Annotated in this window: 64 protein-coding genes and 1 tRNA gene (2 of these 65 running past the window's edge); 55 read left to right on the forward strand and 10 right to left on the reverse strand. The window is 69.7% G+C overall.

Annotation, left to right across the window (positions count from 1 at the left end):
• The 5 genes from AB0H21_RS24125 to AB0H21_RS24145 all read left to right on the forward strand — a co-directional run.
• Window positions 1–185, forward strand: the 3' end of a protein-coding gene (locus AB0H21_RS24125) for a DciA family protein (RefSeq protein WP_358520320.1). 355 nt of this gene lie to the left of the window's left edge; 185 of the gene's 540 nt are visible here — the last part of the coding sequence; the start codon falls outside the window, past its left edge; its stop codon occupies window positions 183–185.
• A 346-nt stretch (window positions 186–531) separates the two neighbouring features.
• Complete coding sequence (gyrB, locus tag AB0H21_RS24130; RefSeq protein ID WP_358520323.1) at window positions 532–2475, forward strand: DNA topoisomerase (ATP-hydrolyzing) subunit B; 1944 nt, start codon at window positions 532–534, stop codon at window positions 2473–2475.
• A 50-nt stretch (window positions 2476–2525) separates the two neighbouring features.
• Window positions 2526–5072: a DNA gyrase subunit A gene (gene gyrA, locus AB0H21_RS24135; protein WP_358520327.1), complete on the forward strand. Its 2547-nt coding sequence runs from the start codon at window positions 2526–2528 to the stop codon at window positions 5070–5072.
• Between the two features lie 203 nt (window positions 5073–5275).
• Complete coding sequence (locus AB0H21_RS24140; RefSeq protein ID WP_358520329.1) at window positions 5276–6067, forward strand: DUF3566 domain-containing protein; 792 nt, start codon at window positions 5276–5278, stop codon at window positions 6065–6067.
• A 197-nt stretch (window positions 6068–6264) separates the two neighbouring features.
• Window positions 6265–6341: transfer RNA gene (locus AB0H21_RS24145), tRNA-Ile, on the forward strand.
• 37 nt (window positions 6342–6378) lie between these two features.
• Here the strand turns inward: AB0H21_RS24145 and AB0H21_RS24150 are convergent.
• Window positions 6379–6639 carry a tyrosine-type recombinase/integrase gene (locus AB0H21_RS24150; RefSeq protein ID WP_358520641.1) on the reverse strand — a complete coding sequence of 87 codons (261 nt, stop codon included), beginning with the start codon at window positions 6637–6639 and terminating at the stop codon, window positions 6379–6381.
• Between AB0H21_RS24150 and AB0H21_RS24155 the strand changes: the two genes are divergently transcribed.
• Both AB0H21_RS24155 and AB0H21_RS24160 read left to right on the forward strand, forming a co-directional pair.
• Window positions 6638–7066, forward strand: a complete 429-nt coding sequence (locus tag AB0H21_RS24155) for an NUDIX hydrolase (RefSeq protein ID WP_358520331.1) — start codon at window positions 6638–6640, stop codon at window positions 7064–7066. The two genes, AB0H21_RS24150 and AB0H21_RS24155, sit on opposite strands and share 2 nt — an antisense overlap.
• 652 nt (window positions 7067–7718) lie before the next feature.
• A complete protein-coding gene (locus AB0H21_RS24160) occupies window positions 7719–7916 on the forward strand; it encodes a hypothetical protein (RefSeq protein WP_358520333.1) in 198 nt (65 codons plus the stop codon).
• Between the two features lie 446 nt (window positions 7917–8362).
• Here AB0H21_RS24160 and AB0H21_RS24165 read toward each other — a convergent pair whose 3' ends face one another.
• Both AB0H21_RS24165 and AB0H21_RS24170 read right to left on the reverse strand, forming a co-directional pair.
• Window positions 8363–9511: an SMI1/KNR4 family protein gene (locus AB0H21_RS24165; RefSeq protein ID WP_358520335.1), complete on the reverse strand. Its 1149-nt coding sequence runs from the start codon at window positions 9509–9511 to the stop codon at window positions 8363–8365.
• Between the two features lie 351 nt (window positions 9512–9862).
• Window positions 9863–11194 (reverse strand): GH116 family glycosyl hydrolase, encoded by a 1332-nt coding sequence (locus tag AB0H21_RS24170; RefSeq protein ID WP_358520336.1) that lies wholly within the window; start codon window positions 11192–11194, stop codon window positions 9863–9865.
• 54 nt (window positions 11195–11248) lie between these two features.
• Here AB0H21_RS24170 and AB0H21_RS24175 point away from each other — a divergent pair, with 54 nt between their 5' ends.
• The 3 genes from AB0H21_RS24175 to AB0H21_RS24185 all read left to right on the forward strand — a co-directional run bounded on the left by AB0H21_RS24175 (window position 11249) and on the right by AB0H21_RS24185 (window position 17465).
• Entirely contained in the window at window positions 11249–12310 is a 1062-nt protein-coding gene (locus AB0H21_RS24175; RefSeq protein ID WP_358520338.1) for a hypothetical protein, read from the forward strand.
• A 655-nt stretch (window positions 12311–12965) separates the two neighbouring features.
• Window positions 12966–16487, forward strand: a complete 3522-nt coding sequence (locus AB0H21_RS24180) for a S8 family serine peptidase (RefSeq protein WP_358520341.1) — start codon at window positions 12966–12968, stop codon at window positions 16485–16487.
• Between the two features lie 186 nt (window positions 16488–16673).
• Window positions 16674–17465: an arylamine N-acetyltransferase gene (locus tag AB0H21_RS24185; protein WP_358520342.1), complete on the forward strand. Its 792-nt coding sequence runs from the start codon at window positions 16674–16676 to the stop codon at window positions 17463–17465.
• Here AB0H21_RS24185 and AB0H21_RS24190 read toward each other — a convergent pair whose 3' ends face one another.
• The 5 genes from AB0H21_RS24190 to AB0H21_RS24210 form a co-directional block, all read right to left on the reverse strand.
• Complete coding sequence (locus AB0H21_RS24190) at window positions 17466–18368, reverse strand: DUF72 domain-containing protein (protein ID WP_358520345.1); 903 nt, start codon at window positions 18366–18368, stop codon at window positions 17466–17468.
• Between the two features lie 4 nt (window positions 18369–18372).
• Window positions 18373–19209 (reverse strand): MBL fold metallo-hydrolase, encoded by an 837-nt coding sequence (locus AB0H21_RS24195; RefSeq protein WP_358520348.1) that lies wholly within the window; start codon window positions 19207–19209, stop codon window positions 18373–18375.
• Between the two features lie 92 nt (window positions 19210–19301).
• On the reverse strand, window positions 19302–19826 hold the full coding sequence (locus AB0H21_RS24200; RefSeq protein ID WP_358520350.1) for a protocatechuate 3,4-dioxygenase subunit alpha: 525 nt from the start codon (window positions 19824–19826) through the stop codon (window positions 19302–19304).
• Window positions 19827–20052: 226 nt separating this feature from the next.
• Window positions 20053–20238 (reverse strand): hypothetical protein, encoded by a 186-nt coding sequence (locus AB0H21_RS24205; protein WP_358520353.1) that lies wholly within the window; start codon window positions 20236–20238, stop codon window positions 20053–20055.
• Window positions 20235–21212, reverse strand: a complete 978-nt coding sequence (locus AB0H21_RS24210) for an acetylxylan esterase (RefSeq protein ID WP_358520355.1) — start codon at window positions 21210–21212, stop codon at window positions 20235–20237. The genes AB0H21_RS24205 and AB0H21_RS24210 overlap by 4 nt, the downstream gene beginning before the upstream one ends.
• Window positions 21213–21417: 205 nt before the next feature.
• Here AB0H21_RS24210 and AB0H21_RS24215 point away from each other — a divergent pair, with 205 nt between their 5' ends.
• Window positions 21418–21810 carry a DUF3224 domain-containing protein gene (locus AB0H21_RS24215; RefSeq protein ID WP_358520357.1) on the forward strand — a complete coding sequence of 131 codons (393 nt, stop codon included), beginning with the start codon at window positions 21418–21420 and terminating at the stop codon, window positions 21808–21810.
• Window positions 21811–21865: 55 nt separating this feature from the next.
• Here the strand turns inward: AB0H21_RS24215 and AB0H21_RS24220 are convergent, their stop codons facing one another.
• Window positions 21866–22867 (reverse strand): WYL domain-containing protein, encoded by a 1002-nt coding sequence (locus AB0H21_RS24220; protein WP_358520359.1) that lies wholly within the window; start codon window positions 22865–22867, stop codon window positions 21866–21868.
• Window positions 22868–23028: 161 nt separating this feature from the next.
• Between AB0H21_RS24220 and AB0H21_RS24225 the strand changes: the two genes are divergently transcribed.
• From AB0H21_RS24225 to AB0H21_RS24235, 3 genes are all read left to right on the forward strand, one after another.
• Window positions 23029–23427: a hypothetical protein gene (locus AB0H21_RS24225; protein ID WP_358520361.1), complete on the forward strand. Its 399-nt coding sequence runs from the start codon at window positions 23029–23031 to the stop codon at window positions 23425–23427.
• A 294-nt stretch (window positions 23428–23721) separates the two neighbouring features.
• On the forward strand, window positions 23722–23841 hold the full coding sequence (locus tag AB0H21_RS24230; RefSeq protein ID WP_358520364.1) for a DLW-39 family protein: 120 nt from the start codon (window positions 23722–23724) through the stop codon (window positions 23839–23841).
• A gap of 61 nt (window positions 23842–23902) precedes the next feature.
• Complete coding sequence (locus AB0H21_RS24235; protein WP_358520367.1) at window positions 23903–24628, forward strand: HAD family hydrolase; 726 nt, start codon at window positions 23903–23905, stop codon at window positions 24626–24628.
• Window positions 24629–25388: 760 nt separating this feature from the next.
• Here the strand turns inward: AB0H21_RS24235 and AB0H21_RS24240 are convergent.
• Entirely contained in the window at window positions 25389–25844 is a 456-nt protein-coding gene (locus tag AB0H21_RS24240; RefSeq protein WP_358520370.1) for a hypothetical protein, read from the reverse strand.
• Between the two features lie 192 nt (window positions 25845–26036).
• Here AB0H21_RS24240 and AB0H21_RS24245 point away from each other — a divergent pair, with 192 nt between their 5' ends.
• The 41 genes from AB0H21_RS24245 to AB0H21_RS24445 all read left to right on the forward strand — a co-directional run.
• Window positions 26037–26297 (forward strand): helix-turn-helix transcriptional regulator, encoded by a 261-nt coding sequence (locus AB0H21_RS24245; protein WP_358520372.1) that lies wholly within the window; start codon window positions 26037–26039, stop codon window positions 26295–26297.
• Between the two features lie 323 nt (window positions 26298–26620).
• Entirely contained in the window at window positions 26621–26896 is a 276-nt protein-coding gene (locus AB0H21_RS24250; protein WP_358520374.1) for a hypothetical protein, read from the forward strand.
• Window positions 26893–27354 (forward strand): hypothetical protein, encoded by a 462-nt coding sequence (locus AB0H21_RS24255; RefSeq protein ID WP_358520377.1) that lies wholly within the window; start codon window positions 26893–26895, stop codon window positions 27352–27354. Before AB0H21_RS24250 ends, AB0H21_RS24255 begins: the two co-directional genes overlap by 4 nt.
• Window positions 27351–27599 carry a hypothetical protein gene (locus tag AB0H21_RS24260; protein ID WP_358520380.1) on the forward strand — a complete coding sequence of 83 codons (249 nt, stop codon included), beginning with the start codon at window positions 27351–27353 and terminating at the stop codon, window positions 27597–27599. The genes AB0H21_RS24255 and AB0H21_RS24260 overlap by 4 nt, the downstream gene beginning before the upstream one ends.
• Window positions 27596–28354, forward strand: a complete 759-nt coding sequence (locus tag AB0H21_RS24265; RefSeq protein ID WP_358520383.1) for a hypothetical protein — start codon at window positions 27596–27598, stop codon at window positions 28352–28354. The genes AB0H21_RS24260 and AB0H21_RS24265 overlap by 4 nt, the downstream gene beginning before the upstream one ends.
• On the forward strand, window positions 28351–29478 hold the full coding sequence (locus tag AB0H21_RS24270) for a hypothetical protein (RefSeq protein WP_358520385.1): 1128 nt from the start codon (window positions 28351–28353) through the stop codon (window positions 29476–29478). The genes AB0H21_RS24265 and AB0H21_RS24270 overlap by 4 nt, the downstream gene beginning before the upstream one ends.
• Window positions 29475–29771 (forward strand): hypothetical protein, encoded by a 297-nt coding sequence (locus AB0H21_RS24275; RefSeq protein ID WP_358520387.1) that lies wholly within the window; start codon window positions 29475–29477, stop codon window positions 29769–29771. Before AB0H21_RS24270 ends, AB0H21_RS24275 begins: the two co-directional genes overlap by 4 nt.
• Window positions 29768–30220, forward strand: coding sequence for a hypothetical protein (locus AB0H21_RS24280; protein ID WP_358520390.1), 453 nt, complete (start codon window positions 29768–29770; stop codon window positions 30218–30220). Before AB0H21_RS24275 ends, AB0H21_RS24280 begins: the two co-directional genes overlap by 4 nt.
• A gap of 15 nt (window positions 30221–30235) precedes the next feature.
• Complete coding sequence (locus AB0H21_RS24285; RefSeq protein WP_358520393.1) at window positions 30236–30496, forward strand: hypothetical protein; 261 nt, start codon at window positions 30236–30238, stop codon at window positions 30494–30496.
• Entirely contained in the window at window positions 30493–30885 is a 393-nt protein-coding gene (locus AB0H21_RS24290; RefSeq protein ID WP_358520396.1) for a hypothetical protein, read from the forward strand. The genes AB0H21_RS24285 and AB0H21_RS24290 overlap by 4 nt, the downstream gene beginning before the upstream one ends.
• Complete coding sequence (locus AB0H21_RS24295) at window positions 30882–31436, forward strand: RusA family crossover junction endodeoxyribonuclease (protein ID WP_358520398.1); 555 nt, start codon at window positions 30882–30884, stop codon at window positions 31434–31436. Before AB0H21_RS24290 ends, AB0H21_RS24295 begins: the two co-directional genes overlap by 4 nt.
• Window positions 31427–31861, forward strand: coding sequence for a hypothetical protein (locus AB0H21_RS24300; protein ID WP_358520401.1), 435 nt, complete (start codon window positions 31427–31429; stop codon window positions 31859–31861). Before AB0H21_RS24295 ends, AB0H21_RS24300 begins: the two co-directional genes overlap by 10 nt.
• Window positions 31861–32214, forward strand: a complete 354-nt coding sequence (locus AB0H21_RS24305; protein ID WP_358520404.1) for a hypothetical protein — start codon at window positions 31861–31863, stop codon at window positions 32212–32214. The genes AB0H21_RS24300 and AB0H21_RS24305 overlap by 1 nt, the downstream gene beginning before the upstream one ends.
• Window positions 32214–32510, forward strand: coding sequence for a hypothetical protein (locus AB0H21_RS24310; RefSeq protein ID WP_358520406.1), 297 nt, complete (start codon window positions 32214–32216; stop codon window positions 32508–32510). The genes AB0H21_RS24305 and AB0H21_RS24310 overlap by 1 nt, the downstream gene beginning before the upstream one ends.
• A 9-nt stretch (window positions 32511–32519) precedes the next feature.
• The gene (locus tag AB0H21_RS24315) at window positions 32520–33011 is read left to right on the forward strand and encodes a hypothetical protein (protein WP_358520408.1); all 492 of its coding nucleotides are present in this window, start codon (window positions 32520–32522) and stop codon (window positions 33009–33011) included.
• On the forward strand, window positions 33008–33832 hold the full coding sequence (locus AB0H21_RS24320) for a DUF6085 family protein (protein WP_358520410.1): 825 nt from the start codon (window positions 33008–33010) through the stop codon (window positions 33830–33832). Before AB0H21_RS24315 ends, AB0H21_RS24320 begins: the two co-directional genes overlap by 4 nt.
• Window positions 33825–34127 (forward strand): hypothetical protein, encoded by a 303-nt coding sequence (locus AB0H21_RS24325; RefSeq protein WP_358520412.1) that lies wholly within the window; start codon window positions 33825–33827, stop codon window positions 34125–34127. Before AB0H21_RS24320 ends, AB0H21_RS24325 begins: the two co-directional genes overlap by 8 nt.
• Window positions 34128–34171: 44 nt before the next feature.
• Window positions 34172–35011, forward strand: a complete 840-nt coding sequence (locus tag AB0H21_RS24330; protein ID WP_358520415.1) for a hypothetical protein — start codon at window positions 34172–34174, stop codon at window positions 35009–35011.
• 384 nt (window positions 35012–35395) lie between these two features.
• Window positions 35396–35614, forward strand: coding sequence for a hypothetical protein (locus tag AB0H21_RS24335; RefSeq protein WP_358520418.1), 219 nt, complete (start codon window positions 35396–35398; stop codon window positions 35612–35614).
• Window positions 35611–36309 (forward strand): hypothetical protein, encoded by a 699-nt coding sequence (locus AB0H21_RS24340; RefSeq protein ID WP_358520420.1) that lies wholly within the window; start codon window positions 35611–35613, stop codon window positions 36307–36309. The genes AB0H21_RS24335 and AB0H21_RS24340 overlap by 4 nt, the downstream gene beginning before the upstream one ends.
• Window positions 36306–36758, forward strand: coding sequence for a DUF6221 family protein (locus tag AB0H21_RS24345; protein WP_358520423.1), 453 nt, complete (start codon window positions 36306–36308; stop codon window positions 36756–36758). Before AB0H21_RS24340 ends, AB0H21_RS24345 begins: the two co-directional genes overlap by 4 nt.
• A gap of 277 nt (window positions 36759–37035) precedes the next feature.
• Window positions 37036–37299, forward strand: a complete 264-nt coding sequence (locus AB0H21_RS24350) for a hypothetical protein (RefSeq protein ID WP_358520426.1) — start codon at window positions 37036–37038, stop codon at window positions 37297–37299.
• 51 nt (window positions 37300–37350) lie between these two features.
• On the forward strand, window positions 37351–39492 hold the full coding sequence (locus tag AB0H21_RS24355) for a hypothetical protein (RefSeq protein WP_358520429.1): 2142 nt from the start codon (window positions 37351–37353) through the stop codon (window positions 39490–39492).
• Between the two features lie 103 nt (window positions 39493–39595).
• Window positions 39596–39892 (forward strand): HNH endonuclease, encoded by a 297-nt coding sequence (locus AB0H21_RS24360; RefSeq protein WP_358520432.1) that lies wholly within the window; start codon window positions 39596–39598, stop codon window positions 39890–39892.
• A gap of 87 nt (window positions 39893–39979) precedes the next feature.
• Window positions 39980–40540 carry a helix-turn-helix transcriptional regulator gene (locus AB0H21_RS24365; protein ID WP_358520435.1) on the forward strand — a complete coding sequence of 187 codons (561 nt, stop codon included), beginning with the start codon at window positions 39980–39982 and terminating at the stop codon, window positions 40538–40540.
• Window positions 40503–42071: a hypothetical protein gene (locus tag AB0H21_RS24370; RefSeq protein WP_358520438.1), complete on the forward strand. Its 1569-nt coding sequence runs from the start codon at window positions 40503–40505 to the stop codon at window positions 42069–42071. Before AB0H21_RS24365 ends, AB0H21_RS24370 begins: the two co-directional genes overlap by 38 nt.
• Window positions 42072–42092: 21 nt before the next feature.
• Window positions 42093–43247 (forward strand): phage portal protein, encoded by a 1155-nt coding sequence (locus AB0H21_RS24375; RefSeq protein ID WP_358520644.1) that lies wholly within the window; start codon window positions 42093–42095, stop codon window positions 43245–43247.
• Window positions 43244–43906, forward strand: a complete 663-nt coding sequence (locus AB0H21_RS24380) for an HK97 family phage prohead protease (protein ID WP_358520440.1) — start codon at window positions 43244–43246, stop codon at window positions 43904–43906. The genes AB0H21_RS24375 and AB0H21_RS24380 overlap by 4 nt, the downstream gene beginning before the upstream one ends.
• Window positions 43907–43996: 90 nt before the next feature.
• The gene (locus AB0H21_RS24385) at window positions 43997–45229 is read left to right on the forward strand and encodes a phage major capsid protein (RefSeq protein WP_358520443.1); all 1233 of its coding nucleotides are present in this window, start codon (window positions 43997–43999) and stop codon (window positions 45227–45229) included.
• Between the two features lie 75 nt (window positions 45230–45304).
• Window positions 45305–45562 (forward strand): hypothetical protein, encoded by a 258-nt coding sequence (locus AB0H21_RS24390; protein WP_358520446.1) that lies wholly within the window; start codon window positions 45305–45307, stop codon window positions 45560–45562.
• 2 nt (window positions 45563–45564) lie between these two features.
• The gene (locus tag AB0H21_RS24395) at window positions 45565–46155 is read left to right on the forward strand and encodes a hypothetical protein (protein WP_358520448.1); all 591 of its coding nucleotides are present in this window, start codon (window positions 45565–45567) and stop codon (window positions 46153–46155) included.
• Window positions 46155–46583 carry a hypothetical protein gene (locus AB0H21_RS24400; RefSeq protein WP_358520451.1) on the forward strand — a complete coding sequence of 143 codons (429 nt, stop codon included), beginning with the start codon at window positions 46155–46157 and terminating at the stop codon, window positions 46581–46583. Before AB0H21_RS24395 ends, AB0H21_RS24400 begins: the two co-directional genes overlap by 1 nt.
• Before the next feature lie 6 nt (window positions 46584–46589).
• Window positions 46590–47324, forward strand: coding sequence for a hypothetical protein (locus tag AB0H21_RS24405; protein ID WP_358520454.1), 735 nt, complete (start codon window positions 46590–46592; stop codon window positions 47322–47324).
• A gap of 12 nt (window positions 47325–47336) precedes the next feature.
• Window positions 47337–47747 carry a hypothetical protein gene (locus AB0H21_RS24410; RefSeq protein ID WP_358520456.1) on the forward strand — a complete coding sequence of 137 codons (411 nt, stop codon included), beginning with the start codon at window positions 47337–47339 and terminating at the stop codon, window positions 47745–47747.
• Window positions 47747–48244: a hypothetical protein gene (locus AB0H21_RS24415; RefSeq protein WP_358520459.1), complete on the forward strand. Its 498-nt coding sequence runs from the start codon at window positions 47747–47749 to the stop codon at window positions 48242–48244. Before AB0H21_RS24410 ends, AB0H21_RS24415 begins: the two co-directional genes overlap by 1 nt.
• Before the next feature lie 3 nt (window positions 48245–48247).
• Window positions 48248–48703: a hypothetical protein gene (locus AB0H21_RS24420; protein ID WP_358520461.1), complete on the forward strand. Its 456-nt coding sequence runs from the start codon at window positions 48248–48250 to the stop codon at window positions 48701–48703.
• 122 nt (window positions 48704–48825) lie between these two features.
• Window positions 48826–50679 (forward strand): phage tail tape measure protein, encoded by a 1854-nt coding sequence (locus tag AB0H21_RS24425; protein WP_358520464.1) that lies wholly within the window; start codon window positions 48826–48828, stop codon window positions 50677–50679.
• A gap of 3 nt (window positions 50680–50682) precedes the next feature.
• Complete coding sequence (locus AB0H21_RS24430; protein ID WP_358520467.1) at window positions 50683–54069, forward strand: hypothetical protein; 3387 nt, start codon at window positions 50683–50685, stop codon at window positions 54067–54069.
• A 10-nt stretch (window positions 54070–54079) separates the two neighbouring features.
• A complete protein-coding gene (locus AB0H21_RS24435; protein ID WP_358520469.1) occupies window positions 54080–54619 on the forward strand; it encodes a hypothetical protein in 540 nt (179 codons plus the stop codon).
• 76 nt (window positions 54620–54695) lie between these two features.
• On the forward strand, window positions 54696–54893 hold the full coding sequence (locus tag AB0H21_RS24440; RefSeq protein ID WP_358520472.1) for a hypothetical protein: 198 nt from the start codon (window positions 54696–54698) through the stop codon (window positions 54891–54893).
• Window positions 54894–54895: 2 nt separating this feature from the next.
• On the forward strand, window positions 54896–55199 hold the 5' end (the start) of the coding sequence (locus AB0H21_RS24445) for an N-acetylmuramoyl-L-alanine amidase (RefSeq protein ID WP_358520475.1). It continues 476 nt past the right edge of the window; 304 of the gene's 780 nt are visible here — the first part of the coding sequence; the start codon lies at window positions 54896–54898; its stop codon lies beyond the right edge, outside the window.

A 55199-nucleotide genomic window follows, 5' to 3' on the forward strand; every position in this document is an offset into this window, starting at 1 on the left:
CCGATTCGACGGCCTGGGCCACCCAGGTGCGCATGCTGGCGTCCACGCTGGTCAGGCGGCTGAACGAGGAACTCGGCGACGGTACCGTTCGAAGGGTGAAGGTACGCGGTCCGCAGAACGGGCCAAGACCGGCCGGTGGGCTGCGCGTTACCGGAAGCAGAGGTCCGGGCGACACGTACGGCTGAGCGCCCCCTCACCCGCGCCGCCGAACCCCGTGCGGCGGGGTGCTCGCCCCCCGGAAACCGATCAGAATCCCGTTGGCGGTGGTGACCCCCATCCCCGGTGGGGGGATGCCGAAGAGGGTATTCAACGCCCGACAGGCCACCACAGCGGCCGTCAATGCCACCTGATGCGCTTCTGACCGGTAGAATGAAACCGGATTCCGGACACGTCCGCATGCGAGTCACCCCCGGCCACGCGCCGGTACCCCCGGGTGGTCGCATCGAGGCACTCACGACGGTGACGGGCACGGCAGGGGCAGCCCATGATGGCCTCTTCTGTCGCGTGTCCGACGGCAGGAGGATTTGGCACTTGTCCTACGACGCTAGCTCTATCACCGTTCTCGAAGGTCTTGAGGCGGTTCGAAAGCGCCCCGGCATGTACATCGGGTCGACCGGAGAACGGGGCCTGCACCACCTGGTCCAGGAGATCGTGGACAACTCGGTCGACGAGGCTCTCGCCGGGTACGCGAACCACATCGAGGTCACTCTCCTCGCCGACAACGGCGTCCGCGTCGTCGACAACGGCCGCGGCATCCCGGTCGGCATCGTCCCCGGCGAGCAACGCCCGGCCGTCGAGGTCGTGCTCACGGTGCTCCACGCGGGCGGCAAGTTCGACAGCAAGTCGTACGCCGTCTCCGGCGGTCTGCACGGCGTGGGCGCGGCGGTCGTCAACGCCCTCTCCACGCGCCTGGAGGTCGAGGTCAGGAGGGACGGCTACCACTGGCGGCAGTCCTACACCCGGGGCGTCCCCAACGCTCCCCTGGAGCGCGGCGAGCCCACCGACGAGACCGGCACGTCGACCATCTTCTGGGCCGACGGCGGCATCTTCGAGACGACTTCCTGGAACTTCGAGACCCTGTCCCGCCGGTTCCAGGAGATGGCCTTCCTCAACAAGGGCCTGACGATCATCCTGCGCGACGAGCGGGCCGACCACGTCAACGGCGAACCGCACGTCGTGACCTACCACTACGAGGGCGGCATCTCCGACTTCGTCCAGCACATCAACTCGAAGAAGGAGCCCGTCCACGGCTCGGTCATCGACTTCGAGGCCGAGGGCGACGGCATCTCCGTCGAGATCGCCATGCAGTGGAACGCCTCGTACACCGAGTCGGTCTACACCTTCGCCAACACGATCAACACCGCCGAGGGCGGCACTCACGAGGAGGGCTTCCGCGCGGCGCTGACCAGCATCGTCAACCGCTACGCGCGCGAGCAGAAGATCCTCAAAGAGGGCAAGGACGACAACCTCACCGGTGAGGACATCCGCGAGGGTCTCACCGCGATCATCTCGGTGAAGCTGGCGGACCCGCAGTTCGAGGGCCAGACCAAGACCAAGCTCGGCAACACCGAGGCCAAGTCGTTCGTCCAGAAGGCCTGCAACGACTCCCTGCGCGACTGGTTCGAGCGCAACCCGGGCGAGGCCAAGGAGATCCTGAACAAGTCCCTGCAGGCCTCCCGCGCCCGCATCGCCGCGCGCCAGGCCCGCGACCTCACCCGGCGCAAGTCGCTGCTGGAGGCCGGGTCGGGGCTGCCGGGCAAGCTGGCCGACTGCCAGTGGACCGAGCCGGAGAAGTGCGAGTTGTACATCGTCGAGGGCGACTCGGCGGGCGGTTCGGCCAAGGGCGGCCGTGACCCGAAGTTCCAGGCGATCCTCCCGATCCGCGGCAAGATCCTCAACGTCGAGAAGGCCCGCATCGACAGGGTCCTCAAGAACAACGAGGTCCAGGCCCTGATCACCGCGCTCGGCACGGGGGTGCACGCCGAGTTCGACATCGAGAAGCTCCGCTACCACAAGCTCATCCTGATGGCGGACGCCGACGTCGACGGTCAGCACATCACCACCTTGCTGCTGACGCTGCTGTTCCGCTTCATGCGGCCGCTGATCGAGGCGGGGCACGTCTACCTCTCCCAGCCCCCGCTCTACAAGATCAAGTGGGACCGCAAGGGCGAGGACGCCAGCTACGCCTACTCCGACCGCGAGCGCGACTCGATCATCAACGCCGGCATCGAGCAGGGGCGCCGTGACCCGCGCCTGCACGACGGCGTTCAGCGCTTCAAGGGGCTGGGCGAGATGAACGCCGCCCAGCTGTGGGACACCACGATGAACCCGGCCACCCGGGTTCTTCTTCAGGTCACCCTCGACGACGCCGCCCAGGCGGACGAGATGTTCACCGTTCTGATGGGGGAGGACGTCGAGGCGCGCAGGTCGTTCATCATTAGAAACGCACGGGATGTCCGATTCCTGGACGTGTAGCGGCAGCCTTACGGACCATCTCGCTCATCTCGTAAAAGGACACATCACCCGTGACTGAAGTCAACGTCCCGCCGGGGACCCCCGCTGACCGCATCGAGCCTGTGGACATCCAGTCCGAGATGCAGCGCAGCTACATGGACTACGCGATGTCGGTCATCGTGTCCCGGGCGCTCCCCGATGTCCGTGACGGCCTCAAGCCCGTGCACCGGCGTGTCCTCTACGCCATGTACGACGGCGGCTACCGGCCCGACCGCGGATATTTCAAGTGCTCCCGCGTCGTCGGCGACGTGATGGGTTCCTACCACCCGCACGGCGACGCGTCGATCTACGACACCGTCGTGCGGCTCGCGCAGCCCTGGGCGCTGCGCTACACGCTGGTCGACGGCCAGGGCAACTTCGGCTCCCCCGGCAACGACCCGGCCGCCGCCATGCGGTACACCGAGTGCCGGCTCGCGCCGATCGCCATGGAGATGCTCCGTGACATCGACAAGGAGACCGTCGACTTCCAGCCCAACTACGACGGGCGGTCCCAGGAGCCCGTCGTCCTGCCGTCGCGCTTCCCGAACCTGCTGGTCAACGGCGCGGCCGGCATCGCGGTCGGCATGGCGACCAACATCCCGCCGCACAACCTGCGCGAGGTCGCCGAGGGCGTCCGCTGGTGCCTGGAGCACCCGGACGCCTCCGAGGAGGAACTGCTCGAAGCGCTGATCGCCCGCGTCAAGGGGCCCGACTTCCCCACCGGCGCGCTGATCGTCGGCCGCCGTGGCATCGACGACGCGTACCGCACGGGGCGCGGCTCGATCACCATGCGCGCCATCGTCGAGGTCGAGGAGGACGCCAAGGGCCGCCAGTGCCTGGTCGTCACCCAGCTCCCCTACCAGGTCAACCCCGACAACCTCGCGCTCACCATCGCCGAGCTGGTCAAGGACGGCAAGATCTCCGGCATCGCCGACGTCCGCGACGAGACCTCCTCGCGCACCGGCCAGCGCCTGGTGATCGTGCTCAAGCGCGACGCCGTCGCCAAGGTCGTCCTGAACAACCTGTACAAGCACACCCAGTTGCAGACGACGTTCGGCGCCAACATGCTGGCGCTGGTCGACGGCGTGCCGCGCACGCTCCGCCTGGACCAGTTCGTCAAGCACTACGTCGCCCACCAGGTCGAGGTCGTCGTCCGGCGCACCCGCTACCTTCTGCGCAAGGCCCAGGAGCGCGCCCACATCCTGAGCGGTCTGCTCAAGGCGATGGACCGCATGGACGAGGTCATCGCGCTGATCCGCCGGTCGCCGTCGGCGGCGCAGGCGGTCGGCGGCCTGATCGAGCTGCTGGAGATCGACGAGATCCAGGCCCAGGCCATCCTGGACATGCAGCTCCGCAAGCTGGCCGCCCTGGAGCGCCAGCAGATCATCGACGAGTACGAGTCGCTGATGACGCAGATCGCCGACTACCAGGAGATCCTGGCGTCGGAATCCCGGCAGCGGCAGATCGTCGCCGACGAGCTCGGCGAGGTCGTCTCCCGGTACGGCGACGAGCGCAAGACCGAGATCATCGCCTACGACGGCGACATGTCCATCGAGGACCTGATCGCCGAAGAGGACATGGTCGTCACGATCACCCGTGGCGGCTACGCCAAGCGCACCAAGACCGACCTGTACCGCGCCCAGAAGCGCGGCGGCAAGGGCGTGCGCGGCGCCCAGCTCCGGCAGGACGACATCGTCGAGCACTTCTTCGTCACGACGACCCACCACTGGCTGCTCTTCTTCACCAACAAGGGCCGTGTCTACCGCATCAAGGCCTACGAGCTGCCCGACGCCGGCCGTGACGCGCGCGGCCAGCACCTCGCGAACCTTCTGGCGATGCAGCCCGACGAACATGTCATGGAAGTTCTCGACCTGCGTGACTACGAGGTCTCGCCCTACCTGGTGCTGGCGACCCGCAGCGGCCTGGTGAAGAAGACCCGACTGGCGGAGTACGACTCCCCGAGGACCGGCGGCCTGATCGCCATCAACCTCCGCGAGGACGACGAGGTGATCGCCGCGCGGCTCGTCTCCGAGGAAGACGACCTGCTGCTCGTCTCCCGGGGCGCCAAGTCCATCCGTTTCACCGCCTCCGACGAGGCGCTGCGTCCCATGGGCCGCGCCACGAGCGGCGTCATCGGCATGCGATTCCTGGACGGCGACGAATTGCTGGCGATGAACGTCGTCAGCGACGGCGACGACGTGCTTATCGCGACCGAAGGCGGGTATGCGAAGCGGACACCCGCGGATCAATATCCCGTACAAGGCAGAGGCGGGCAGGGTGTACTGACTGCGAAGATTGTCAGTGCCCGTGGCAAGCTGGTCGGAGCAGTCATGGTGAGTCCCGAAGACGAGGTGTTCGCGATCACCTCCGCAGGCGGGGTGATCCGTACGAGCGCGGGCGAGATCAAGCAGTCCGGCCGCCAGACCATGGGAGTGCGCCTGATGAACTTGTCGGAGGGGGACAGTGTGGTCGCCCTCGCCCGCAACGCGGAATCGCTGGACGCCGACGAAAACGGGGACAACGCCGATAACGCAGGAAGCAGCGATTCAGCGGACAACGGGGGAGATGACACCGAATGAGCCAACAATCCAACTCGGGTGGCTCCGGCAAACCTCCGGGTTCGCCGAGCCGCAAGCGAAGCACGACGACCACCAAGAGCCCCAGGCCGGCCTCTTCGGTGAACTCGTCGACCCGTAACCAGGTAACAGAAAGCGTGAACAGCCCGGACGCCCCGGGTAAAGTCCGCGCGTCGACCAACCCGCCGGATGACACAGTTGTCGTCGTGACCAGTGATGACGACGCTGCTGCCTCCGCCGGCGGCGGCCAGAAGCCCGGAGGCAACGCGGGCCCGGGTGAGAACGGCGAGGGCAGGGACGCCACCATGCGCATCCGCTCGTCCGCCGTGCCCGAAAACTCGTGGTCGCCCTCCTCCTCAGACGGCGCGGGGGGCGGCCCGACGAGGCCCTCCCAGAAGCCTCCGTCCGCCCCTATGCCGCCCTCCTCGGCCTCCATGCCGTCCGCGCCCCCACGCCCGGGTCCCGGCGGCCCAGGGGGCCCTGGCGCCCGCCCGTCCACCGGTGGCAGGCCCTCCGGCCCCGGCGGCGCGCCCAAGCCCGCCCCCGGGAACGTCTCGGCCCTGGCCACCCCGGAGCCGATCGTCGGCCAGGAGCGGCGCGACAAGCCCGCGCCGCTGAAGGCCCCCCGCAAGGCCCACCTCGTCCTGCGCAGGGTGGAGCCCTGGTCGGCGATGAAGTTCAGCTTCGTCGTCTCGCTCGTATGCTTCGTGGTCCTGTTCGTGGCCGTCGCCGTCCTGTACGGCGTGCTGTCCGCGCTCGGCGTCTTCGACTCGATCGTGAACGTCGTGACCCAGCTCACGGGCGCCGACGGCAAGAACAACAGCGGCATCGACATCAAGTCCTGGTTCGAGCCGGTGCGCATCCTCGGCTACACCGCCCTGCTCGGCGCGGTGAACGTCGTCCTGATCACCGCGCTCTCCACCCTCGGCTCGGTCATCTACAACGTCGCCTCCGACCTGGTGGGCGGCGTCGAGGTGACCTTCAGCGAGGCCGAGTAGACCTGAACGCCCGTGGCCAGGGGGCTGCCGCCCACCGGTATCACCACCCGACGGCACCCCCAAGCCCCGGCCGCCCGCCCGGTAACGACTCCATCCCGTTGGCGCGCGCGGCCCCAGAGCACGGTAAGCTTTTCCCTGTCAGAGAGACGATTCGCCTCAGCCCGACGAAGACGATAGTGTTCTCTGCACCGCACAACGGGGCTATAGCTCAGACGGTTAGAGCGCTTCCCTGATAAGGAAGAGGTCCCAGGTTCAAGTCCTGGTAGCCCCACCAGCCAAAACGCCCCGTACGGATCAACGTATGGGGCGTTTTACTGCAACGGCCCCTGAAACAGGTCGTTGACCTTGCGAATCGCGCTCTCCCGGCTTTCCTCGTCCCCGTGCGTGTAGATCTCCATCGTGACCGAGATCCGGCTGTGCCCGAGGATCTCCATCGCATCCCGAGGCGCCACACCGAGCTTCTTGAGCAGTGACGCCGCCGTGTGCCGAAGATCGTGCAGCCGGATCGGCCTCAGCTCCTCGTCCGAACGGTCTTGAGGATAGCGACCCGCACCGCCGGAGGTAATCCCGATGGATCACCACAACACGCACTCGGTCAGCGTGGCAGGCGTGATCATCGACGACCAAGGCCGCGCCCTCCTCACCCAACGCCGCGACAACGGCCACTGGGAAGCCCCAGGCGGAGTCCTCGAACGCGACGAGGACATCATCACCGGCCTCCTGCGCGAAGTCCGCGAGGAAACCGGCCTCGACGTCGAACCCGTCACCCTCACCGGCGTCTACAAGAACATGACCCGCGGCATCGTCGCCCTGGTCTTCCGCTGCAAGCTCATCAGCGGCCACCTCACCGAAACCGACGAGACCCGCTCATTCCGCTGGGTCACCGCAGACGAGGTCCGCACTCTCGCATCCGAGGCATTCGCCGTCCGCGTCCTGGACGCCATGCGCAACGACCCGACGCCGGCGATCCGCCACCACGACGGCACCCACCTGCTCTGAACCAGTCGCCTGACAAGCACTCAGGATCTTGCCGCAAGCACGCGCCGCCGCTGGGAACGCCCTCGAAAGATCTCGACCAGGAGCATCTCAACCTTCGTGGGTCTCGTCCCTCTCCAGATTCCCTGTCCGGCGAGCGGACCCACCAATGCAACAGCAGCACGCCCACGAGCCAGAAGAAGCCAGCCACCACAGCAACCGCAACCAGATATGTCATGGTGATTCTCTGCGGACCTTCAGTAGTCGTCGGCCACGCGAATCACGAATCAACCCACCACGAAGCCCGTCAATCCGAGCAGCGCCTTGCGCGCCTCACGGTCCATGCCATGGCACCACCTTCGAGACGCGCATGATCGTCCCATTGCCATCATGCCAGGACTAGGCAAAGTCCAGAGTTTCGAAGCTGGATAGGCTGGGCCGCGAACTTATCCCACTGGTCTCCCGCCGCTATGGCCGAGCATGGGTGGCCGTCAATCCCATACAGGTTCCGATCGCGCTGTGGTTGGTCACCGTACGGGTTGAGGGCGATCGAATGTCCGGGCTTCGTCCCTCAGTCCCGGCCCACCGAGCACGGCCACGCGATGACGGCCCTTGCTGTACAGATGAGCTCACGTGGAACATCAAGCGAACTGGGCTGTGTGACAGAATCCCCAACATGCTGGATACGGTAAGCAAAAATGATCTTGTGGGTATTTTCTACTTCACTCTCGCCCTGGTCAACGCTGGTTTGGCGCAGGGCAAGTGGCGTTCAGGCTTCGGTTGGTGGTTGATTTCTCTCTTTCTCGGGCCAATCGCAACTCTGCTTATCGTGGTTCTCCCGCGTCCGAAGCCCTACCGCGCCAATGACGAGTGACGGCCCCGAGTCAGGTCCTCAGGAAATCGCGGGTTGCAGTTCAGGGTGGTCCGCGTATGCCCGTTGACCTGCATTGAACTGCCTGGAACCGTGATCGTCCGAGCTTTTAATACGTAGGTTCCCGGGTTGGGTTCCCTGTCACGTAGGGGTGCGGACGATCTCCGGTGCTGTCCAGCCTCCCGGCGTCGTGCCCGATCGCCTACGGCCTGGCGTGCCAAGCTGTACCCCTGGCGGCGCAATGCCGGAGACCGTCCTTGATGAGAGTAGCCTCGTGCCCGTCGCGTGTCCCGATGGGGCGGGAAAACACCGGGGAACAGCGGGGAGTTACGGGGAACTCGACTGATGCCCTGAGCTGTGGTTTCGCAGGTCGAGTCTCTTGGCGCGTCGCCAAAGTAACGATCATCACCAACAATGCGCGCGCCTCAGGCAAGAAGGCCGACTACTGATCAGAGGGGGCAGGCGCGTCTCGTGCCGAGGATCTCGCGGCCCCGGGCCGGTGTGATCAGCCGGGCGGTCCGGGGGTCGGCCAGCAGGGAGATCGGCGCGAGATGGTCATCGCTCATGGGCCGCCACAGTGACAGGGCGTCCCGCAGGAGCGGCCAGGCGTCGTCCCCGGCGGGGTCGGCAAGGACCGCGCGTACCGCGGCGTCGAACTCGGGGTTGCCGAACCGGACCCGGAAGCCGGGTTCGGCCGCACGCCTCCGGTGGTCGGCGATCAACCGTTGGACGCGGTCGGAGCCGCGTTTCATCAGACCGGCGACGGCGGATTCTGTGCCCTGGCCACGGGCGCGTTCGTGCTGAACGAACAGGTAGGGCAGGGTCTCCGCCGTGAAGAGGTCCTCGTCCAGAGTCCAGGAGAGGTGGTGACCTCCTGTGAGGAGATGGCCGAACCGGTTGGCCGCGTCGGGGTGGCCCAGCATGGCCGACATCTGGAACAGCAGGAAGTTGGCGCGGTCCCGGCCAACGCGCGATGCCTCCTTCAGCAGCGCCAGGGGTTCGTCCACCTCGCCCGCCAGACTCGCCAGCCGGGCCTGCTCGACCTTCGTGTCCCACTCGCGCTGGGTCTCGCACCGCGGGCGGTCCAGAGCGTGGAACCCGGCATAGAAGTCGTACATCTTCTCGTAGAAGGAGTCATACCGCTCCGGCCCCATCGCCGTCCACGAGAACATGTCGTAAGCGGCCCACTCACCGCGCTCGTCCACGTCTCCGGGATCGAGGAAGACGACACCCGCGTCCGCCTCCAGTGAGATCAGCAGCGACCGGGCGAGAACCGCTCCCTCGCCGGCCTCGTCGTCCGTATCGTCGTAGAGCTCGGCCATGAAAGGGTCCAGGTCGCGCATCCACCCGATCTCGTCGGTATCACGTAACCGCCACACGAAGTTGCCCGCGTGCCGCCAGCCGTTGGTGACCAGGAGGAACTCCCGGAACGAGGGCGGCAACGTGCACCCCAGACGCCTCTCAAGAGCCTCGACATCTTCAGGAGAGGCGGGGGGAAAGCCCAGCCACGGATCGGCGCCCGGTTCTTCGGCCGGATTCGCGATCTGCCATTCCTCGCTCCAGCGCTTCAGGAACGGCTTCCAGGCGGTACGGTCCACGGGCACTCCTTCACACGTCGGTCACGGCACGCTCATCCCAGCAGAGGCCACCGACATTCAGGAGATCCCCCGGGTGGACCTTGACCACGGCCCGCGCCTTGACCGCATCACTTCGAGGCGTGGGCCGCCGGGGTGGGGTGGCGGCGGGGTGAGGTGGTCAGGAGAACGATCGATGCCGAAGCCTTCAGTGCCAAGGCGAGAAGCCCGATAGGCGTGTTCGGACCCTTCGGCGCAATCTGTCCGCCTTTGTGCCGTGCCATCCTGCACGACCTGCGACGCCTTCGCTGAGTGGCTGGAAATCCAATATCGAAAAGTATCAGGCCTACAGGCCGCCCGTTGATGGTCAGGCGGTCAGGTCGCCGAGGGCGGGGCCGTCACCTCGGTGGTCAGGTTGGGGGGCATTGTGCCGCCGAGGATTTCGAGGGTCGCCGGGCCGTCGGGGGGGATGGTGATGGTGCCCCAGGCGGTGCCGGCGACGAAGGGGTAGCGGTCGGGGCGGCGGGTGACCTGGAGGTGGGCCGTCGTGGCGTCGTAGCGGAAGCCGGTGTACGCGTCGAGCAGGGACCAGCCGGCCATGGCGCGCACGTAGTGGTCGCCGCACTCGATCTCGTTGAACGGGTTGCGGCGGGTGCCGTCGTAGCGCTCCCGGATCGCCCTGACGATCCGCAGCGCCTCGTCGGTGAGCCCTTCGTACAGGCAGTGGGCGGCGACCTGGTACTCCACGCCGGTCCACACCTCGTCGCTGTAGCGCAAAGGCACGACCGGACGGCCTCCGTGCGGCCAGCTGCACACCACGAGCCCGGTCTCGTCGCCGTCGGCGAAGACGCGGTAGCCGTGCTCGGTGAACCCGGTGCGCAGGTTGTACCGGACGATCGCGGCGAGCGCGGCGCGGACGCGGCCCGGGGGCAGGATGTGGCCGAGGCCGAGCTGGTGCGCCCACCACTGGCCGAGGAGCTGGTCGGACAGGCAGCCGAGGCCGAAGTCGTAGGCCTCGCCCGTCACCGGCTGGGAGTAGTACTCGCCGTTCCACAGCAGCTTGTCGTAGTTGTCGCGCGCCACCGCGAACCGATCCTCGTACGCGGAGGCGGCGGCCGGTTCGACCAGCTCGGCCATCGCGCGCATCGCTCGCAGCGCGGCCAGCCACAGCCCGCCGACGAACATGTTCGGGCCGTGCAGGCTGATGTCGTAGGTGACGGGCTGGTCGCCGCGCAGGACTCCGTCGCCGACGTGGTCCCAGGTCGTCGTGACGTGGTCCATGAGGCGGCGCAGGGCGGGCCAGTGTTCGCGCAGCCAGGTGTCGCCGGCGCCGTCGAGCACCGAGCGGTAGGTCTTGAGGACGGCGCCGAGCATGCCGTCGAGCGCCGGGCGTTCCGGCCCGCCGATGGCCACGTCGTGGAGTTGCGGCAGGTACAGCGGCAGGACCACCCGGTGCGGCAGCGACCCGTCCGGCGCCTGGACGGAGAACTCGGTCTCGCGCATGCTGAGCCCGAGGTCCGGGAAGAGCCGGGCGAGGGCCTGCTCGTAGTTGAAGACGTGGTTGCAGTTGAGCGGGCAGGATCCGCCGACGTCGCCGTTCCAGTTCCGGGTGGAGGCGCCGAGCGTGCCCTCGAAACCGTAGGCGCGCCCGTCGGCGGTGCGGAACAGGGTGGGCGAGCGCACGAGGGTGCCCTGGGCGGAGACCACTTCGCGCAGTTCGTCCGGCAGGTCGCTGCCGGCGACGACGGCCCGGCGCGGACGGTGGTCCTGCGCTCGCCCGCCAACTGCTCGCCGACAAGGATCATCGGCGTCTTCGACGAGGGCTGCATGGGCATGTACAACGCCATCATCGACGACGAGCTGCTCAACCCCATCGGCATCTACAAGGAGCGGCTCTCGCAGAGCGCGCTGTGGGCCGAGATGCAGACGGTGTCCGACCAGGAGGCGGACGCGGTGGGCCGCTGGCTCCTCGACAAGGGCATGACGTTCCGCCTCGGCACGGACGAGGCGACCGAACTCACCGAGGCGCAGCTGCGCTGGCAGTACAAGATGTACATCGCGGCGCTGCGCATCAGCGACGACTTCGGTCTGGACGCGGTCGGAATCCAGTACCAGCAGGGGCTGAAGGACCTCTCGCCGGCGTCCGACCTCGCGGAGGGCATCCTCAACAACGTCGACCGCCCGCCGGTGACCTCGCGCGACGGCGCGCGGGTGCTGTGGGACGGTCAGGCGTTGCCGCACTTCAACGAGGCCGACGAGGGGGTCGCGGTCGACGCGCTCGTGACCAACCGCCTGTGGACGGCCATGGGCCTCGACCCGGCGACCACCCTCCACGACGTGCGCTGGGGCGAAGAGTACGACGGGCGGTTCGTCTGGGTCTTCGAGATCTCCGGGTCGGTGCCGCCGTCGCACTTCGCCGACGGGTACGCGGGCGCCGTCGGCCGGCGGCAGGACCCCGTTTACTTCCCGCTCGGCGGGTCGACCATCAAGGGCGTCTGCAAGCCGGGCGAGATCGTCTGGAGCCGGGTGTTCGTGCAGGGGGGAGCGCTGCACGTCGACCTCGGCCGGGCCTCGGCGGTCTCGCTGCCGGACGAGGAGACCGAACGCCGCTCCCAGGCGACCACGCCCGCGTGGCCGATCATGCACGCCGTCCTGCACGGCGTGAGCCGCGACCAGTTCATGGCCCGGCACAAGGCGAACCACCTCAACGTCGCCTACGCCCCGGACGCCGAGACGGCCGACAAGGCGCTCGTCGCCAAGGCCGCGCTGTTCGCCGAGCTGGGCCTGCACGTGCACCTGTGCGGGGAGACCTACGTGGCCTGACTCTTGGAGAGCGCTCTCCTAGCTTGCCGGCCGGAGAGCGCTCGGGCGGATCCTGTCGGGGACTGACCGTGGCCAGGGGTGGGTGTCAAGACCCGACCTTGATAACGCTTCAATAACAGCTCGGCGAGAATGTGGTTTCGGAATGGCGCTGGGGGTTTTCAATTTCCGTCTTAAATGAGTGGTGGACACGCTCCCACGGGGATGCTGTTCGCGTGCACGGAAAGCGAAAGTAGGTGGGGTGCGCACCACTGGTTTCACGTGATGTCAACGGCGCCGGGCCCATATTTCGGCCTCCGCCGGTGGCCGATAGCGGGATTCCGAAACTCTGTGATCCGGGCCCGCGCGTACGCCTCGCCGTGCTCACGTGCACTCCTCCGACCTGGAGGCCCTGGGTGCACGCGAAACGTCCCGGCGATCTGACAGATTGTTACCTTAGTGCAGTAAGAAAGTCGGAAAAGGTGCTTAATGTCCGGGAAACAGCCTTAATGTCAGACAAGCTTGTCATGATAAATCCGGTGACATTACGTGCTTTGTCGATTTCAACCATTGCAAAGCAGACAAGATCGATTCACGATTCTCCACGTGGGCTGTAAAGATCTCATCAGCCCACGCCATCTCCCGGCGGTTGATCCCCGCCCGGCGTGAAGGAGAATGTGTGTTACGCACACCCCGGCACTGGCGAACGATTCTGACCGGAGCGGTCGCCACCCTCGCGCTCATGTTGCCTCACGGCGCGGCCCAAGCCGCGCCCGCGCCCGAGCCCGACAAGATCGACAAAGCCGTCATGGCGGACCTGTCCGCGGACGACAAGGCGACCTTCTGGGTCCGCCTGAAGAGCAACGCCGACCTCAGCGCCGCCCACAGGGCCACGACCAAGACCCAGAAGGCGCAGCAGGTCTACAAGGCCAAGACCGAGATCGCCACTTCGTCCCAGGCGAACCTGCGCAAGCTGCTCACCTCCGCGGGCGTGGACTTCACCCCGTTCTGGATCTCCAACGCCGTCCAGGTGACCGGCGACGCCAAGCTGGCCGGGGAGATCGCGAACCTCGCCGAGGTGAAGAGCATCGAGCCGACCCACGTCACCAAACTGCCCGACCCGATCCCCGGCAGGCCGGTGGCCCAGGTCAACGCCGTCGAGTGGAACATCGACCGCGTCAAGGCGCCCCAGGTGTGGAGCGAACTCGGCACCCGCGGCGAGGGCATCGTCGTGGCCAACATCGACACCGGCGTGGACTACACTCACCCCGCGCTGGCCGCCCAGTACCGGGGCAAGAAGGCCGACGGCACCGTCGACCACAACTACAACTGGTTCGACCCCGCGGGTGTCTGCTCCAGCTCGGCGCCGTGTGACAACAACGACCACGGTACGCACACCATGGGCACGATGGTGGGCTCCGACGGCGGAGCCAACGAGATCGGCGTCGCCCCCGGAGCCAAGTGGATCGCCGCCAAGGGCTGTGAGTCCAACTCCTGCTCCGACGCATCGCTGCTCGCCGCGGGCCAGTGGGTCATCGCGCCGACCGACCTGAGCGGGCGGAACCCCCGCCCGGACCTGGCGCCGGACATCGTCAACAACTCCTGGGGCGGCTCCGGCTTCGACCCCTGGTACAAGGAGACCGTCGAGGCGTGGATAGCGGCGGGCATCTTCCCCGCCTTCGCCAACGGCAACGTCACCGGCGCGGGCTGCAACTCCAGCGGCTCGCCGGGACAGTACATCATCAGCTACAGCGCGGGCGCGTTCGACAGCAACAACACGATCGCGACCTTCTCCACCCGCGGCTTCGGCGAGAACGGCGAGATCAAGCCCAACATCGCGGCGCCCGGCGTGAACGTCCGCTCGTCCGTCCCCGGCGGGTACGACTTCTTCTCCGGCACCTCGATGGCCTCCCCGCACATCGCGGCCACCGTCGCGCTGATGTGGTCGGCCTCCCCTGGCCTGCGCGGTGACATCAACACCACGCGCGAGCTGCTCGACGGCACCGCGATCGACGTCAACGACACCCGCTGCGGCGGCACCGCTGCCGACAACAACGTCTGGGGCGAGGGCCGCCTCGACGCGTACGCCGCCGTCCGGGCCGCCCCCGTCGGTTCGCTCGGCGGGCTCGCGGGCACCGTCACCTCCGGCGGCACGCCCGTCGCCGCGGCGACGCTCAGCGTGACCGGCCCGATCAACCGTACGGTCACCACCGCCGCGGACGGGACGTACACGCTGCCGCGCCTGCTCACCGGCGACTACCAGGTCACCGTCACCAAGTACGGCTACCAGACGGCCACCGCGACCGTCACCATCGTCGCCGACCAGACGGTCACGCAGGACGTGACGCTGACGGCGCTGCCCTCCGGGACGGTGTCGGGAACGGTCACCGCCGCCGGCGCGCCCGAGGTGGGCGCCACGGTGGCCGCCGTGGGCAGTCCGGTGACCGCGACCACCGACGCCGCCGGCCGGTACTCGCTCACGCTGCCGGAGGGCACCTACGACCTGAAGGTCACCCCGCTCTCCCGCTGCGCCGACGGCCTCACCGTGAACGTCGCGGTGAGCGGCACGGTCACCAAGAACGTCGACCTGCCGCGCCGCATGGACACCTTCGGCTACACCTGCGCCGACGCCACCGCGCCCTTCGTCGCGGGCACCGACAAGCAGGCGATCACGGGTGACGACGTCGCCCAGCCGATCGCGCTGCCGTTCACCTTCCCGTTCTACGGCACCGGCTACACCGGCGGCTTCGTCAGCAGCAACGGGTTCCTGAGCTTCACCGCGAGCAGCACCGCGGCCAGCAACGGCTCCCTGCCCTCCTCCGCCGCGCCCAACGGGGCCGTGTACCCGTACTGGGACGACCTGGTGCTGGACGACCAGTCCGGCGTCTACACCGCCACCACCGGCACCGCCCCGAGGCGCACGTTCGTCGTCGAGTGGCGCAACGCGCGCTTCTACTCCGACGCGAGCCTGCGCATCACGTTCTCGGCGCTGCTCGGCGAGGACGGCTCGATCTCGTACCGCTACAAGGGCATCACCAGCGAGCGCCACGCCGGCACCAGCGCCACGGTCGGCGTCGAGAACCCCGCCGGCACCGACGCCCTGCAGTACTCGTACAACGTCGCCGCGCTGCGTGAGGGCCAGAGCCTGACGTTCACCGCCAGCCGCCACGGCCTGCTGTCCGGCACCGTGAGCGACGCCAACGACGGCAGGCCGCTCGCGGGCGCGACGGTGAAGGTCGGCGACCTGGCCACCTTCACGACCGGGGACAGCGGCACGTGGCTCGGCCAGATCCCGGTGGGCGACTACCAGGTGACGGTGTCCAAGGCGAACTACGGCACCTTCACCCAGAGCGTCACCGTCACCGCCGGAACGGTGACCCCGGTCGACACCGCCCTGGCCACCGGCCGCGTGACGGCCTCGGCCGCCGATGTGACGCTGGTCATGCCCGCCAACGCCACCCGGAGCGGGACCGTCCAGCTCACCAACCTGGGCGGCTCCACGGCGTACACCGTCGTGACCGACCCGGCGCAGAGCTGGCTCACCGTCACCCCGGCGGCGGGCGACCTCGCCACGGGCGCGTCGGTGACGCTGAAGGCGACCGCCTCCAGCACCGGCGTCCAGCCGGGCACCGTCCGCACCGGCAAGCTGCTGGTGCGCTCGGCCAGCGGCCGCAACCCGCAGATCGAGATCGCCGTGAACGTCGTGGTGCCCAAGCACCAGGTCGCCATCGACACCGGCGCCACCAAGGATCTCGTGGACGCGGTGGGCGACCGGTGGACCGCCGACCGGAAGTACACCACCGGCGGCTCCGGCTACGTGGCGTCCATCAACAAGACCGCCACCACGACCAAGACGATCAAGGGCACCACCGAGCAGGAGCTGTTCAAGAAGGCCCGCGAAGGGATGCTCGAGTACCGGTTCGACGGGGTGCCCAACGGCACCTACACCGTCGAGCTGGGCTTCGCGGACATCAAGGACACCCGTCCGGGCAAGCGCGTCTTCGACGTCATCGTCGAGGGCCAGCTCGCGATCCCGGCGCTCGACCTCGCCCTGGAGGTGGGCACGTACACCGCCACCACCCGGTCGTACACCGTGAAGGTCACCGACGGTCAGCTCAACGTGCGGTTCGCCGAGCGGGCCGGTGACACGATCGTCAACGCCATCCGCATCTCCGAGCGTCCGGACAAGGCCACCCCGTAACGGCCTGACGGACCACCACCGGCCCGTCCCGCCCGGCACGGCGCGGGACGGGCCGGTGGCCTTTTCCGGCACGGCCACCGCTGCGATTTCGCGGCGGGATCACCCCGTTCTGGGCCGGGTCAAGTTGGGGTTTGGGCGGTATGAATGGATAAATGGTGAAATGGCGGACCGGAGGCGGAGCAGTCAATGGATGAATCGCGGGTGGACGCCTACCTCGCGCGGATCGGCGTCCCGCGGCCGGCGGCTCCCGGCGTCGAGGCGCTGCGGGAGATCCACCGCGCCCATCTCATGTCGGTGCCGTTCGAGAACCTGAGCATCCACCTGGGACAGCCCATCGTCCTGGAGGAGGACCTGCTGGTCGCGAAGATCGTCGACCAGCGGCGGGGCGGCTTCTGCTACGAGCTCAACGGCGCCCTCGCCGCGCTGCTCACCGCCCTCGGCTACCATGTGACGCGCCTGGCCGCGCGGGTCTTCGGCGGCGACCGGCGGCCCGGGCTCCCGTTCGACCACATGGCCCTGCGGGTCGACCTGGACGAGCCCTGGCTGGTCGACGTCGGGTTCGGCGCCTTCACCCACTACCCCGTGCGCCTGGCGGACCGCGAGGAGCAGCACGACCCCGGCGGTGTCTTCCAGGTCACCCCGGGTGGCGAGTACGGCGATCTCGACGTCCACCACAACGGCAGCGTCGAGTACCGCCTGGACGCCCGGCCGTACGAGCTGATGGACTACCTGCCGACCTGCTGGTGGCACCAGACCTCGCCGAACTCCCATTTCACACGTTCGCTGACGTGCTCGCGGCTGACCGAGACCGGGCGGGTGACGCTCAGCGGCGCCAAGCTCATCCACACGGTCGGCGGCGAGCGCGAGGAGGTGACGCTGGAGAGCGACGCCGAGATCCTGGAGGCCTACCGCACCCACTTCGGCATCGTGCTCGACCGGGTGCCGGTCGTCGCGAACCCGCCGGTGCCCACGGGCTGATCACTCGGCCGGCGGCGGCACCCGGGCCCCGGCCTGGGCGAGCAGGGCGGCTAGTTGCCGGGCGTTGGTCTGGGCGTAGTCCCGGTAGCAGTTGTTCATGAGCACGTGCGTGACGGACGTCCCCTCGGCGAGCTCGCGCAGCTTCGGCGTCCACTTCTTCAGCTCCTCTTCGCTGTAGAGATAACCGAAGCGCTCGTGGATGTCGTGGCTGGTCCACTTGTCGCTGTGCCCGTGGAACCGGACGACCTCCAGGTCCGCCGTGGCGGCGACGACCGGCGGGATCGAGTCCGGGTAGCCCTGGGGCATGTCCACGTTCACGTACGGGATGGCGTACGAGCGCAGGAAGTCCAGCGTCTCGTCCCTGTTCTCCTCCGACATCCATGTGCGGTTGCGGAACTCGACCGAGATCCTCAGCGGCTCGGCGCGGCGCTTGCACTCCAGGATGTAGTGCTTGTTGGCCTTGCCGATCGGGAACCAGCGCGGGAACTGGAACAGCACGGCCCCGAACTTCCCCGCCTCCCACAGCGGCAGCAGCGCGGACAGGAAGCGTTCCCACACCTGGTCGGCGACCTCGGGCTTCACGTCCCGTATGTACAGGTTCTTCTTGTCGGGGACCTCGCCCCGCAGGTCCCCGGGCAGCGCCCCCGGGCGGGTCGGGTGGCAGGTGAGCAGCGAGAACGCCTTGACGTCGAACGTGAACCCGGGCGGGGTGCGCTCCGCCCACAGGCGCGCGGTCTCCTCCCCCGGCGTCGCGTAGTACGTCGAGTCGACCTCCACGAGCGGGAAGCGGCGCGCGTAGTACCGCAGCCGCTCCTCCGCCGTCGTGACCTCGGGCGGATACCAGCCGGACGCGAGCAGCGTCCTGTCCGTCCAGGACGCCGTGCCGAGAAGGATCTCCCCCATGCGGTCAGCGCGCCCCGTGCCCCGCCCGGCGGCCGAGGATGTGGTAGGTCTCGCCGCGGCCGATGTACCGGACCCGGTCGGACAGGCCGAGCAGGTCGACGTGGCGGCGGAAGTCGTCGAGGCCCGAGCTGAACGCCTCGTAGTCGTCGTAGTGCACGGGCAGGTTGTGGCGCGCGCCGATCAGCCGCACCCAGCGCGCGCCCTGGTCGCCGTCCATGGTCACCAGCAGCGCCCCGAGGATCTTCGTGCCCCCGAGGTGGACGATCGCGACGTCGATGTCCGGGAACCGGTGGGGGATCGCGTTCAGGCGGTCGTCCAGAATCGTGTCCCCGCTGATGTGCATGCGCAGGTCCAGGCCGCCGTCCAGGTCGCCGTGGCCGAACTCCAGCATGCTGCCCATCACGGGCGGCAGCAGGCGCTCGGCCGCGCCCGGCGCGTGACGGGCGGGCAGCGACGTGATCCTCAGCGTGGCGTCGCCCCGGCGCAGAAGGTGTTCCCTCCAGGTCTCCAGGGCGACGACGTTCATGAACCCCTTGCGCGCGAGCCGCGCCGCGGCGTGCGGGGTGGTGATCACGGGCACGCTCTTGTCCAGCCCTCGGGTGGCGTAGCGGTCCCAGTGGTCGCCGTGCATGTGGGACAGCACGATGGCGTCGAGCTCGGGCACATGGCCGACCTCGATCGCCGGGTTCGTACGGCGGCGCGTGGTGATGCCCCAGCCGAGGTAGGCACGCTGTCCTCGATGCAGGAAGCTCGGGTCCGTCAAGATGGTGAAGCCCTGGCAGCGGATCAAGGTCGTGGCGTTTCCGATGAAGAAGACGCTCGCCTCGGCAGGATCGGCCATGGGAATCCCTCCCGTCTCCTGATATTTCAGGTTAAGCACACGGGCGGACGCCGGTCCGGCTCGGGGGCGGTATGAGCCCGGCTCAGAGGCCGTCAGGTGCCGAGGAACACCGTCTCCTCCTCCCCCTGCAGCCGGACGTCGAAGCCGTAGACGCCGGCGGACCGCTCAAGGGCGATCAGCGTGGCCCTGCGCCTGGGGTCGAGCGTGTCCAGGAGCGGGTCGGGGCCGTCCTGCAGGTAGATCCGCGTCAGCATCGGCCGCAGCAGGCCGCGGGCGAAGACCAGCAGCAGCATGTACGGCACACTCGGCCGGATCGTACGGAAACGGTACAAGCCATCCGGCGTGGTGGCGCACCGCCCGAAACCCGCGGTTCCCGTCCCCGTCCGCAGCAGGATCCGCCGGGTCCCCATCGTCCCCATCCACAGCTCCAGCAGCGCGTCGGGCACCGGCTCCCCCGCGCCGTCCAGCACCCGTCCCCGGATCTCGATCGCCCCCGGGTGGCCCTCGGGCACCAGCTCCCAGTCCCCGTCGTACGGGAGGTCCTGGGAGAAGAACGGGCCGAAGGTCTTCGAAGGGGTCGGCGCCATGGGCGCGTCCAGCGAGCCTTCCTGATACATCAGGCCTCCATGGGGGTACGGCCGAGCACGATGTCGAACTGGTAGCCGAGCGCCCATTCCGGGCTGAGATACGGGGGATGGACGCTCGTGGGTTCCTTAGATGTCGCGCCAAGGGCGGATCACGTTGACATCCGGCCTTCAGCCCCTTCGTTGCGTCATTCGCCGGACCCGTACGGCAGGCCGGCGTAGTTCTCCGCCGGCGTCCTCGCCGCCGCCTCCGACGACGTCACGTACTCGAGGTGGGACAGCTGCAGCCGTCGGCGTCGTCGGCGTTGAAGGTGTGCAGGAGCGTCGTCATCCACCAGGAGAAGTGCTGCGCCCGCCACACCCGCTGCAGGCACGTCCGCGAGCAGCCGTCCAGCGGCTCGGGGGAGCCGGTGAGGACGCGTCCCCGTGACCGGGCCCGGTTCACCCCGTGGCGAACAGCTCGCGCAGGTAGCGAAGCTGGATCATCCGCTGACGCCCGGAGCCGCCCTCGTGGCCGTTCCACGACCACACCTCGATGTCCTTGGGGCCCGCCCAGTGGTTGTACGCGGCGAAGACCGTCGACGGCGGGCACACGAAGTCCATCAGCGCCACCGAGTACAGCGTCGGGACGCGGCCGCGCGCGGCGAAGTTGAGCCCGTCGAAGTACGACAGCGTGCGGAACACCTCCTCCTCCGCCTCCGGCTGCGCGGCCAGGAACCGGACGAGCTCCTGGTACGGGTCCTCGTCGGTGATCTCCACCGCGCGGCGGAAGTGCGTCAGGAACGGCACGTCGATCAGCGCGGCCGCGACCTTCGGCTGGAGCGCCGCGGTCGCCTGCGCGATGCCGCCGCCCTGGCTGGCCCCCGCGACGGCGATCCGCGCGGCGTCCACCGCCGGATGTCCGGCGGCGACGTCCACGGCCCGCACCGCGTCGGTGAACACGCGCCGGTAGTAGTAGTGCTCCGGGCCGCGGATGCCCCGGGTCATCACGCCCGGCGTCTCGGGGAAGTCGCCGCCGTACGGGTCGCCGGTCGCGCCCGGGTGGTAGGCGTTCTTGGCGCCCTGGCCGCGCGTGTCCACCACCAAGGCGGCGAAACCGGCCGCCGGCCAGCTGAGATGATCGATGGGCAGACCCCGGCCGCTGCCGTAGCCGATGTACTGCACCACGCACGGCACGCCGTCCGCGCCCGAAGGGAGCAGCATCCAGGCCCTGATCGGATGACCGCCCCACCCTGCGAACGTCGCGTCGTAGACCTGGACCTCGCTCAGCGCGGCGTCGTACGGCGCGAATTCCGGCGCCAGGTCGTGCGCGGACGCCTCTTCCAGCGTCTGCTTCCAGAAGGCGTCGAAGTCGGCCGGCTCGTCGCGCTCCGGAAGGTAGTCGCGGAGGCGTTCCAGGGGCAGGTCGAACAGGGCCATTGCCGCTCCTAGCTGTCGGAGGCCAGTGCCGGCCACGCCGCCGTGCCGCCTTCGCCGGTGGCGGGCGGTGAGGCGCACCACGTCCGCATCGTAACCTTGGCGGTTTCCGGGCGGAATCGTCGGACGCGACGGTGGTACCTGACAGCGGACGTCAGCTTTGCGAGTCACGATAGGGGGACATATCCCGATCTGAGGAGAGACGGTCATGCCACGTGCCGAGGGCACTTTCGATATCGAGAGCTGGGAGCCCCAGACCTACGACGAGCGTGAAGGCGCCACACTGAGCAAGGTCCACTTCACCAAGGCCTTCCACGGCGACCTGGAAGGCGCCAGCACCACCGACATCATCACCGCCGTCGGCCAGGCGGAGACCTCGGCCGCCTACGCCGGGTTCGAGCGGTTCACCGGCACCGTCCACGGGCGCGAGGGCACCTTCGTCCTGCACCACAAGGCCACCAGCGAGGGTGACGACCGGTCGCTGAGCTGGACGATCCTCCCCGACTCGGGCACCGGCGACCTCCAGGGCATCACCGGCACGGGGCACATCGTCAACGACGATGGCGCGCACTCCTACACCCTCGACTACGAGCTGAACTGACCTGGGCCGCAGGATCGATCACCGGCCGACCTCGACCATGGCTGAACCGGCCGGCTCACGAAGCGGGCGGCCCGGCCGGCGACAGGGACAGATAGATGCCCGCCAGCTCGCGCGCCGTGGCCTCCAGCCGCGCACGCAGCTCTATCGGCGTCAGCACCTCGACCTGCGCACCGAGCTTCATGAACTCGGTCTCGGCGTGCTCCAGCGACTCGATCGGCACGACGGCCGTCACCCAGCCCGCCTCGTCCGGGTCCGTGGCGCTCTGGTCCACCGCGTCCATCACCGCGCTGCTCATCACCTCCCGCAGGCGCCGCCGGCCCGCGGTAGAGAGCCGTATCGTCGCCGTGCCCTGGTAGAGACGGGAGCGGAACTCGGTGAGGAACGACCGCCAGTACGCGGCCAGGTCGAACCCGCACGGACGGTCGAAGGTCTCGTCCAGCACCTCCAGGCCGAGCACGTGGTGCACGCGGTACGTGCGGACGTTCTCGCCGCTCCGCGCGACCAGGTACCACTTCCCGCCCTTGAGCACGATGGCGTACGGGTCCAGGACACGGGTCACCTCCGCCGGCTCCTTCCAGCGGCGGTAGCGCACCTGGATACGGCGCTGGTTCCACACGGCGTCGGCGATCGGCGCCAGGTGCGGGGAACGGTCGCCGTCGTAGTACCAGCCGTGGGCGTCCAGCAGGAACCGCTCCTGGATGCGCGTCGCCCGGTCGCGCAGCTCCGGAGGGAGCGCCGCCTGGAGCTTGAGCTGCGCCGCGGCCACCACGGCCCCGAGCCCGAGCTCGGCGGCCGGTCCCGGCATCCCGGCCATGAACAGCGCCTCGGCCTCCTCGCTGGTGAGGCCGGTCAGGCGGGTGCGGTAGCCGTCCAGTAGCTGGTAGCCCCCGGCCGGGCCCGCGTCGCCGTAGAGGGGGACACCCGCGGCGTGCAGCGACTCGACGTCGCGGTAGATCGTCCGGACGGACACTTCCAGCAGCTCGGCGAGCTGGCGAGCGGTCAGCCGGCCGCGGGCCTGCAGCAGGAGGAGGATGGAAAGCAGGCGACTCGCGCGCATTCCACTGACAATACGTGTCAGTGTGCCCCTCGCACCGTCCAATCGTGGCTTTCAACGAGAAGTTTCTTCGCGTTCCCGGAGTGATCGGACTCGCAAGCGCTACCACGTCAGCTTCTCGGCCCTGAAGCTGAAGGACCGGGCTTCCGCGCTGTAAGTGTTCGGTGAACACCGCCGACGCCGAGATCGAGACGGAGATCCAGCGCGCGGCGTACGCCTTCCTGCCCCGCCTGCTGCCCGACCCCGACGAGACCCCGCCAGCCGCGTTCACCGTACTGCACCGGGGGAGGGACACCGCTTGCTACCTGAACGCCTACACCTGGGTGTGGGGCAACGTCATCGAGTGCCGCACGGCCGTCGCCGACGTGCCCTTCCTCGGCAGCGAGGACACCGACCTGGCGCGTTTCTCGGAGATCGGCAAGCCCTGGATCGGCTGCGTATGGGAACTGCCCCCGCTGGAGCACGAGCGCGCCGCCTGGGTACGGCACATGCTCGTCCCGGACGAGCCGCGCCTCCCCGCCTACCTGGCCGACGCGTTCCCCGAGGGCCCCGTCGGCGGTTGACGTATGTGGCAAGTGCTGATTGTCCGCTATCAGACGAAACTTGCGCCGTGAGATGTCCCAGGGCGGTACTTCTTGGAAGAAACGCCTGCTCAGAGCTATGGCGGACTCTTACCTCCGGGCCCGAACCGCGTGACCGATGCCGGGAAGCCAGGTCCGTATCGCAAGAATGTGGACAACCGCTTTCCGGGCGACCCGGGGTGGAAGCCGATACCTTGCTAGGCTGCAAGCATCTGATAAGAACCCGGCGTCGTCTCGTCCTCGGCTGACGAGACCGTTGAGAAGTGGGGTCACACCGTGAAGAAGCTGCTCATTCTCGCGCTCGTTGCCCTCGGGGGGCTGCTCGTCTGGCGCAAGGTGCAGGCCGACCGCGCCGAGCTCGACCTGTGGACCGAGGCGACCGGCAGCGAGAACTGACCATCTCATAACCGCCGGTGCGGGTGCGTCAATGATTCTGGGTCAAGGCGGAGGTGACGGCATGACGAGCGCCTCACCCATCAAGCTTGCCTGTCTCGATCTGGCCGGCACCACCATCGGCGACATCGCGATGGTGGACCGGGCGTTCGCCGAGGCGATCGCCACACAGGGCATAGTCCCCGGGACCGGGGCGTACGCGCGGGCCATGGTGCACGTGCACCGGTCCCGGGGATGCCCGAAGATCGAGGTCTTCCGCGGGATCTTCCCCGGCAACGAGGCCCAGGCCCAGGCCGCCAACCTGACCTTCGAGCGCTCGTACGAGGACACCATCGAGCGTGCCGGCCTCTACCCCGCGCCTGGCACCGTCGAGGCCCTGGAGAAGCTCCGCGCCGCCAGCGTGAAGATCTGCCTGATCACCGGCTTCAGCCGGCACACGGTCGGCCGCGTCCTCGGTGCCGTCGGCTGGATGGACAAGATCGACCTGGCCCTGTGCCCCGAAGACGTCGGCCGCGGCCGCCCATGGCCCGACATGGTCCTCACCGCCATGCTCCGCCTGCGCATCGACGACGTCCGCGAGGTCGCGGTCGCGGGTGACTCCGAGAGCCACATGCTCTGCGGCAGCCGCGCCGGCGCCTCCATCGTGGCGGGCGTCCTCACCGGCGCCCACAGCCGCGAACGCCTGATCCGCGGCGGCGCCAACCAGATCATCGACTCCATCGCCGACTTCCCCACCTTGATCCTCGACAGCCACCAAGCCCAGTCCCCAGTCGCCACATCCTCCCGGTAAGCTGTCCGCAGACAAGGGGCCTTAGCTCAGCTGGCAGAGCGCCTGCTTTGCAAGTCTTCGCACGTCACACGGTGTACGACTTACGGCGAGGACCGTACTGCCTGGCCTTTTGTGTGTCAATGGGTTGCGCGAAATTTACGGTATACGCCCCAATAAGGCGCTGTGGTGTGACCCGTCTCGATCTCGATCGACAGTGCAGAATCGATCAGTCAGGCGCTGTCATCGACCCCTGGCTCGAACTCGATGTTCGAGTTATTGGAAATGGCTCCGACCGAAGGTGTCTGCTTTCCGGCTTCACAATTACGCGGTTGAGCTGAGGATGTATCACGATTGTGACGTCTGATGTTCCCGTGTCGCTTTAGGCTCCTAAGTGGAGGTCTGGACCGTTCCTGCCTAGGTAGGTTCTCTTTGGTCAGTCAGAACAACGGGGGCGTCACATTCCATGTGGCCCCTCTGCCCGACCCGTATCAGTTCGCATTCGGTCGCGACCGCGACCGAGTGGTAATCGTGGCGTGCCCTGGGTTCGACCCGCGCATTGTGGCCGTCCATGCTGCCCTGCACATGCCCGCCGACAAACAGGCTGCTATCCACGCGGCCTTGGGCATGCCGCCACCGTCCCCTGGCGATTCCGTGGGGGCCGTACGGCATGCGTTACGCGCAGCGCGGGACATCCCGTAGTCGAGCAGAGGCCGAACGGCACCTTCCGGGGGAGGTGCCGTTCCTGTTTTCAGGACTACACAGGAACAGGGCGCGGAAGTCCTTAATCGGACGCATCTTTCTTCGCCAGGTCACGCAAGATTCGGAGCATCTCACTGGCCGCCCGTGCGCGGTTCTCTTCGGTCATCCTCTCCAGTGCGTCGGTGGCGGCCGCGACGAAGAATTCGAAGTCCCCGTCTTCGACGCGCTGGAGCGTGTGTTCCTGGGAGTCCTTGGGCGCTGTGGAACCAAGGGGCAGCGGAGTCGCATCGCCATCTTGAAGGATCGCGGCGATGGAGCCAGAAGCCCATCGGTACGCCGCCTCGGTACGGCGGTAGGTCGTCTCGCCGTAGTTGTCGCGCCGGGCCTCCTCCAGATCAGACGTGGTCCGGTAGTCGAGCTGGTGAGCATCAACGAAGCGCCGACGGAAACGCCAGTCGGCGTCGATGGCTCGAGCGAGCTCCGTCCGTCGGGCCTTGAGCGCGTCTCCGAGCCGTACCCACTTGGGGCCTACGGTCATCGGTCTCACTCCTTGTAACACAGGCGTGGTCATGGGTCGATGGTCCATGAATCAACTTGAGGCGTCAACGCCTGTCCAGGAAACAGCATAACCGCAGGCAGGAGCAGGGTACCCCACTAGTGCAGGTCCCCGGGTTGATTCCCAACTATGTTCGATTTTGCCAAAAGCGGACTCAATGCCTAATGTTGCGCCATGACTCATTTGGGTATGTCCCAAAACGGGGATGCCATCCGAGCGATCCGCAGGGCCAAGGGGATGTCGGTCACCGAGCTCGCCAAGGCCAGCCAGATCACTCCGCAGTCGATGAGCAACATCGAGCTGGAGAACAAGCCAGCAGCGTTGGCGACCCTGAACCGGATCGCGACGGCTCTGGGGTGCACGCTGGGGGCGTTGTGCAGGGAGCGCATCGCGACTGACTCCGAAGCCGCGAGCCTCGTGTCGGCAGACCGCTGATGGCGAGCACGAAGCAGCGATCAGCGCAGGCGCGTATCGCCGTCCTGAAGTCGTGGGCACGGACGCCCAACCGCGCTGAGAGGACGGAACCAGCGCGGCGTGCCTCACCTAGTCGGGTCGAGTACTGGCTCGACCGCGTCGACCCCGACGGGGCCATGACGGAAACCGCGCGCCTGCAGGCCGCCGAGAGCGCCGTGCGGGCGTACATGAGCGAGTTGCGGCTCAAGCGAACGCGGAAGGCCCAAGCCGACCTCGCCTAAGAAGCGGCCCCCGCGCACCGTGCCAGCGGTCACGGGGGCCTTGATCCCCGAAGGGAAACCACCATGTCCATTCTCTCCCGCCGGCGTCCCCGCTTCGAGCGGCCGCCGCTCCCCACCGACGACGAGGTCATCTCCTACGTGAACGCGATCTGCCGCGACGCCATCACCTCGCTCGCCGAGAGCGCCGCCGCGCACCTGCCCCCGGCGGTCGACGTCCGTGCCCAGGTCGACGCCTGGGAGTACGACAAGCGCTTCCGCCCGTCGGTCTTCCGCCGGCGCCTGGCCGAGATCGAGCTGGGCGACCGCGCCGCGGCCGCGCTCCGGGGTGAGGTCGCATGACGATCCGCCACCGGTACACCCGAACCCTCGACGAGCGCGTGGAGCGCCTGGCCGAGCGCTGGATCCTCGGCGCGCTGATCATCCACCTCGGCGGCGGCATCCGAGGCGTCATCGTCCAGGCGGCCGACGAGATCGCCGCTCGCTGGAACGACGGCCGCCCCGGGCACATCGCACTGATCCCGCTGCGCGACCGGCCCGCCATGGGCGGCATGGTCTACGTCCGCTGGGAGGACGGCGACGCCTGCTGGTGCCGGGTCGACGTCCTGCAGCTGGTGGACCGCGCCGGCGTCTACCGGGTGTGGGAGGACCGGCCCGGGGATGCGCCGGTGTACCGGCTCGCCGTCCAGCCCGGGGATCAGGCGCCGACGTGGTGGGCGGCCCGCGAGCTGCCGACCGGGTGGCGCTGGGCGACGCGCGCTGAGGCCGACGCCGGGAACGTGCTGGCAGGTGCGGCATGAGCGAGACCACCGGCACCCTTCCCGCGTGCGCCCCTCACGGTGAGGCGGTCGCCCAGCGCGACGGCCGCTGGGAGCACATCACGGACAACCAGCCATGCACGCCCGCTGCGGACTCGCTCACGCTGCAGGAGACCAGGCCCTGGGAAGACGAGAGCGCGGCGAAGCTCGATCCCGTGGAGCGGCGTACGCGCACGATCGAGGTCGTCGAGTACGTCAAGCCCGGCGCGCCCGGAGTCGCCAGGTGACCGAGACGAAGCGACGTAACCACGGCCGCGGCCACTCCTACCTCCTGGACGGCGAGAAGGTCCCCGGCGTCACCACGCTGATCAAGGAGGGGTTCCCCAGGACGGGGCTCGTCAAGTGGGCCGCCGAGACCGTCGCGGCCCGCGCCGTCGACGGCTGGGACGAGCTCGCCGAGCTCCCCGTCTCCGAGCGCCTCCGCACCCTGGAGAAGGCGCACACCGAGGTCCGCGACAGCGCGGGCGTGCGGGGCACCCGGGTGCACGCGCTCGCCGACCGGCTCGTCCGGGGCGAGGAGGTCGACGTCCCCGAGGAGCTCGCCGGGCACGTCGAGGCGTGCGTGAAGTTCCTCGACGAGTGGGACGTCGACGCCCTCATGGTCGAGCGGCCGGTGTTCTCCCGCCGGCACCGCTACGGCGGGTCGCCCGACCTGGTCGCCACCCTGCGCGACGGGAAGAGGTGGCTCCTGGACTGGAAGACCAACGCGCGGGGCCCGTACGGCGACATGGCCTTCCAGCTCGCCGCCTACCGGTACGCCGACCTCTTCCTCGACGAGGACGGCCACGAACAGCCCATGCCCGAGATCGACGAGGTCGGCGTGGTCTGGCTCCGCGCCGACGGCTACGACCTCTACCCCTTCGAGGCGGGCCGCGACGTGCACCGCCAGTTCCTCTACATCTGCCAGGTCGCCCAGGCGGCGGCCGCGTGCCGTGACTACAAGGGCGACGCCCTTCTGCCCCCTTCGGAGGCCGCAGCGTGACCAGCAACGAAATCGCCATCCGCGACCAGCGCGCGGAGATCGACTCCTGGACGGAGATGGTTCGCCCGGTCGGGCAGCTCGCCGCCGACCTGGCACAGACCGAGTTCGTGCCCGACAGTCTGCGCGGCCGGACCGCCGCGGTGGCTGCCGCCATCCTGACGGGCCGCGAGATGGGTGTCGGCCCGATGGTCGCGCTGCGCCACATCCATGTGATCAAGGGGAAGCCGGGGCAGTCCGCCGAGCTGATGCGCGCCCTGGTGCTCGCCCAGGGGCACCAGATCCGCTACGCCGAGACGACCGACACCCGTTGCATCGTCGAGGGGCGCCGCCGCGGTGAGGAGGACTGGACCCGGGTGATGTTCACCGCCGACCAGCTCAAGCGTGCCAAAGTCGATCTCGGCGGATACCCGGAAGACAAGCTGGTCGCTCGGGCGACGGCGCGGCTCTGCCGCCGCATCTTCGCGGACGTGGTCGCCGGAATGCCGTACACCACCGAGGAGCTTGAGGACGTCGACGGCGGGCCGGAGGTGGGCGTCGGGGTCACGTCCTCGGCCGCGCCGCCGACGCCGCGGCGTCGCACCGCGCAGCGCCGCGCGCCTTCCGCTACGCCTCCGGCGGCCGCCGAGGGCGGGGAGCCGGCCGCCGAGGGGCAGGCGTCGGCGCGGTCGGCGTCCCCGGCCGAGGCGCGTACGGCGCCGCGCGCGGAGGTCCCGGCGCCGCCGTTGCCGGGCGAGCCGGGGTACGACGAGCCGCCCGCCGCCGACCCGGCGCCCGCACCGTCCACGGAGCCGCAGGGGGTGCCGCCGGAGCTGGCGAGCAAGCCGCAGCTCGGGAAGATCAACAGCCTGTACCGGGACATCGGGTGGAACGACCGTGCCGACAAGCTGCGCGCCACCTGCGTGCTGGTCGACCGGGAGCTGACGTCCTCGAGCGAGCTCACGAAGGCGGAGGCGTCGGCGTTGATCGACACGCTGGCGAACGTCGCCGCCCAGGAGGACGCCGCGGTGGTGCTGGGCGATCTGCTGGCCGAGACGCGGGCGCGGCGGGAGCAGGCCGAGATTGAGGCCGAGGACGGCGACGACGAGGTCGTGGAGCCCGAGATCGTCGAGGACGGCGACCAGTGACCGGCCCGGAGCTGACCCGCGAGGACTTCGACCCGGCGGACTGGGAGGAGCTGATCGAGGCCGTCCACCCGGTGATCTCCGCGATGGCGGACATCACCCACCACCGTACGGCCGACGGCGAGTGGCATCCGTGCGCGGAGTCTGGCAACACGCCCGAGCTGATCGCCGAGATCCGCGCCCTTCTCGCTCAGCTCGAAGCGCCCATCAAGGACGCCCGCACCCAGCTCGCCCGCGCCCAGCGGGCGGCCCGGCTGCGCGCTGTGCGCCGCGCGAAGGGCGGCGGGGCCGGATGACGTCCACCGAGCTCGCCATCCGGCACGGCGTCTGGTTCGGGCCGTCCCGCCACAGAGTCAAGATCTCGATCCTGGCGCCCCTGCCGAAGAACACCCTCGACCCGCGGTACGCCGCCTGCATCCAGCACCGCACCGCCTGCGACTGCCGCGAGGCCAGCGTCGCCGAAGAGCTCGGCGAGCTCCGGGCCGAGATGGGCGAGGTGCGCCAGGCCTTCGAGGAGATGCTGCGCGGCCACGCCACGTGGGTCGAAGGCGCGGATGGCCAGTGGGATAAGCGCCTGCAGTGCCAGTGCACAGGCTGCGAGATCGCCCGCCGCCTGCACCTCGGCTACGCCAACTCCGTCGTGCTCGACCGCCCTGAGCCGCGGCCGCCCGTCGCCCCCTTCACCCTCGTGTTCGCCCCGCTGCGCGACAGCGCGGATTGGGACGACATCGAGGTGCCGTTCTGACCCCCAGGAACACAGTTGATCATCTTCACGCGTACCGACGTGGTGATCATCGCCGTCGCGGTCGGCCTGGTCGCCCTCACCGTCTACGGCATCGGCGTCTACACCGGCCTCCAGATCGCCCGCCTCCGCACGCCGCGGGTGCACATCGGCGACATGCCCGGCCACCCCGAGTCGCTCACCGCGTCCATGTCCGCCCGCGAGGAGGACGCCCTGGACGCCATCGCCGCGCGGCTCCCCCGCCGCCGGTTCCGCTTCCCCCTGAGAGGACGCTCGTGATCCTCACCCGCCTGATCGCCCCGCGCCTTGCGCGCGCCGAGCGTGAGCGCGACCACCTGCAGGCCAAGCTTGACGCCGCGCACGAATCGCTCATCGACGTGCGCAAGATCGTGTCCATCCAGAAGACCGAGCTCGGCAACCTCAGCAGGCTGCTCCACACCCAGACCCGGCGCGCCGTATCCGCCGAGCACCAGCTCGCCGGGGCGACCGACCGGGTCCGGGTCATCATCGCCGGTGCGGTCGGCCTCATGGACTCCTGGGACCGGCTCGGCAACGTGGGCAGCCTCGTCTACGCGTCCCACGAGCTGCGTGGGCTGCTGCAGCAGCTCGGCGTCCTGCCCGCCCAGATGGACGCCGCTCCGGCGCCGGTGAGCGAGCAGCCACGGTGACGCAGCTGCCCCTGGAGGAGTCGCCCGCGGACCTGTGGTCAGGTCCCGCGGGCGACCCGCTCGCCTCCATCACCGCCTACGGCATCCCGGCGCCCCAGGGCGCGATCTCCCACAACAGCGCCGGTCGGGGCTACTACACCAACGAGAAGACGCTTCGGCCGTGGCGGAACGCGGTGCGCGACGCCGCAATGGCCACGCTCGGCACCCACCAGCACAAGCCGCCCACCAAGGAGCGCCGGGGCCGTTCGGGCCCGTGCACCGAGTGCGGCATCCCGCGCCGCGATCACGGCCTGTACGGCGGCGCCCTGACCGTCCTGATGGTCGTCACCGTCGAGCCGCTGCTGAGCCCGCGGGCACTACCCACGACGCGCAGCTCGGGCGACTGGGACCACCACGGCCGCGCGGTCGGGGACGCACTGACGCAGGCCTCGGTGTGGCGCGACGACGCCCAGGTCGTCGACGGCCGCGTCCGCAAGGTCTACCCCGGCCACCCGGCCGCCCTGGCCCGGCCCGGCGCCGTCATCCACGTCTGGCAGGCGATATGGGCCTGAACACCGCTGTCGACCAGGCCAGAGCTGAGGCGCTCACCTACGTCGAATACCTCGACGACGACCGGCAGGCCGCATGGCGCGCCGCCCAGGCCGATGCCGAGGTGATGGCCCGGCGCGTGGCCAACCGGCACCACTGCGCCCGCCGCCAGCCGCAGGACCCGCCCTGCGCGCACCCGCAGCACGACGACGACATCGCCTTCTCCCGGCTCGCCCGCGTCGCGCTCGGCCTCATCCCCGAGACCGAGTCCACGGCCCAGCCGGTGCGGCCGACGCGTGACACCTGCCACGAGTGCGGCCGCCGCGTGAAGCTCCTCGCCACCGGCCTGCTCCGGGGCGCGATGACCACCCATTCCCGCAACCATCCCTCGCTGCCCTACGAGCGGTGCAAGGGCTCGAAGCACGTCCCCCGAAAGGCCACCACCTGATGCCCGATATCAAGCTCGCATCCAAGATCACCAAACCGATCGCCCGCGTGCTGGAGCCGTACGAGAACCGCCTCGGCCGCCTGGACCAGACGATCGTCGCGATCGTCGAGTTCACCACCGTCAAGCGCGTCGACGTCTCCCTCGAGGCCGAGGCCGCCCCGGCCGTCTACCTCCAGATCACCGGCATCGAGATCGCCACCCGCGACCAGGAAGACCACCTTCGCCGCGCGCAGCAGGCCATGTATCAACTCAGGACGGCGCGCGGCACCATCGACGAGCTCACCTCGGCCGAGGACGCCCGGCGGCAGTTGAGCCTGCTCGGCGACCAGATCGCCGCCGGCGGGGAGGACTGATGTCCGCCCCAACCCCCGCCGCCGAGCAGTGCGGCTGCGACGCCGATGAGGCGTGCAACGTCTGCGAGCCCTGCGGCGTCTGCCGTGACGGCGCAGAGGCATGCGACTGCGACGGCGAGACCGACTGGGACGGCGGCTACGTCTGCTGCTCCGGCTGGCGGATTCCCGATCACTGCTGCGACTGCGGCGGCTCGCCCTACTGCGTGAAGTGCCACACGTGCGGGGCCGAGTGCTTCGGCGACTGCCGCTGCCCTATCACCGTGTCGCTGTCCAGCGGCGGCACCATCACCCTCTGAAGGATTGACGTGAGCGAGTACGACCAGCAGAAGGACGGCGACAGGGCGGCCGCCGAGAACGCCGAGCAGGAGGCCGCCCAACGCACCGAGCCGACCACCATCGATCAGCTGTACCGAAAGTACCGGGAGGCGCGCGATGGTGCCCTCGCCGGACGCGATGACCTCGCGCGGGCGCTCGACGACGCGCTCGACCTCGCAGACCTCGACATCATCCCGCGGGTCTGGGGCGATGACAGGCACTGGCGCATCGTCCTGGACGGCCAGGCGCTGCCCGCCGTCGCCGACGCCGAGGCCGTCGCGCACGAGCTCGTGTTCGCGCTGATCGGCCACCCCGTCGCCGAGGTGGCGCTCCGCCCGGCCGACCCGCAGGAGGTCCGGGCCTTCGCGCTCCGCGGCGGTGAGGGCCTGGCCGAGCTCGACCGGCGCCGCGCCGAGCATGACCTCGCCATCGCCCACGAGACCGCGGCCGCCATCACGGCCGCCCTGGAGGCCCAGCCGTGACCGTCGACCACACCATCCGCTACCGCTACCGCGACATGGACGGCGACGAGCTGGCCGTCCGCCGTTCCATCGAGGGTGAGAGCATGGTCTACCTCGCCGCGTCGGACGGCGGGGTCGTGCTGCCGCCGGAGGAACTGCCGAAGCTCGTGGCGAGCCTCTACCGCGCGACCGGCCAGGAACCGCCGATCATCCTCCCGCGGCCAGGCGCCGCCCAGATCCGCAGCATCCTGTCCCCGCCCGATGGCGACGAGATCCGCGTCACGGCCTGGGTCGAGGGCAGCATGGTCGTTCTCGCATCGACCCCGGGCGGCCGCGTGCACCCGCATGGGGCTCGTCTGCGGGCTGCAGCGATCGTGGCGGCCGCCGACCTCGCCGAGAACGCCCCGGGCCCCGAACAGGTCGCCGCCATGGCCAAGGTGATCGACGACATCACCGAGAGGCGGCCGCCGATGCGTGATTCTCTCGCCGCGTACTGCCCGATGGGCTGTGGCCGGACGCTGTTCGTCGCTGACGGCGGCTTCATCACCTGCTCCTACGTACACTGCCCGCGCCCCACGGCCGTTGCCGACCTGTTGGAGGACCGGGAGACCGAGCACATCGTGCGGTTCGGCCTGGAGACGTTCACTGTCCGCCACCCACTGCGCGAGCGGCTCGACGAGTCCCTCATGGACTGCGCCTTGCACGACCACGTCAAGGGGTTGGCCGGGCCGCCGATCCGCCCGGGCCAGTACAGGGCGCGAGCGCGGACCGATGGCCAGGGCTGGACGTGGGAGCCGCTGCCCGACCCACAACACATCGAGGGAGTGGCCACCGATGAGTGAGGCCCGGCGCGCCGAACGCCAACTCATCGAACTCCTCACCCGCACCCGCCGCGACTGGAAGGAGCGCGACGTCCGCCAGGTCCTGGCGCACCTGCAGCACACCGGCTGGCCCTGGGAGCGGATCCTGCGGCTCTTCCCCGCCACGGCGGCCGACACCGGCAGCCGGCCCGGCGACGTCATCGGCGCGTGGCGCCACCCCAACGAGCAGTCCGGCACCGCGCCCACCAGCGAGTACCGGGCCGCCCGCGCGCAGTTACCCGGCGGAGGTGACCCGCGCGCCCACCCGCAGTGGTGAGCCCTTGACCCATCCCGAACCACGGAACACCTGACAGGGGGAGCATGAGCGGCAGGCTCGTCGGCGAGGTCGTCGAGTGGCTGCGAACGCCGCCAGCCGTCGGCCTCACCCAGGCCGAGCGCCTCGTGCTGCTCGTCATCGCCGAACGCGCGAACGAGCAGACCAGGGTCATGTGGCGTCACAAGGGCGACGCCGAGAACCTCATCGACCGCATCGCCGGCGCGGTCGGAGTGTCCGTGAAGTCCGTCGGCGCCGTGTTCGGGCGTCTCGCCAAGCGCGGTCTGGAGGTCCGGGTCCCGTTCGGGGAGGACCGCAACGGGCGTCCGGTGTACGCGACCAGCGGGCGGGCGGAGCGGTTCCTGTTGCCCGCTCTGCCCGCGATGCATCCGCTTCCGGAGAGGCCTGAAAGGTCCCGCGACGAAGGGACCTTTCCTGTGGATAACCCACCCGCGGACCCTGTGGATAACTCCTCGGACGCACCCGCCAAGGTCCCTCCGTCGAAGGACCTTCCGGCTCAAAGGTCCCGCGACGAAGGGACCTTTGAGCCGGAAAGGTCCCGCGACGAAGGGACCCTAGTCCCTCTAAAGACCTATCCCTCTAAAACCAATCCCTCTACTCCGTCACATCCCATCCCACAACCTGATGTGGAAGAGCGCCCCCCCGTCCACAGCGAGCCTTCGGCCAGAGATCATCCCCGAGACGGCCCGCCCGACGGCTACGCCGCGGCCCGCGACTACCTCGCCACGCTGCCCGACCTCGGGGACGCCCGCATCGCCGCCGCACGCGCCGAGCTCGGCGCCCAGACGCCCATCGCCGAGCTCGTCATCCACGCGGCCGCCGCCGCCCACCAGACGCTCGCCCGACCCCAGAGAGACGACCCCTGATGCCCATCACCCCCGCCAACCGCGCCCGCTACCCGCCCAACTGGCCCCAGATCAGCGACCGCATCCGCTTCCAGCGGGCCCACGGCCTCTGCGAGTGCACCGGCGAGTGCGGCAGCCACGACGGCCCCTGCGCGGCCGAGCACGGCGAACCACACCCCGACACCGGCTCACGCGTCGTGCTCACCCACCGCACACCGCGACCACCAGCCAGAGAACGTCGACGACGACAACCTGTTCGCCGCCTGCCAGCGCTGCCACCTCGCCTACGACGCCGACCACCACCGCGCCAACGCCGCCCGCACCCGCGAGGCCCGCCGAGCCGGGGGCACGCCCCCGCTCTTCGACCTCGCGGACGTCAGCGCCTGACCACCAGGGGGAAAGACCATGACGCACAGGCCCGACCGCCCCACGCCCGAGCTCACCGACATCGCCGGCAGCATCTGGCGCGCCGTCCTCGTCTGCGGCACCGGCCTCGCCGCATGGGCCACCTGGGACGCCGGCGCCACCGGCGAGCTCACGCAGACCGTGGCGGCCGCCGCGGTGCTCCTGGCCCTCGTCGGCGTCCTGCTCGCCTCCGCGATCGTCGCCCGAGGCCGCCGGTGACCCTCGCCGACGTCGTCGCAGACCTCGAATGGGTCATGGCCTACTGGCCCGACCTCATCGAGGCCCGGCTCCCCCTCGCCACCGCGCGGCGCTGGCGACAGCCCGAACTCACGGCCGACGCCCGCGCCGAACGCGACGCCCAGGCACGCGCCGAGCGGTTCGAGCGCAACGCGCTCGGCGCCGACAGTCCGGCCCCGGTCGACATCACCGTCCTGCAGACCGCCCTAGACGTCCTGGTCGACGCCGACGACCTCGCGGCCGCCGTCGCCGAACACGCAGGCCTGCCCGTCCTGCCACCCCCGCAGTACGCCGACCTCGACGCCTGGCCCTACCTCGCCTACGCCGCCGCCCACATGACCGAAGACCTCGCCGACCACGCCGCGCCCATCACCGCGCGCATGGTCGACCGGGTCGCCCGCGCCGTGTGCATGGTCTACGACGGCCAGGTCCTCGACGTCACCTGCCCCTGGTGCCAAGGCCGCACCCCCGAGACCCCCGCCGGCGGGGCGTACACCTGGCGCGTCATGAGCCTGCCCGGCGACCAGACCGCCATCGTGTGCACCGGCCAGTGCGAACCGCCGGACTCCGACGTCGGGGTGTGGTGGTACGGCCAGCCCTGCTGGCCCATCGCCCGCTGGACCTGGCTCGCCAAACGCGTCCACCAAGCCGACCAAACTGGAAAGATCGCATCATGAACCCCGACCTGCAAACCTTCCTGCGCGCACGCCTCGACCAAGACGAACAGCTAGCGCGACGGGCCAGCGAGCACGCGAGCGCCGAGTGGCTGGTGAATGAGCACAACGACGTGGTGCTGTGGTGGCCGCCTGACCCCGACGAGGCCGAGAACGAGCGCCGCCTCGGCCACAGCGTGACGGCTGACTCATGGCGAGGTGCGGACGTAGACCGAGGCATGGCCCCGCACATCGCCCGCCACGACCCGGCCCGCGTGCTCCGCGAGGTCGAAGCCAAGCGCAAGCTGCTGGGCCACTACGAAGATGCCGTCGTCTCCCTCGCCAACGCAGGTCCCAACGGCGAGGTTCACGATCTGATGACCGGAGCCGTGAACACCCTGCGCGCCGTCCTCATCGACCACGTGCAGATCTACGCCGACCATCCGGACTACCGCGAGGAGTGGCGTCCATGACCTGGCTTGACACCAGCCCTGTGGATAACCCATGATCAAAGCGCTTCCGGCATGCCCGGACAACGGACTCCCGCCAGGGGCGACGCTCAGGGATGGGTAGACCAGCCCCGGCCCGTGGCCGCAGCGCTGGCCGGTCGCCACAACCGCGAAGTGGCTCCCTGTCGCCCCGCCCACGAATGCAAGACCCCGGTGCCGCACCACGGCTGGGCGCCGGGCCCACACCTCAGCCCCGCCACCGAGCGGGGCTTTCGCATGCCCGGAGGACACCATGGCCGAAGTGACCCGAGCGAAGTTCCATTGCACGAGCGTCGAGACGTACAGCACCGACCTCACCGGACCGCGCGTCTACCGCTTCCAGCCCCAGTACGACGCGAGCATCCCCGAAGACCAGCGCTACGCCAGGTACACCCCGTCCGGCGAGCTCCGCATCACGGTCGACAACCCCGCCGTCAGCTTCGAGCCGGGCAGGGCGTACTACCTCGACTTCACCCCGGCCGACAGCGTGGAGCGCACCTCCTCCTCACAGGGTGCCCCGCAGTAAGGGCCGCACAGGCCGTCCCTACCGCCGAGCCCGAGCCACCGGGGGTGAAACATGCCGCTGACCACCCGCACCGTCACAGCCACCTACCAGCGCGCCGACAGCACCCCCGCCGCAGGCGAGGTGCTGTTCCGCCCGAACGTCGCCCTCGCCTCGCCGGCCGATGACGTGCTGGTGGCGCCGATCGGCGTGCGTGCCGTGCTCGACGCCGGCGGCGCGCTGTCGGTGACGCTCGCCTGCACGGACAACGCAGCGATCACTCCGGCGGGATGGGCGTACGTCGTCACGGAGAAGATCACCGGCGCGCCGACGCGTACCTACCTGGTCAACGTGCCGTCCGGCGTGGGAGCGGTGAACCTGGCCGACCTCGCGCCGCTGCAGCAGACACCCACACCCGTGGTGCAGTACGTCCAGACCGCCGGCGGGGTCATGACCGGCCCGCTGATCCTCGCGGACGGATCGTCGGCGATCTCGGCGGCGCACCCCATCTTCGGCATGGGGACGGTTCACTCGCACAGCTACGGCGCGGGCGCGGGCGGGGCTTTCGACCAGACGGGCCGGTTCGACGCGATCGTCCGCCTGGCCCTGGGGATCGACCACACGGGGTGGCGAGCCCGCGGCGTCATTGGCGCCCAGCTGGTCCGGGAAGGCCGCGCGCACGGCGGGTTCGGCCGGATCTTCCAGGAGATTCTCCGGAGCACGACCAGGCCGGGCCCATACACCGGTGACGGCGGCGGCTTGATCATGTGCTACGGGATCAATGATCTTGGGGTGCTCGGTGCGACGCTCGGGATGGCCCAGGTCCGGGCGGCTTTCGTGCAGGTCATGCGGGCCTGCATCTCGTTGTGGCGGGCCAGCAAAGTGTTCGACGACACGTCGCCGACGATCGCCTACGGGTCGGGGTTCACCCAGGTGAGCAACACCTCGGAGTGGTCGTACGGGACGACCACCAGGGACGCGACCGCGCTCGCCAACGCGAACTTCACGATCACCTTGCCGAACGACTACGCCGGGGAGCCGATTGCGATCTGCCTCAACGGCGCGACCGGAGCAACCGGGGGCACGGTCACGTGGTCGGGCACGGCCGGGGTGAGCGGCAGCGTCTCGACGAGCAACATCCTGCCGGCAGGCGCGGCGACGCACACCAAGATCGTGCAGCGGATCACGAGCTTGACGGCGGCGAACGCAGGGCAGACGATCGTCGGCACCGTCACCCAGCTCGACGCCGGCGGCACGGTCAGCCTCGACGCCTGGTGGCTGGAGTCCAAGACGCCGCCGCCGGTGATCGTGTGCGACATCCCACGGCTCACCGCCGCCGGGTATGCGCAGTATGCGGGCTGGTTGGGCACCGAGGCAGCCAAGGACGCTGACATCGTCGCGACGAACGACGCGATCAAGACGCTCGTCGCGGAGTTCGACGGCATGGTGCAAATCGCGGGCCTGGACTCCGCGCTGAGCAAACAGGCGAACCTGTATCTGGACGGACTGCACCCCAACGAGTGGGGCGCGTCCAAATGCGCGGACCAGGTCCTGGCCGCGATCCGGCGGCTCGTCCCGACGACGTTCATCGGCGGCCCGGCGTCCATCAACGTCCCAGCACCACGGGGCGGCTCGATGGTCAGGCCCCACCTGCACGCAGCGTGGTACACCGCGGAGGCACGCGCGGAGGGCCCGGTGTACCCGCCGGTCGTCGGAGACATGTTCCTGCTGCCCATCATGGTGACCGGCGGGCGGGAGCGGGCCACACGTATCGGACTCAGCGTGTTCGACGCGGGAACGGTTTCGCCCGCCATCAGGTGGGGCCTGTATGACGACGTCGGACAGACCGGACAGCCGGGCGCCCTGATCGCGGAAGCCACCTCGGCCAGCGGCCCGTTCACCGTCCCCCTGGCGGCCGGGCTGGCGATGTGCCCCGCATCCGGCCCAGGGAGCTTCTTCCGCTACCTGGACCCTGGGCTCTACTGGATGGCATTGAAGGTCGTCACGCCAGGCACGGGGCAGACGTGGCGGACCATCGCCGGCACATCGCCGGCCTTGCCGAACGTCCGCGCCTCTGATGGCGCTCTGGCTGTCGGCACCGGGTTCAAGCTGGGGAGCCAGGGCACCGGCGCGCTGCCCGGGGCGGCCCCGACGGTGGCCGCGCCGCTCGTCGCCGACGCCGTGCCGATGATGTGCGTCCAGATGCTCGTGCGGTGACAGACCCCCCACCCCCCGGTCAGGGAAACAACCCCCACCCCCCCCTGCCGAATCTGAGCACCCCACCCCCCACCCCCCACCCCTCGACGGCACCAGGAGGGGGGTGGAGGTGGCCGACCGCGCCGAGCTCACCAGCTACGCCTACCGCAAGCTACGCACGCGCATCCTCGCCGAGTCCGACGTGTGCATCCTGTGCGGCCACGGCTCAGCCGACGCCATCGACCACGTGATCCCAGTAGCGCGCGGCGGCCCGCGACTCGACCCCGACAACCTCGCACCAATACACGGCGACAACGGATGTCCGACATGCGCGCGCAAGTGCAACAACGAGAAGGGCAACAAGCTGTTGTCCGAGGTCAGGACACTCGTCACCTCGCGCGACTGGTACGCCGGACCGTGACGCCGCGAATTTTTTGAAACCGGACATTTCGCAGCCCCACGCGCCCCTTTTATTTTTCTCTCCCCGGGCTGATCAGGGCGATTGGCGATGATGGCGATCGCCGGGACGGAGGCGATGATGGCCAGCAGGCCCGTGGAGATCGGCAAGATGGGCCAGCACGTCACGGAGGCCGTGGCCCGGCTCCGCGGCGAGCGCGGCTGGGATCAGCGGGAGCTCGCCGAGCGGGTCACGCGGGCCGGGCGGCCGGTGAGCGCGTCCGTGCTCAGCAAGATCGAGTCCGGTGCGCGGCGGATCGACGTCGACGACCTGGTGGCCATCGCCGCGGCGCTGGAAGTCAGCCCGGCATTGCTGTTGCTCGCCGCCCCGGCCGCCGAGGCCGGCCAGGCGCCGCCGGGCCCGCCGGTGAACGCGTCCGTGGCGGCGGCGGTGCGCGAGGACATCGAGGCCTTGGGCGATCTGACCGGGCTGGAGCCGTCGCTGGCTCAGATGGCCTGTCGGCTGGCCACCGCGATCGACGCCGGCGGCGGCGAGGACGGGAGGCTGCTGCCCGCGCTGAACCGGGAGCTCCGCGCGACGCTCGCGCAGCTGGTGGAGGGGCGGGCGAAGGAGGATGACGACGACCTCGGGGACCTCGCCGAGCCTGAGTGACGCCCCGGATTGGCGGCCGCCCCCGGAGTTCGCCGAGCAGTGCCGGGAGCTGTACGGGCTGACCTGCCCGCCGCTGTGGGGGACGCCGCGCCGTCCGGAGTTCCCCTCGCTGGGGCCGAAGGCGTGGACGGTCATGGAGCGGCTGGGGTTCCCTCCGATGCCGTGGCAGAAGTACGTCCTGGACGTCGGGCTGGAGATCGACCCGGCCACCGGCGTGTTCGCTCACCGTGAGGTCGGGCTGAGCGTGCCGCGCCAGCAGGGCAAGACGCAGCAGATTCTCGGGTTGATGGTGCACCGGGTGGCGGCCTGGACGCGGCAGAACGTCGTCTACGCGGCGCAGACGCGGGGCATGGCCCGTCAGCGGTGGGAGGACGAGTTCCTTGTCACCCTGGATGAGTCCAGCCTTGCCGGGAGGTACCGGGCCCGGAAGTCCAACGGCAACGAGGCGATCATCTGGAGTCGCACGAGGTCGAAGCTGGGCATCACCTCCAACACCGAGAAGGCCGGCCATGGCCCGCCGCTGGACCTCGGGGTCATCGACGAGGCGTTCGCGCACGAGGATGACCGGCTGGAGCAGGCGTTCTCTCCGGCCATGTTGACCCGGGCCATGGCTCAGCTGTGGTGGGCGAGCGCGGGTGGGACCGAGAAGTCGGCGTGGCTGAACAAGAAGCGCGCGGCCGGTCGCGAGCTCATCCAGGAGCTGTGGGAGTCCGGGACCCGGCGCCGGGTGGCCTACTTCGAGTGGTTCGCCCCCGACGAGCTGCCGCGCGACGACCCGGCGACGTGGTGGACGTGCCTGCCAGCTCTGGGGTACACCGTGACCGAGGACACCATCCGCGCCGAGTTGGACAAGCTCGACCCTGCGGAGTTCGACCGGGCGTACCTGAACCGCACCCGCAAGGCCACCCCGCCGGATGACCCGAACATCCCCAAGGCGGGATGGGCGGCGCTGGCCGATCGGGAGTCGCAGGCGGGCACCGAGATGGCGTTCGCGATCGATGTCAGCCATGACCGGGCGTGGGCGTCGATCGCGGTCGCGTCGCTCCTGCCGGACGGCAGGGTGCACCTCGAGGTGCTGGACCGGCGCCCGGGCACGGACTGGGTGGTGGCGGCGATCGTGCGGCTACGGCGGCTGTGGAACCCGGTGGCGATCGCGATCGCCTCAACCGGGTCACCGGCCGGAAGCCTCATCGACGACCTGGTGGCCGCCGGGGTGAAGCCGCCGAAGGACAAGGACAAGCCAGAGCGCGGCCACCTGGCCATCATGCGGACCGGGGACATCGTGGAGGCGTGCGGGCAGATGGCGGACGCGATCCGTCAGGGCACCGTGGTGCACCGGGACCAGGCCGAGCAGACGGCCGCGGTGAACGGGGCGATGACGAAACCCTCCGGCGACGCGTGGGCCCTGGACCGGCGCAAGTCGCTCACCGACGTCGCGCCGTTCTTCGCCGCGGTGCTGGCCAGGTGGGCGCTGCTGATCGTCGGCCCGAAGGTGAACGACGACTATGACGTGCTCGATTCGGTGCTGTAGGGAGGTGGGCACGTGAACCGCATGTGGGCTGCGCTGGCGGCGCCGTTCCGCCGGTTCGGGGCGGTGGCCAAGCGGGCGATCACCTCGCTGCCGTGGATGTCCGGCGGGCCGTCGTCGACCGCGGTATCTACAGGGCAAGCGCTCGCGCTCGTCCCGCTGTTCGCCAGTGTCCGGATCCTGGCCGACTCGGTGGCGTCGCTGCCGATCCAGCTGTACCGCCGCAACGGCTCGTCCCGCGAGGCGGTCTCCTACGTCCCGCAGCTGCTGTTCCGACCGGCGGTTGTGGATGATCTGTATCAGTGGCTGCACAAGTGCGTGGTGTCGCTCGCGCTGCGTGGCAACGCCTACGGGCTGATCACCCAGCGGGACGACCTCGGGTTCCCCACGATGATCGAGTGGCTGAACCCGGACGAGGTGTGGGTGGACGAGACGCACCCGACGCGGCCGGTCTACTACTGGCAGGGCCGCGAGGTGCCGACCGAGCAGATCTTCCACATCCCGTGGTTCGTCCTGCCGGGCAAGGTCGTGGGCCTGTCCCCGGTGGGGGCGTTCGCGCACACGATCGGCCACGGGCTCAAGGCCACCGAATACGGGCGGAGCTGGTTCGACAACGGCGGTACGCCGCCGGCGACGCTGAAGAACACGGCCAAGACGATCGCACCGGATGAGGCTGAGGAGATCAGCGACCGGTTGTCGGCGCGGATCCGGTCCCGCAAGCCGCTCGTGTTCGGCTCTGACTGGGACTTCACCGCCCTGCAGGTGAGCCCGGAAGAGTCCCAGTTCGTGGAGACGATGAAGCTCAACGCGACGCAGATCGCCGCCATCTACGGGGTGCCGCCGACCAAGGTGGGCGGTGAGGCGGGCGGGTCGATGACCTACCAGACCGTGGAGCTGGAGGGCATCGACCTGGTCACGTTCACGCTCCGGCCGTGGCTGGTCCGGCTGGAGAACCGGCTGTCGGCGCTGATGCCGGGCCGGGAGTTCGTGAAGTTCAACGTGGACGCGATGCTGCGCACCTCGCTGCTGGACCGGTACCGGGCGCACGGGCTTGCCCTGTCGCAGGGCTGGCGCAACCGCGATGAGATCCGCGCGATCGAAGACCTTTCGCCGCTGCCGGACGGGCAGGGCCAGACCTACGCGGTGGGCGCCACGCCGCAGCCTGGAGGCACGTCATGAGCAACGTTGAGCGCCGCTTCACCCCGGGCCTGGTCGAGGTCCGCGCCGGCGGCGAGGACAGGCGCACCATCGGCGGGTACGCCGCGAAGTTCAACAAGCTGTCGCGCAACCTCGGCGGTTTCGTCGAACGGATCGACCCCGGGTTCTTCGCCAAGTCGGAGGGCGACGCCTGGCCGGAGGTGATGGCCCGCTACAACCATGACGACAACATGCTGCTGGGCACCACCGAGGCCGGGACGCTGCGGTTGCTGGTGGACGGCACCGGCCTGGACTACAGCGCCGACCTGCCGAACGCGCGGGCGGATGTGTATGAGCTGGTGCAGCGCGGCGACGTCCGCCGGTCATCGTTCGCCTGGCGGACATTCGCCGACGACTGGGCAATGACCGAGGACGGGTTCCCGCTGCGGACGCTGCTGTCCGGGCAGCTGATCGACGTCGCCCCGGTGAACACCCCCGCTTATTACGACACCTCCACGGGTCTGCGTTCCCTGGCCGAACGGGCGGGCGCCGAGCTGGAGGAAGTGCGGGCGGCCGCGGATGCGGGCGAGTTGAAGAAGTTCCTGACCAAGACGCCGGCACCGGGCGGGCAGGGCGAAACCCACCCGCTGGTCGCCGTTCGGCAGCGGCGCGCCGATCTGCTCAAGCGCCGCATCTCCTGAGGCAGGGCGACACCCACCTCGTCATCAATCCATCTGGCACTCCGGCCACCGGCCGCGGGTGTCGTCGTCACGCCCGGGAGGGCAACCATCGTGAGTGAGATCATCAAGCGGCTGCAGGAGCGCCGCGCCAACATCTGGGAGCAGGCCAAGGCCCTGCTGGATGCGGCCGAGGCCGAAAAGCGCGACCTGTCGGCCGAGGAAGAGGCCAGCTACCAGGCCCTGAACGCGGACCTCGACAAGATCGACGCCCGCGCGCAGGAGTTCCGCGACGCCGAGCAGCGCGCCAAGGACGCCGACGAAGCGTTCGCCGAGCTGCTCGGCAAGCCCGCCACCGGGCAGAAGGGCACCGAGGACCGGTCCGCCGAGCTGCGCAAGTGGCTGACCGGCGAGTCCGGCAAGCGGGCGTTCGAGATCCACCCGGACGCGAACACCCCGCAGGAGTTCCGCCTGCTCAAGAGCGGCACGGGCGGCAACACCGTCCCGATCAGCTTCTACCACCGGCTCGTCGAGCACATGATCGAGGTGTCGGGCGTCCTGATGACGAACCCGACGCTGCTGCGCACCACCAGCGGCGAGCAGATCCAGGTCCCGAAGACGACCGCGCACGTCGTGCCCTCCGGCGCGCCGAACGCGCCGATCGCCGAGGGCGCCCAGATCACGGCCGTCGACCCGACGCTCGGCCAGGTGCCGCTGGACGCCTACAAGTACCCGGTGCTGCTCAAGGTCTCCAACGAGCTGCTCACCGACACGGCCGTGGACCTCGAGGGCTACATCGCCCGCTCGGCCGGCCGCGCGATCGGCAACTGGTTCGGCACGCACCTGGTGACCGGGTCGGGCTCGGGCCAGCCGAACGGCGTCGCCACCGCCGCGACCGTCGGCGTCACCGCCGCTGCTGGCACTGCTGGTGCGATCACCGCTGACGGCCTGATCGACCTGTTCTATTCGGTCATCGCGCCATACAGGAACAGCCCTTCGTGCGGCTGGCTGATGCGGGACACCACCGTCGCCAGCGTGCGCAAGCTCAAAGACACGACCAACCAGTACATCTGGCAGCCGGGCCTGGCGGGCACTCCCGACACGATCCTCGGCAAGACGCTGTACACCGATCCGAACGTGGCCGCTCCGGCGGCGCTCGCCCGGTCGGTCCTCTTCGGCGACTTCTCGGCGTACTTCGTGCGCCAGGTCGCGGGCATCCGGTTCGAGCGCTCCGACGACTTCCTGTTCGACACGGACATGGTCGCCTACCGGGCGATCGTCCGCGCGGACGGCGACCTGGTGGACACCACGGGCGCCATCAAGTGCTGGGTCGGCGCGGGCACCTGATCCACCCTCGGGCGGGGCTGGCTGCTGCCCCGCCCGAGCGGCCACCAACGACCACCACGACACCAGGAGGACGCGATGCGCGTGCGCATGAAGGCGAAGATCAGCGGCACCCGCGACGGCAAGGACTGGCCCGACCCCGAAGGGGAGATCGACCTCCCCGAGGACGAGGCCGCCCAGCTCTGCAACATCGGCATGGCCGTCCCCGTGGACGAGGAGCCGGCCGCCCCGGTGGACGAGGAGCCGGACGAGGAGCCAGCCGCGCCCGAACCGGCTGCCGCTCCGCAGCCGGACAAGCCTCGCCGCGCGAGGAGCCGCCCCCCGCAGGCTGAGTGACCGTGGCCAACGAATACCTCGACCTGGACACGTTCAAGCTGGCTCTCAGCATCACCGACATGGACCGTGACCTGCTGCTGCACAAGGCCAGGGCCGCGGCGAGCCGGGCGATCGACAAGCGCACCGGCCGCCGGTTCTGGCTCGACGACGCGGCCAGCACGCGCACCTACAACCCTGGCGGCCGGGTGGTGTGCGACGAGTCCGGCGCGCGGTTGCTGGTCGACGACATCGGCGACGCCGCCGGCCTGATCGTGGAGACCGGGTTCGGCGGCTCGTGGACCGCGGTGACGGGCTATGAGACGGGCCCCGACAACGCGCTGGCGCGGGGCCGCGCGATCACCGCATTGGTGCTGCCGTCCGGCACATGGGGATTCGGCACGACCCGGGTACGGGTGACCGCCCGCTGGGGGTGGCCTGCGGTGCCCGATGACATCGCCCAGGCCGCGCTGATCCAGGCGGCGCGGCTGTACCGGCGCAAGGACTCCCCCGAAGGGGTGGCCGGTTCTGCCGAGTGGGGTCTGATCCGGTTGCCGCCCCTGGACCCGGACGTGCGGCTGCTGGTGGCCCCCTACGAGCTGCCGGGGTTCGGCTGATGAACCCGAGCGAGATCAAGACCGCACTGGCCGACGCCGTCCGGGAGGCGATCCCCGCGCTGAGTTGCTTCGGCTACGTCCCCGACTCCGTGCCCGAACCGTGCTTCTACGCCGGCGAGGTGGAGATCGACTTCGATCAGACGTTCGGCCGTGGCATGGACGAGCTGCTGATCACCTGCCGTCTGCTGGTGTCGCGGGCCGATGACCGGGCGGGCCAGGCCGCCCTGGACTCCTACCTGTCCGGGTCCGGGCCGGACTCCGTCAAGGCCGCCCTGGTGGCCGCTCGCGGTGCTCCTGGCCAGCCGGCGCTCGGCGGGCTGTGCGATGACCTGCACCTGCAACGCGTGCAGGGCTACCGGCTCTACCAGGTCGGCGACCGCCAGTACTACGGCGCCGAGCTGATCGTCCGCGTGATCGGAAGTGGGTGAAGCCTCATGGGCAAGCAGGTGCTCACCGGCGTGCGGCTGTTCGCCGTCGGCGTCGATCTGACCGGCCAGTCCAACAAGGTCGAACTGTCCAGCGAGGTGGAGGAGAAGGACACCACCAACTACGCCTCGGCCGGATGGAAAGAGATCATCGGCGGGCTCGCCTCCAGCGAGATCACCGGCGAAGGGCAGTGGGAGGCCGGCGACCCCTCCAAGGTCGATGACGCGTCCTGGTCGCAGCTGGGCGGGATCGGCCCCTGGACCGTCGGCCCGCTCGGCGCCAGCGTCGGGGATCTGGCGTACTTCACCAACGCGTTGCGCGCGGACTACAAGCTCGGTGATGCCGTGGGCGAGGTCGCCCCCTGGTCGGGGACGGCCACGGGGTCGTGGCCGGTGGTGCGTGGTCAGATCGCCCATCCGCCCGGGACGGCACGCACGTCCACCGGCACGGGCACGGGCCTCAACCTGGGGGCGGTGGCGGCCGGCAGGCGGCTGCACGCCGCGCTGCACGTGCTGAGCGCGGCGGGCACCACGCCGAGCATCACCGCCCGGGTGGAGACCGACACCAGCGCGGCGTTCGCGGCGCCCACCACGCGGCTGACGTTCGCCGTGGCGAACGCGCCGGGCGGGCAGATCCTGCGCACCGCGGGCACGGCCATCACCGACACCTGGGCCCGCCTCGCCTGGACGATCTCCGGCACCACGCCGTCGTTCCTGTTCGCCGCCGCACTCGCCATCGCCTGAACGGAGAAGCTCATGACCAAGATGATCCTGCTGGCCTCCTATCTGTCCCTGAACGCCAACCTGTTGCACTCCAACACCAACAAGATCGAGCTGTCGGTGGAGGTGGAGGAGAAGGACGTCACGACCTTCGGCAGCCTGGGCTACAAGGAGGTCCTGGGCGGTCTGAAGTCCGCCGGGCTCGCGATCGAGTTCAAGCAGGACTACGCCGCGGCCGCGCTGGACTCGATCATGTGGCCGTTGCTGGGCACCGTGGTCGCGTTCGAGGTCCGCGCCGACCAGGGCGCGGTGGGGGCGTCCAACCCCAAGTACAGCGGGAGCGTGCTGATCAAGGAATGGAAGCCGCTGTCGGGCAGCGTCGGTGACGACGCGTCGGTGTCGGTGTCGTTCCCGACCTCCGGTGCGGTGACCCGGGCCACCTCCTGATGATCGAGATGGGCGTCGACGCCGAGGCGCTGAAGGCCCTTGGCCGGGCGCTGAAGGCCGAGGCCGACGGCAAGCAGCTGCGCAGGGACCTGATCAAGCAGTTGAAGGCGCCGCTGGCCCCGGCGGTCGCCGAGATCCGGGCCGGGCTGATGTCTATCGGATCCGGCGGCCTGCCCTCCGACGGCGAGCCGCTGCGGTCGGCGGTGGCCAAGCGCATCAGGGCCGAGGCCAAGCTGTCGGGGTTCGCCGCCGGGGTGCGGGTCCGGGCCCGCAAGACGCCGGCGGTGCGCAACTTCGCCAACGCCGCCAAGCGGCTCAACTCCCCGAAGGGGTGGCGGCGCCGGGTGTACGGCACTGACCGGTGGGTGGTCCAGCACGGCAAGCCGCACTACTTCGACGACCCGCTCGCCCACCGCCGCGCCGAGTTCCGCGCGGCGGTGCTGCGCGCCATGGAAGATCTGGCCGCGCGGATCGCGGCCAACGCCAAGAGAGGCTGACCGGTGTTTGTGACCTACCGCCCCGAGGACGGGGACACGCAGCGCTGGACGTTCGACCCCAAGCGGGTCCGCGCGTCCAAGGCCGAGATGATCGAGCGCCGGTTCGGCGGGAACTGGGAGGCCTGGCTCGCCGCGGTCCAGGCCGGCAACATGAAGGCGCGCCGGGTGCTGCTGTGGCACCTGCTCACCCTGACCCATCACCTGCGCTACGAGGACGTGCCGGACTTCTTCGCCGAGGAGCTCCTGGTCGAGCACTCGGTGGCCGAGGTGACCGAGCTCCGCGACCGTGTGGCCAAGGTCTCGCTGAGCGACGAGCAGCGCGAGCAGATGATGACCGGGCTCGACATCGCGCTGAGCGACGCCATCGCCCGCGAGGAGGCCGCCGGGCTGGAGCCGGAGGGAAAAGCCCCCTTGAGGAGCGACGCGAGCGGTACGCCCTCATCATCTCCGAGGTCCTGAACATCCGGCCGTGGGAACAGCGTGAGCTGCTCACGGCCGAGGAGCTCATCCGGGCCTGCGACTACATCGACGAGCTGAATCGTCAGGCCGAAGAGGCTACCGCCAAGGCGAGGAGGTGACCCATGTCGGACACCTCGCTGGTGTTCAACATCCTGGCCCGCGACAAGGCCTCAGCGACCTTCGACAAGCTCAAGGGGCACGCCGCGGTGGCCGGGGCGGCGATCGGCGCCGCCCTGGCCGCCGGGGTCGGGCAGGCCCTGGAGAAGTCCAAGTCGGATGCGCTGCTGGCCGCGCAGCTCGGCGCCGGGCCGCAGATGGCCGCCACCCTCGGCCAGGCGTCCGGTGATCTGTACGCGCGCGGCGTGGTCGACTCGATCGAGACCGGCAACGCGGCGATCCGGGCGGCGATCCAGAACGGCCTGGTGCCCGGGGACGCGTCCGCCCAGGCGATCAACGCCGTCGCCTCCAAGATCACCAACCTGGGGACGGTGATGGAGGAGGACGCCGGCCGGGTGTCGGCCTCGGTCTCGCAGATGCTGCGCACCGGCGTCGCCCGCAGCGCCGAGGAGGCGTTCGACCTGCTGCACGCCGCCACGCAGAAGGGCCTGAACAAGAACCAGGACCTGCTGGACACCCTGGACGAGTACCCGACCATCCTCAAGACCATCGGTCTTGATGGGCAGACGGCGCTGGGCCTGGTGGCTCAGGGGCTGGCGGCGGGTGCGCCCAATGCCGACAAGGTGACCGACGCGCTGAAGGAGTTCTCGCTGCGGGCGGTCGACGGCAGCAAGGGCACCGCGGCGGCGTTCGAGACGCTCGGCCTCAGCGCTTCCAAGGTCGCCCCGGCCATCGCCGCGGGCGGCCCACAGGCCGCCCAGGCGCTGGATGCGGTGCTGGGGAAGCTGCGCGACATGCAGGGCACGGTGCAGGGCGCCCAAGCCGTGCAAACGTTGTTCGGTGGGCCTGGGGAGGATCTCGGCGCGGCGCTGTTCGCGCTGAACGTCGGCAAGGCATCGGACGCGCTCGGGCAGGTGTCCGGCGCGGCCGAACGCGCTGGCGACACCCTGGAGCAGTCGGCCGGCGCGAAAGCCGAGGCGTTCAAACGCCAGCTCGAGATGGGCCTGAACAACGTGCTGGCGGGGCTTGCTGGGTGGCTGGAGCGTAACTCCGGCTTGGTGGAGACTCTGGGCGTCGTGCTCGGCCCGGTCGCGGTGATCATCGGCGGGATCGTGCTGGTCACCAAGGTGTGGACGGCCGTGCAGACCGCCCTGAACATCGCGATGATGGCCAACCCCATCGGGCTGATCATCTTGGTGATCGTCGCCTTGGTCGCGATCTTCGTCCTGGCCTGGAACAAGAGCGAGACCTTCCGCCGGATCGTGACCGGCGCGTTTACCGCCATCTGGGAGGGTGCCAAGGCGGTCGGCCGCTGGTTCACCGACACCCTGTGGCCATGGATCCGCGGCGTGTGGGACAAGATCGGCGACGGCGCCGGGCGGCTGTGGTCGACCGTCACCGGCTGGTGGGACAAACTGATCGGCTTCCTGACCGGCATGCCGGGCCGGATCTCCAAGGCCGCGCGCGGCATGTGGGACGGCGTCATCGGCGCCTTCAAGTCCGCGATCAACTGGGTCATCAAGAAGTGGAACGACTTCTCGCTCACCATCGGCGGCGGGTCCATCCTCGGCATCGACATCCCCGAGATCACGCTGAACACCCCCAACATCCCCTATCTGGCATCCGGAGGCGTGATCCAGCGCTCCGGCATGGCCGTGGTGGGCGAGCGCGGCCCCGAGCTGGTGAGCCTGTCCCGAGGCGCCCAGGTGACCCCGCTGAGCCGCGGCGGTGGCGGCCCGATGGTCCTGGAGATCGTCTCCGGCGGCAGCCGGATGGACGACCTGCTGGTCGAGCTTCTGCGGACGGCGGTCCGGGTCCGGGGCGGCAACGTGCAGACGGTGCTGGGCGGGAGGCGATAACCGATGGCCTTCCCCTCCACACCCCTGGCCCTGACGGCGGAATTGCAGCTGTCGGGCGTGTGGACCGACATCACCGGCTACCTGTACGACCGTGACCCGGTCAACGTGACCCGTGGCCGCGCGGATGAGGCCTCGCAGCTCGAGCAGACCGGCGTCCGGCTGACCCTGAACAACCGCGGGGGCCGGTTCAGCCCGCGCAACCCGACCGGGCCCTACTACGGTGCCTTGGGACGGAACGTGCCGCTGCGCTTATCGGTCAACCAGGGCGCCACCTACCTGGACCTGCCCGGGGGCGATTCGGACCGGGTCACCGCGCCGGACTCGGCGGGCACGTCCATCACCGGGGACATCGACATCCGCGCCGAGTTCACCCTGGCCCACTGGCGCAGAGCGCAGTGGCTGTGCGGGAAATGGGACTACGCGGCCGATCAGCGGTCGTGGGCCTTCTACATGACCCGCGCCGGAGCGCTGGGCCTGTCGTGGTCGACGAATGGGTTCAACGAGCTGGCCGTCACCTCCACCGCGGTGGTGCCCGCGCCCGCCGGCAGGCGGCAGGCGGTCCGGGCCACGCTGGACGTCGACAACGGCGCGTCCGGCCGTACCGTGACCTTCTACGTCGCGCCGGCGATCGCCGGGCCGTGGACCCAGCTCGGCGCCCCGGTGACCGCCGCAGGCACCACCAGCGTCAACGACAGCACGGCCGTTACCACCGTCGGCGGCTGGGCACTCGTCACCGGGACCTCGCTCGTCGCCCCCACCGGTCGCTGCCACGCCGTCCAGCTGCTCAACGGGATCGGCGGCACCGCGGCGGCGAACCCCGACTTCACCGCCCAGACGCCCGGCGCGACCTCGCTGGCGGACGGGGCGGGCAACACCTGGACGGTGCAGGGCGCCGCCACCCTCACCAACCGGCGGCCCCGGGCCGCGGTCGAACTGGCGAAACTCCCGCAGAAGTGGGACACCTCCGGCCACGACGTCTACACCCCCGTGGAGGCCGCCGGGGTGCTGCGCCGCCTGTCCCAGGGCGCCCAAGCGCTGAGGTCGGTCATGTACCGGGCGGTGACGCTGGACACCAGTACGGTGGCGTACTGGCCGATGGAGGACCCCGCCGGCAGCACGACGTTCGTCTCCGGCCTGCCGGGGGGCTCTCCGCTGGCGATCACCGCGGACGCGCCGCCGGAGTTCGCCGCGTTCTCCGGGTTCGTGGCCAGCGCGCCCCTGCCCACCCTGTCGTCGTCGACGTCGGCCACCGCGCCGGTGCCGCCCTACAACGCGGTGGGTGGGACGACCCAACTGCGGTTCCTGCTCGCGGTACCGGCCGCTGGGACGACCGACGGCAAGGAGCTGGTCAGCTGGTGGGCGAGTGGCACGGCACGCCGGTGGGCGCTCATCTACGACGCCGCCGGCGCGCTGGTGCTGCGCGCCTTCAACAACGCCGGTACCCCGGTGCTCACGTTCGCCCCGGCCGTAACCACCAACGGGCGGCTGCTGTACATCTCGATCGAGCTGGTGCAGGCCGGTTCGGACGTGTTCGCCACGCTGGGCCGTCTGCAGGCGGGGCAGACCACGGCGGCCACCGGCACGGCGCTGCTCACCGGCCACACCGCCGGCCTCATCGAGCGGGTCATCGTGGCGAAAGATCAGTTCTTGGCCGGGGTGTGCATCGGGCACCTGTCGGTCCACAACGCGATCACCCCGCTGGACGGTCTCGCCTCACCGCTTGCCGCCTACCTCGGGGAGAGGGCCGGGCGGAGGATCGAACGGCTGTGCGCCGAGGAAGGAGTCACCTTCCAGGCGACCGGCGACCTCGACACCTCGGCCCCGATGGGCGCCCAGGCCCAGGACACGCTGCCCAACCTGGTCTACGAGGCAGCGGAGACCGACCTCGGGGTGCTGTTCGAGCCGCGCGAGGTGGTGGGCCTGGGCTACCGGACCCGAAACACCCTGTACAACCAGCCGCCCGCCCTGGCGCTCGACTACGGTGACCTGGCCGACGCGTTCGACCCGGTCGACGACGACCAGCAAGTCAAGAACGACGTCACCGTGCAGCGCCGCGGCGGGGCCACCTCGCGCGCCACCCTCGACACCGGGCCGATGTCCACCCGATCCCCGCGCGACGGCGGGATCGGCCGGTACGCCGGATCACCGGTCACGATCAACCCGGCGTCCGACACCGCGCTGCCCGATCAGGCGTCGTGGAGGCTGCACCTGGGCACCGTCAACGAGTCCCGCATGCCCCGATTGGTGTTGGATCTGGCCACCCGGGCGTTCGCGACCTCCAGCCCGCAGACCACCCGCGCCCTGGAGCTGGCCGAGGGCGACCGGATCACCATCGCCAACCCTCCCGCGTGGCTGCCCCCCGAGCAGATCACGCAGATGGTGCAGGGCTACGCCGAGTCGATGCGCCAGTACGACCACGCGATCAGCCTCAACTGCGCGCCCGAAAGCCCCTGGCAGGTCGCCACCTACAACAGCGACCGGTACTCCAGCGACGGCTCCAACCTCGCCGCGGCGCTGACCGCCACCGACGCGCTCGTCCCGGTGGCCACGCCGTCGGGGCCGCGCTGGTACACCGGGGCCCGATCCAAACTGCGGTGCACCGGCGCCGCCGGGGCGCGAGCCTCCACCCCCGACGCCGCGGCGTGGCGCATCACCGGCGACCTGGACATCCGCGTCCGGCTCGCCATGGACAACTGGGCGCCCGGCGCGTCGCAGTACTTCGTCGGGAAGATCGGCCCCGGCGGGCAGGCGTCCTACGGGTTCCGCATGGGCGCGGGAAACTCGCTGAGCTTGCGCTGGTCGACCGACGGGACCACCGTCAACAACGTCGGCAGCACCCTCACCACCGGTTTCGCCGCCGGAACCGTCCACTGGGTCAGGGCCACGCTGGACGTCGACAACGGATCATCCCAGACCGAGATCAAGTTCTACACCGGCCTGGACGGGATCACCTGGACGCAGCTCGGCGCGACCGCCACCCTCGCCGGCGTCACCACCCTGTTCCCCGGCACCGTGGCCCCCGAGGTGGGAGGCATGGGCGGAGGCGGCGGCGAACTCCTGGTCGGCGACGTCTACTACGCCGAGGTGCGCAGCGGCATCAACGGGACCGTCGTCGCGGCGCCGTTGTTCGCTGGGCAGGCCGCCGCGGCCACCGCCTTCACCGACGCCCAGGGCAGGGCGTGGACGATCAACTCCCCGGCCGCCATCCAAGCCGTCGACGCCGAGTTCCCGTGGGACATCACGATCGGCGGGGAACGGATGACGGTCGCCATGGTCGAAGGCACGCAGCCGCAGACGTTCGGGGTGACCCGCAGCGTGAACGGCGTCGTGAAGAGCCACAACCCCGGCGCCGGCGTCGAGCTGTTCAAACCCGCCATCTACGCACTGTAGGAGCGCCGCGATGCCGCAAGCAGGCCAGATCATCCGGGCGTCGGATTTCACGACCTATGCCAAGGCCTCGCCGGCCACGACCCAGGCCGTCGTCAACTCCACCGCTGAGACCGTGGTCGGCACCCTCACGATCCCGGCGAACGAGGCCACGCCCGGTTCGATCTACCGGATGACCGTGTTCGGCGTCGCCAGCGTCACCGCGGGGCCGCTCTACACGCTCACCGGACGGGTCGGCGGGGTCGCCGGGACCCTCCTCGGCACCCTCGCCACCACGGCATCCCCCGGCGCGGCCAACAAGGCATGGACCGCCGAGCTCGACCTGGTCTGCCTGACCACCGGCGTGAGCGGCACGTGGGCCGCACGGTTCCGCGTGACCGACACCCTCGCCTCAGCAACGTCCGTCGGCTCCGTCCGTGAGCAAAACCCCACCTCGACCATCACCGTGAACAGCACGGTCGATCAGGACATGGTGGTCACCTGGACCTGGGGTACCGCGTCCCCGTCCAACTCGGCGACCAGGTTCGGCGTCATCGCCGGCCGGTTCGCCTAACCCCTGATCGTGCCGCCCGGGTACCCCACGCCCCGGGCGGCACCCCCTATTTCCCGACCTGACGACTGGAGTAGGCGTGACCACGACCGAGGACCGTGAGGTGCTCGACCGGCTGGTGCGGATCGAGACCAAGCTGGACATGGCGATCAACCGTGGTGACGACCACGAGACGCGGCTCCGAAAGTTGGAGCGGCTCGTGTGGATCGCGGCTGGTGCCGCGGCTACGGGCGGCGGAGTGGTCGGAGCGATCGTCCGGCAAGCAGTAGGAGGCTGACCATGGCCCGTATGCCCGGCGCCGACTGGCGCCCGATCGGCACGAACTTCACCGACGGCGGGATGGGCACCATCCTCGGCGTCACCTTGCACATCATGGCCGGCACCCTCGCCGGGACCCGGGCGTGGTTCAACAACCCCCGCGCCGAGGCGTCCAGCCACTTCGGCACCGGCAAGGCCGGCGCGCTCGACCAGTACGTCGACACCGCCGACAGGGCCTGGGCCCAGGCTCGCGGCAACCCGAACTGGATCTCGATCGAGAACGAAGGCCGGGGCGGCGACGCACTGACCGATGCTCAGCTCGACC

It is taken from the genome of Sphaerisporangium sp. NPDC051011 (assembly GCF_040653595.1).
GTDB lineage: Bacteria > Actinomycetota > Actinomycetes > Streptosporangiales > Streptosporangiaceae > Sphaerisporangium.

What these genes read in the sequence shown, in the direction of transcription:
- AB0H21_RS24355 (WP_358520429.1), top strand. Translation starts at nt 37,351, where the DNA reads ATGCCGCTGACCACCCGCACCGTCACAGCCACCTACCAGCGCGCCGAC.
- AB0H21_RS24160 (WP_358520333.1), top strand. Translation starts at nt 7,719, where the DNA reads ATGCTGGATACGGTAAGCAAAAATGATCTTGTGGGTATTTTCTACTTC.
- AB0H21_RS24390 (WP_358520446.1), top strand. Translation starts at nt 45,305, where the DNA reads ATGCGCGTGCGCATGAAGGCGAAGATCAGCGGCACCCGCGACGGCAAG.
- AB0H21_RS24300 (WP_358520401.1), top strand. Translation starts at nt 31,427, where the DNA reads ATGGGCCTGAACACCGCTGTCGACCAGGCCAGAGCTGAGGCGCTCACC.
- AB0H21_RS24245 (WP_358520372.1), top strand. Translation starts at nt 26,037, where the DNA reads ATGACTCATTTGGGTATGTCCCAAAACGGGGATGCCATCCGAGCGATC.
- AB0H21_RS24250 (WP_358520374.1), top strand. Translation starts at nt 26,621, where the DNA reads ATGTCCATTCTCTCCCGCCGGCGTCCCCGCTTCGAGCGGCCGCCGCTC.
- AB0H21_RS24255 (WP_358520377.1), top strand. Translation starts at nt 26,893, where the DNA reads ATGACGATCCGCCACCGGTACACCCGAACCCTCGACGAGCGCGTGGAG.
- AB0H21_RS24405 (WP_358520454.1), top strand. Translation starts at nt 46,590, where the DNA reads ATGGGCAAGCAGGTGCTCACCGGCGTGCGGCTGTTCGCCGTCGGCGTC.
- AB0H21_RS24215 (WP_358520357.1), top strand. Translation starts at nt 21,418, where the DNA reads ATGCCACGTGCCGAGGGCACTTTCGATATCGAGAGCTGGGAGCCCCAG.
- AB0H21_RS24345 (WP_358520423.1), top strand. Translation starts at nt 36,306, where the DNA reads ATGAACCCCGACCTGCAAACCTTCCTGCGCGCACGCCTCGACCAAGAC.
- AB0H21_RS24375 (WP_358520644.1), top strand. Translation starts at nt 42,093, where the DNA reads ATGTGGGCTGCGCTGGCGGCGCCGTTCCGCCGGTTCGGGGCGGTGGCC.
- AB0H21_RS24335 (WP_358520418.1), top strand. Translation starts at nt 35,396, where the DNA reads ATGACGCACAGGCCCGACCGCCCCACGCCCGAGCTCACCGACATCGCC.
- AB0H21_RS24415 (WP_358520459.1), top strand. Translation starts at nt 47,747, where the DNA reads ATGATCGAGATGGGCGTCGACGCCGAGGCGCTGAAGGCCCTTGGCCGG.
- AB0H21_RS24410 (WP_358520456.1), top strand. Translation starts at nt 47,337, where the DNA reads ATGACCAAGATGATCCTGCTGGCCTCCTATCTGTCCCTGAACGCCAAC.
- AB0H21_RS24280 (WP_358520390.1), top strand. Translation starts at nt 29,768, where the DNA reads ATGACGTCCACCGAGCTCGCCATCCGGCACGGCGTCTGGTTCGGGCCG.
- AB0H21_RS24210 (WP_358520355.1), bottom strand. Translation starts at nt 21,212, where the DNA reads ATGGCCCTGTTCGACCTGCCCCTGGAACGCCTCCGCGACTACCTTCCG.
- AB0H21_RS24155 (WP_358520331.1), top strand. Translation starts at nt 6,638, where the DNA reads ATGGATCACCACAACACGCACTCGGTCAGCGTGGCAGGCGTGATCATC.
- AB0H21_RS24380 (WP_358520440.1), top strand. Translation starts at nt 43,244, where the DNA reads ATGAGCAACGTTGAGCGCCGCTTCACCCCGGGCCTGGTCGAGGTCCGC.
- AB0H21_RS24190 (WP_358520345.1), bottom strand. Translation starts at nt 18,368, where the DNA reads ATGGGGGAGATCCTTCTCGGCACGGCGTCCTGGACGGACAGGACGCTG.
- AB0H21_RS24260 (WP_358520380.1), top strand. Translation starts at nt 27,351, where the DNA reads ATGAGCGAGACCACCGGCACCCTTCCCGCGTGCGCCCCTCACGGTGAG.
- AB0H21_RS24430 (WP_358520467.1), top strand. Translation starts at nt 50,683, where the DNA reads ATGGCCTTCCCCTCCACACCCCTGGCCCTGACGGCGGAATTGCAGCTG.
- AB0H21_RS24400 (WP_358520451.1), top strand. Translation starts at nt 46,155, where the DNA reads ATGAACCCGAGCGAGATCAAGACCGCACTGGCCGACGCCGTCCGGGAG.
- AB0H21_RS24435 (WP_358520469.1), top strand. Translation starts at nt 54,080, where the DNA reads ATGCCGCAAGCAGGCCAGATCATCCGGGCGTCGGATTTCACGACCTAT.
- AB0H21_RS24365 (WP_358520435.1), top strand. Translation starts at nt 39,980, where the DNA reads ATGATGGCGATCGCCGGGACGGAGGCGATGATGGCCAGCAGGCCCGTG.
- AB0H21_RS24425 (WP_358520464.1), top strand. Translation starts at nt 48,826, where the DNA reads ATGTCGGACACCTCGCTGGTGTTCAACATCCTGGCCCGCGACAAGGCC.
- AB0H21_RS24325 (WP_358520412.1), top strand. Translation starts at nt 33,825, where the DNA reads ATGAGTGAGGCCCGGCGCGCCGAACGCCAACTCATCGAACTCCTCACC.
- AB0H21_RS24200 (WP_358520350.1), bottom strand. Translation starts at nt 19,826, where the DNA reads ATGTATCAGGAAGGCTCGCTGGACGCGCCCATGGCGCCGACCCCTTCG.
- AB0H21_RS24310 (WP_358520406.1), top strand. Translation starts at nt 32,214, where the DNA reads ATGTCCGCCCCAACCCCCGCCGCCGAGCAGTGCGGCTGCGACGCCGAT.
- AB0H21_RS24185 (WP_358520342.1), top strand. Translation starts at nt 16,674, where the DNA reads ATGGATGAATCGCGGGTGGACGCCTACCTCGCGCGGATCGGCGTCCCG.
- AB0H21_RS24330 (WP_358520415.1), top strand. Translation starts at nt 34,172, where the DNA reads ATGAGCGGCAGGCTCGTCGGCGAGGTCGTCGAGTGGCTGCGAACGCCG.
- AB0H21_RS24195 (WP_358520348.1), bottom strand. Translation starts at nt 19,209, where the DNA reads ATGGCCGATCCTGCCGAGGCGAGCGTCTTCTTCATCGGAAACGCCACG.
- AB0H21_RS24240 (WP_358520370.1), bottom strand. Translation starts at nt 25,844, where the DNA reads ATGACCGTAGGCCCCAAGTGGGTACGGCTCGGAGACGCGCTCAAGGCC.
- AB0H21_RS24220 (WP_358520359.1), bottom strand. Translation starts at nt 22,867, where the DNA reads ATGCGCGCGAGTCGCCTGCTTTCCATCCTCCTCCTGCTGCAGGCCCGC.
- AB0H21_RS24370 (WP_358520438.1), top strand. Translation starts at nt 40,503, where the DNA reads ATGACGACGACCTCGGGGACCTCGCCGAGCCTGAGTGACGCCCCGGAT.
- AB0H21_RS24235 (WP_358520367.1), top strand. Translation starts at nt 23,903, where the DNA reads ATGACGAGCGCCTCACCCATCAAGCTTGCCTGTCTCGATCTGGCCGGC.
- AB0H21_RS24305 (WP_358520404.1), top strand. Translation starts at nt 31,861, where the DNA reads ATGCCCGATATCAAGCTCGCATCCAAGATCACCAAACCGATCGCCCGC.